The 42934-nt window shown below is 55.9% G+C and carries 40 protein-coding genes and 1 pseudogene; 7 read left to right on the forward strand and 34 right to left on the reverse strand.

The genetic code is table 11. From position 1 onward, the window contains the following. Positions 1 to 171 precede the first annotated feature (171 nt). Positions 172 to 1401 (forward strand): formamidase, encoded by a 1230-nt coding sequence (gene fmdA / locus Y017_RS05640; RefSeq protein WP_011589257.1) that lies wholly within the window; start codon positions 172 to 174, stop codon positions 1399 to 1401. Positions 1402 to 1419: 18 nt separating this feature from the next. Continuing rightward, complete coding sequence (locus Y017_RS05645) at positions 1420 to 1749, forward strand: zinc ribbon domain-containing protein (protein ID WP_011589256.1); 330 nt, start codon at positions 1420 to 1422, stop codon at positions 1747 to 1749. Between the two features lie 174 nt (positions 1750 to 1923). Here Y017_RS05645 and Y017_RS05650 read toward each other — a convergent pair whose 3' ends face one another. Continuing rightward, complete coding sequence (locus Y017_RS05650) at positions 1924 to 2613, reverse strand: lipase secretion chaperone (RefSeq protein ID WP_231483412.1); 690 nt, start codon at positions 2611 to 2613, stop codon at positions 1924 to 1926. A gap of 377 nt (positions 2614 to 2990) precedes the next feature. Then, positions 2991 to 3953 carry a triacylglycerol lipase gene (locus Y017_RS05655; protein WP_035459521.1) on the reverse strand — a complete coding sequence of 321 codons (963 nt, stop codon included), beginning with the start codon at positions 3951 to 3953 and terminating at the stop codon, positions 2991 to 2993. A gap of 382 nt (positions 3954 to 4335) precedes the next feature. On the opposite strand from Y017_RS05655, the gene mpl reads away from it, so the two are divergent. From mpl to Y017_RS05670, 3 genes are all read left to right on the forward strand, one after another. Further along, positions 4336 to 5688, forward strand: a complete 1353-nt coding sequence (gene mpl / locus Y017_RS05660) for a UDP-N-acetylmuramate:L-alanyl-gamma-D-glutamyl-meso-diaminopimelate ligase (RefSeq protein ID WP_011589253.1) — start codon at positions 4336 to 4338, stop codon at positions 5686 to 5688. A gap of 167 nt (positions 5689 to 5855) precedes the next feature. Further along, positions 5856 to 6314: a DUF2214 family protein gene (locus Y017_RS05665; RefSeq protein WP_035459526.1), complete on the forward strand. Its 459-nt coding sequence runs from the start codon at positions 5856 to 5858 to the stop codon at positions 6312 to 6314. Beyond that, entirely contained in the window at positions 6311 to 6913 is a 603-nt protein-coding gene (locus Y017_RS05670) for a flavin prenyltransferase UbiX (protein ID WP_011589251.1), read from the forward strand. The genes Y017_RS05665 and Y017_RS05670 overlap by 4 nt, the downstream gene beginning before the upstream one ends. 73 nt (positions 6914 to 6986) lie before the next feature. Here Y017_RS05670 and Y017_RS05675 read toward each other — a convergent pair whose 3' ends face one another. From Y017_RS05675 to leuS, 25 genes are all read right to left on the reverse strand, one after another. Beyond that, positions 6987 to 7706, reverse strand: a complete 720-nt coding sequence (locus tag Y017_RS05675; protein ID WP_035459529.1) for a ZIP family metal transporter — start codon at positions 7704 to 7706, stop codon at positions 6987 to 6989. Positions 7707 to 7866: 160 nt separating this feature from the next. Further along, positions 7867 to 8595 (reverse strand): energy transducer TonB, encoded by a 729-nt coding sequence (locus Y017_RS05680; protein WP_011589249.1) that lies wholly within the window; start codon positions 8593 to 8595, stop codon positions 7867 to 7869. Beyond that, positions 8592 to 9026, reverse strand: a complete 435-nt coding sequence (locus Y017_RS05685) for a biopolymer transporter ExbD (RefSeq protein WP_011589248.1) — start codon at positions 9024 to 9026, stop codon at positions 8592 to 8594. Before Y017_RS05685 ends, Y017_RS05680 begins: the two co-directional genes overlap by 4 nt. Further along, the gene (locus tag Y017_RS05690; RefSeq protein ID WP_011589247.1) at positions 9023 to 9403 is read right to left on the reverse strand and encodes a biopolymer transporter ExbD; all 381 of its coding nucleotides are present in this window, start codon (positions 9401 to 9403) and stop codon (positions 9023 to 9025) included. Before Y017_RS05690 ends, Y017_RS05685 begins: the two co-directional genes overlap by 4 nt. Beyond that, the gene (locus tag Y017_RS05695; RefSeq protein ID WP_011589246.1) at positions 9393 to 10064 is read right to left on the reverse strand and encodes a MotA/TolQ/ExbB proton channel family protein; all 672 of its coding nucleotides are present in this window, start codon (positions 10062 to 10064) and stop codon (positions 9393 to 9395) included. Before Y017_RS05695 ends, Y017_RS05690 begins: the two co-directional genes overlap by 11 nt. A 354-nt stretch (positions 10065 to 10418) precedes the next feature. Beyond that, positions 10419 to 10853, reverse strand: coding sequence for a copper resistance protein NlpE (locus Y017_RS05705; RefSeq protein ID WP_011589245.1), 435 nt, complete (start codon positions 10851 to 10853; stop codon positions 10419 to 10421). A gap of 201 nt (positions 10854 to 11054) precedes the next feature. Further along, positions 11055 to 12563: a D-alanyl-D-alanine carboxypeptidase/D-alanyl-D-alanine-endopeptidase gene (gene dacB / locus Y017_RS05710; RefSeq protein ID WP_011589244.1), complete on the reverse strand. Its 1509-nt coding sequence runs from the start codon at positions 12561 to 12563 to the stop codon at positions 11055 to 11057. A 153-nt stretch (positions 12564 to 12716) separates the two neighbouring features. Further along, entirely contained in the window at positions 12717 to 13694 is a 978-nt protein-coding gene (lipA, locus tag Y017_RS05715) for a lipoyl synthase (RefSeq protein ID WP_011589243.1), read from the reverse strand. Between the two features lie 58 nt (positions 13695 to 13752). Continuing rightward, the gene (gene lipB, locus Y017_RS05720; RefSeq protein ID WP_011589242.1) at positions 13753 to 14493 is read right to left on the reverse strand and encodes a lipoyl(octanoyl) transferase LipB; all 741 of its coding nucleotides are present in this window, start codon (positions 14491 to 14493) and stop codon (positions 13753 to 13755) included. 120 nt (positions 14494 to 14613) lie between these two features. Then, the gene (locus Y017_RS05725) at positions 14614 to 14928 is read right to left on the reverse strand and encodes a hypothetical protein (protein WP_011589241.1); all 315 of its coding nucleotides are present in this window, start codon (positions 14926 to 14928) and stop codon (positions 14614 to 14616) included. A 195-nt stretch (positions 14929 to 15123) separates the two neighbouring features. After that, positions 15124 to 15393: a YbeD family protein gene (locus tag Y017_RS05730; RefSeq protein ID WP_011589240.1), complete on the reverse strand. Its 270-nt coding sequence runs from the start codon at positions 15391 to 15393 to the stop codon at positions 15124 to 15126. A 12-nt stretch (positions 15394 to 15405) separates the two neighbouring features. Continuing rightward, on the reverse strand, positions 15406 to 16290 hold the full coding sequence (locus Y017_RS05735) for a D-amino acid aminotransferase (RefSeq protein WP_011589239.1): 885 nt from the start codon (positions 16288 to 16290) through the stop codon (positions 15406 to 15408). Positions 16291 to 16324: 34 nt separating this feature from the next. Next, entirely contained in the window at positions 16325 to 17485 is a 1161-nt protein-coding gene (locus Y017_RS05740; protein ID WP_011589238.1) for a D-alanyl-D-alanine carboxypeptidase family protein, read from the reverse strand. A 229-nt stretch (positions 17486 to 17714) separates the two neighbouring features. Continuing rightward, positions 17715 to 18644 carry a septal ring lytic transglycosylase RlpA family protein gene (locus Y017_RS05745; RefSeq protein ID WP_035459536.1) on the reverse strand — a complete coding sequence of 310 codons (930 nt, stop codon included), beginning with the start codon at positions 18642 to 18644 and terminating at the stop codon, positions 17715 to 17717. Then, positions 18641 to 19726, reverse strand: a complete 1086-nt coding sequence (mltB, locus tag Y017_RS05750) for a lytic murein transglycosylase B (protein WP_231483413.1) — start codon at positions 19724 to 19726, stop codon at positions 18641 to 18643. The genes Y017_RS05745 and mltB overlap by 4 nt, the downstream gene beginning before the upstream one ends. A 78-nt stretch (positions 19727 to 19804) precedes the next feature. After that, complete coding sequence (gene rodA, locus Y017_RS05755) at positions 19805 to 20950, reverse strand: rod shape-determining protein RodA (protein WP_011589235.1); 1146 nt, start codon at positions 20948 to 20950, stop codon at positions 19805 to 19807. Further along, positions 20947 to 22863: a penicillin-binding protein 2 gene (mrdA, locus tag Y017_RS05760; protein ID WP_011589234.1), complete on the reverse strand. Its 1917-nt coding sequence runs from the start codon at positions 22861 to 22863 to the stop codon at positions 20947 to 20949. Before mrdA ends, rodA begins: the two co-directional genes overlap by 4 nt. A gap of 244 nt (positions 22864 to 23107) precedes the next feature. Further along, on the reverse strand, positions 23108 to 23590 hold the full coding sequence (gene rlmH, locus Y017_RS05765; RefSeq protein WP_011589233.1) for a 23S rRNA (pseudouridine(1915)-N(3))-methyltransferase RlmH: 483 nt from the start codon (positions 23588 to 23590) through the stop codon (positions 23108 to 23110). Positions 23591 to 23593: 3 nt separating this feature from the next. Then, positions 23594 to 23956 carry a ribosome silencing factor gene (rsfS, locus tag Y017_RS05770; RefSeq protein WP_011589232.1) on the reverse strand — a complete coding sequence of 121 codons (363 nt, stop codon included), beginning with the start codon at positions 23954 to 23956 and terminating at the stop codon, positions 23594 to 23596. Between the two features lie 6 nt (positions 23957 to 23962). Further along, complete coding sequence (nadD, locus tag Y017_RS05775) at positions 23963 to 24640, reverse strand: nicotinate-nucleotide adenylyltransferase (protein ID WP_051428710.1); 678 nt, start codon at positions 24638 to 24640, stop codon at positions 23963 to 23965. A gap of 50 nt (positions 24641 to 24690) precedes the next feature. Beyond that, complete coding sequence (locus tag Y017_RS05780; protein ID WP_035459543.1) at positions 24691 to 25962, reverse strand: glutamate-5-semialdehyde dehydrogenase; 1272 nt, start codon at positions 25960 to 25962, stop codon at positions 24691 to 24693. Between the two features lie 609 nt (positions 25963 to 26571). Then, the gene (locus Y017_RS05785; RefSeq protein WP_011589229.1) at positions 26572 to 27432 is read right to left on the reverse strand and encodes a class I SAM-dependent methyltransferase; all 861 of its coding nucleotides are present in this window, start codon (positions 27430 to 27432) and stop codon (positions 26572 to 26574) included. Positions 27433 to 27729: 297 nt separating this feature from the next. Next, the gene (holA, locus tag Y017_RS05790; RefSeq protein WP_011589228.1) at positions 27730 to 28743 is read right to left on the reverse strand and encodes a DNA polymerase III subunit delta; all 1014 of its coding nucleotides are present in this window, start codon (positions 28741 to 28743) and stop codon (positions 27730 to 27732) included. Beyond that, positions 28743 to 29237: an LPS assembly lipoprotein LptE gene (gene lptE, locus Y017_RS05795; RefSeq protein ID WP_011589227.1), complete on the reverse strand. Its 495-nt coding sequence runs from the start codon at positions 29235 to 29237 to the stop codon at positions 28743 to 28745. Before lptE ends, holA begins: the two co-directional genes overlap by 1 nt. Positions 29238 to 29390: 153 nt before the next feature. Beyond that, complete coding sequence (gene leuS / locus Y017_RS05800; RefSeq protein WP_035459546.1) at positions 29391 to 31838, reverse strand: leucine--tRNA ligase; 2448 nt, start codon at positions 31836 to 31838, stop codon at positions 29391 to 29393. A gap of 193 nt (positions 31839 to 32031) precedes the next feature. On the opposite strand from leuS, the gene Y017_RS05805 reads away from it, so the two are divergent. Further along, positions 32032 to 32643, forward strand: a complete 612-nt coding sequence (locus Y017_RS05805) for a YdcF family protein (RefSeq protein WP_011589225.1) — start codon at positions 32032 to 32034, stop codon at positions 32641 to 32643. A 33-nt stretch (positions 32644 to 32676) separates the two neighbouring features. Here the strand turns inward: Y017_RS05805 and Y017_RS05810 are convergent, their stop codons facing one another. The 6 genes from Y017_RS05810 to lnt all read right to left on the reverse strand — a co-directional run bounded on the left by Y017_RS05810 (position 32677) and on the right by lnt (position 40336). Further along, complete coding sequence (locus tag Y017_RS05810) at positions 32677 to 34404, reverse strand: SulP family inorganic anion transporter (RefSeq protein WP_231483414.1); 1728 nt, start codon at positions 34402 to 34404, stop codon at positions 32677 to 32679. A 16-nt stretch (positions 34405 to 34420) separates the two neighbouring features. Beyond that, positions 34421 to 34849 carry a TIGR01244 family sulfur transferase gene (locus tag Y017_RS05815; protein ID WP_011589223.1) on the reverse strand — a complete coding sequence of 143 codons (429 nt, stop codon included), beginning with the start codon at positions 34847 to 34849 and terminating at the stop codon, positions 34421 to 34423. Between the two features lie 23 nt (positions 34850 to 34872). Then, positions 34873 to 36645, reverse strand: coding sequence for a SulP family inorganic anion transporter (locus Y017_RS05820; RefSeq protein WP_035459550.1), 1773 nt, complete (start codon positions 36643 to 36645; stop codon positions 34873 to 34875). 12 nt (positions 36646 to 36657) lie between these two features. Further along, positions 36658 to 37887 (reverse strand): FAD/NAD(P)-binding oxidoreductase, encoded by a 1230-nt coding sequence (locus Y017_RS05825; protein ID WP_035459551.1) that lies wholly within the window; start codon positions 37885 to 37887, stop codon positions 36658 to 36660. Between the two features lie 10 nt (positions 37888 to 37897). After that, the gene (locus Y017_RS05830; RefSeq protein ID WP_011589220.1) at positions 37898 to 38764 is read right to left on the reverse strand and encodes an MBL fold metallo-hydrolase; all 867 of its coding nucleotides are present in this window, start codon (positions 38762 to 38764) and stop codon (positions 37898 to 37900) included. 81 nt (positions 38765 to 38845) lie between these two features. Continuing rightward, the gene (lnt, locus tag Y017_RS05835) at positions 38846 to 40336 is read right to left on the reverse strand and encodes an apolipoprotein N-acyltransferase (RefSeq protein WP_035459553.1); all 1491 of its coding nucleotides are present in this window, start codon (positions 40334 to 40336) and stop codon (positions 38846 to 38848) included. 303 nt (positions 40337 to 40639) lie between these two features. On the opposite strand from lnt, the gene Y017_RS05840 reads away from it, so the two are divergent. Beyond that, positions 40640 to 42016 (forward strand): B-box zinc finger protein, encoded by a 1377-nt coding sequence (locus Y017_RS05840; protein WP_035459556.1) that lies wholly within the window; start codon positions 40640 to 40642, stop codon positions 42014 to 42016. Between the two features lie 63 nt (positions 42017 to 42079). Here the strand turns inward: Y017_RS05840 and Y017_RS15315 are convergent. Beyond that, positions 42080 to 42934 (reverse strand): annotated as a pseudogene (locus tag Y017_RS15315) (rhomboid family intramembrane serine protease); the annotation flags it as partial.

Genomic DNA, 42934 nt, shown 5'->3' on the forward strand with positions numbered 1-42934 from the left:
GGTGTCTAGCAAACTGGTGGCGATTCACTTCATTAGTTTGTTAACAGCACACCTACGTCAAATGACGTAGGTGTGCTGTGCTATTAACTCATGGTTGTTCTTGGTGGTTTCATTAATAGTGATCGTGTTGATGCCCACTCGACCTAAATGATTCGCTAAGGAGCTTTGATTATGGCTGAAACGATTATCAAGATTGACCTGAAACAATCGCCTTACGAAAACGAAAACGTTCATAATCGTTGGCACCCGGATATCCCCATGGCGAAAATGGTGAAGCCTGGTGATGATTTTATCTTGGAATGTCATGACTGGACGGGTGGGCAGATCGAGAATAACGATAGTGCTGACGATGTTCGTGATGTCGACTTGACTCAGGTGCACTTTCTAACCGGACCTGTGGGTGTCGAAGGCGCCGAGCCCGGTGATCTTCTGGTGGTGGATATCCTTGATATCGGCACTTTTGATGAAAGCCAATGGGGCTTTAATGGTTTCTTTTCCAAGCAAAATGGCGGTGGCTTTCTTACCGAACATTTTCCTGAAGCTCAGAAATCCATCTGGGATTTCAATGGTATGTTCACCAAGTCCCGCCATATTCCCAACGTGGAGTTTGCCGGCCTGATTCACCCGGGCCTTATAGGTTGTTTGCCGTCGAAGGAAATGCTTGAAGAGTGGAACACCCGGGAAAAAGCACTTTACGATACCGAGCCTGATCGTGTTCCTGGCTTGGCTAACTTACCTTATGCTGATACGGCGCACATGGGTAAGTTAAGCGGTGACGCGAAAGCCCAAGCTGCTGCTGAAGGCGCCCGTACCGTACCGCCCCGTGAGCATGGGGGTAACTGTGACATTAAAGATTTGTCGAGGGGCTCGCAGGTTTATTTCCCCGTTTATGTGAAGGATGCGGGGCTGTCCGTGGGGGATCTGCATTTTAGCCAGGGTGATGGTGAGATTACGTTCTGTGGAGCCATTGAGATGGCTGGCTGGATCCATTTACGGGTGAACATCATTAAAGGAGGTATGGAAAAATACGGAATTAAGAATCCTATCTTTAAGCCCAGCCCTATGGCGCCCAAGTATGACGATTACTTAATATTTGAAGGTATCTCTGTAGATGAACAAGGCAAGCAGCATTATTTAGACGTGCATGTGGCGTATCGTCAGGCGTGCCTCAATGCGATTGAGTACCTAAAGAAATTCGGTTATACGGGTGCTCAAGCCTATGCTTTGCTCGGTTGTGCTCCTGTCCAGGGACATATTAGTGGCGTAGTGGATGTGCCCAATGCCTGTGCCACTCTTTGGTTGCCAACGGATATTTTCGACTTTGATATTAAGCCGGGTATGGATGGTCCACAGCATAGTGTGGCCGGCAGTGTTGACATCCCATTATCGAAAGATAAGTAATTTATACAGGAGCTGATCATGCCCCTTTATGACTATAAATGTGTTGAGCACGGCTTGTTCCATGACCTCGTTCCCATGCAGGCTTCCGGTGATTGCGCCATGTGCCCGACCTGTGGTGCGTTGTCAGCGCGGGTGATTATGGTGCCCCCAGAGGTGCTGGATATGGCCCCGGAAAAACGCCAGGCCATTGCACGTAATGAGAAGGCGATGCATGAGCCTCGACAAGGCAATCAGCATTCAGAAAAAGATCAAGGCTGCTGTCATCACAAGCGCAAGTCCAAGCTATTCTATACCGCTGAAGGCAACAAGATGTTTCCGTCAGCCAGGCCATGGATGATTAGCCATTAAGGTTTGAAGGGTTTTACGGCAGTAAAACTTCTCTTAGCGGGTCGCGTTAGCGGCCCTTTTTTATGGTTGTGATAGAGGGAAAGCTTGAATGGGATTATTTTTACCGTGCTCAGACGGTCTCAGCGAAACAACCGCAAGGAGCTAGTTTGACGATGTTTCTTCTATCTATGTTGGCTATTGCATACGGTCTAACGCGGCTGCACGCTGTTGTTCACTGTGGGTAAATAATCTGCTACGCAAAGCCTGTAACTGCTTCTGTTTGTCCGCAATGTCTATGGCTGCGGAATTGATCTGGTCTCGCTGTCGCGCGTAATTCTGGTACTGACTTTGCCAAAGGGTACGTTGCTCATCTAACGCCTGCAGACGCAGGGCCGCAGCATCACCAAATTGGCGTTGGCGGAAAGCATAGAGATCGGCGGCATTAGCACCTTGTTGTTTTATGGATTGCTCATGGGCTGTGAGGCGTTGCAAATCGTACTGCCGCTGGTGTTGTTTTGCCAAGGCTTCGGGTAGCGCCTTGCGAAGCTCTTGCAGGGCGTCAGCCTTTTCTTTCTCAGAACGACGCGATGTCAGGATCTGGTTGCGCTGCAAACTGACCCTATCGTAGCGGTCCTCATCTGCGAACAAAGCTGCAGCGATATCGGTCCCAAATGTGTCATTGCGCAGTTTTTGTCGTTGTTCAAGCTTGTTGCGAATATCCCCGCTGTTCTTATTCAAATAATGTGCGGCGTAATCGCCGTTAGCTAACCGGGACCGATAATAATGATATTGATCAAACAGTGTCAGCAAGTCAGCGGCGGCAAGTTGCCCCGCGTTGTGTCGGGCCCAGTGTTCCAGCAGTCTGCGGATTGACGCGTCAGGCATTTCTCCACTCAAAGATAAGAAATAATCCATGATTGCTTTGCTGTGGTTGTCTGGAATCAGGCGGCCCAGGGCATCGATCGTTAGACTTCCAGGGACTTGCGTGTCCGCTAACGAAGTATTTGTCAGCATTTGGGCTAGATTTAGCGTCTGCTTAGCTGCTCTTCCCGCTTCAATTGTGGCAGTGTAAGTGGTGCTGATTTGGGTGTTCGTGTTACTCGCTGTGGGTAGCGGAAGAGGGGAAGCGGTTAGGTGCTGAAAGTTCCAGAATAAGCTGCTAGCTGAGAGCACTATTGCGATAAGTAGAACAAATGTTCGTGTCATGACTCAGACTCAATGCAGAGGGCCCTGTAAAGAGCGACCCTCTGAGGGAATGCTTGTTAAAGTCCTGCATTTTTCAGGCGGTTAGCGTGGTTGCGATATAATGTTTTGGGATCAGTTTCCCAGCCAAGCAAACCAAACAGCTGGCGGATAGCATCCGCATGGTTATGGCGATAGTCATGTCGAATGGGTTTGCCAAGGTACATACCGCACAGGGGCAGCACGCCGTCATGTTCAACCCCAGATGAGAAGGCAAACTGGGTGACGGTGACCAATATACTATCGAAGGGATCGAGTAGGTTGGTGCGCACACCTGTGCCTCCCCAAGACCAGTAACGCACTCCGTTGACCGCATGTTCACCACTAGTGCCGCAGGCGGAGGTGGGCATGGCTTGAGGGTAGCGCTGGTTGAACGCGGCCATGCCTTCGGTGGTTGACGCCACGAGCACCGCTTTGGTGGATTGACTCTTTGCGTTGGGCCCCCCGGATGCTAACTCCCATAGGAACCCAAACCCGTTGGCAACCATGTCTGCGAGCTCTTCCGCTGCACTGCCTTGCGGTATCAACCCGCGAAGGATGTCAGCAACAGGAGTTCCACGGTTTTCACCGTGCACTGAGGTGACCGATGCGATGATGTCCGGACGAACGGCGGCAACATATCGCGCCGTGCCCGCCCCTTGAGAATGGCCGACAAGATTCACTTTTGTTGCACCTGTGACGGCTAGATAATTTTCAATCTGGATGATTAATTCTTCACCGCGGTATTCATTGCTTTGTAGTGCGCTTACATTACTCTCGTAGACTTCGGCGCCGTAATCGCGCATATCATCAGCGATACCGTAGAAATAATCGATACCGGCAATATCATCAAAAGCAATGAGGCCGCCCACCAGAACAATGGGGTAGCGAGTGTTTGCATAGCTTGTGTCTTTGTCTTTTCCCAACCAGGACCAGGCTTGCGTCTGGCTGGTGCTGAATAGCAAAGCGGTGACCATGACCAGGCGTCGGAGGATGATCGACATGGCTGCCTCTTATTGTATTAGGTTATAGCCAGTGTAAAGGCTGAGTTTATATTTATATTTGTGATGGCGCACAGGAGTGTACTTGGACTCAACTAGAATGCAATTTTTTGACTTGAGGGATTCCAGTCATTATACCTTTCAGATCTTCGCGCATAGAGAGCAGCACTAACGACGGACTATTTTGTTTTCTCTTATTTATCCTGTGTCTTTTGGAAGGGGATGTTCGGCACCTTACGGTCCACCATGCTTGGATATATGCGGCAAAATTAGGAGCTGTTGCATTAGACAATAGGTTCAACAGGGATTAGGCCGTGCTGGCACTTCACCTTGGGAGCCCTTGCCGTTATGGTGCAAGGAATCTAAATGTTGGCAGTTCCTTCTCATGCATATTCATATTCTCGGTATTTGCGGCACCTTTATGGGGTCGCTGGCGCAGCTGGCTAAAGCTCAGGGGCATCAGGTTACTGGCAGTGACCAAAACGTTTACCCGCCCATGAGCGATCAATTGGAAGCGGCGGGTATTGCCTTGACCCAAGGGTATGATCCGTCGCAACTGGAACCGGCGCCGGATCTAGTGGTTATCGGCAATGCGTTAAGCCGTGGCAACCCGGCAGTGGAAGCAGTACTGGATCGCGGCTTACCCTATACCTCAGGGGCGCAACTGCTCCAAGAGGTGGTGCTTCCCGGTCGCTGGGTGCTAGCAGTTGCCGGAACCCATGGTAAAACCACCACCAGTTCCATGCTGGCCTGGATCTTGGAATATGCGGGTTTAAAGCCTGGTTATTTGATTGGCGGTGTACCCGGCAATTTCGGAGTATCGGCCCGGTTGGGTGAGACGCCTTTCTTTGTGGTGGAAGCAGACGAATACGATACGGCGTTTTTTGACAAGCGCAGCAAGTTTGTCCACTACCGTCCGCGCACGGTAATTCTTAATAATTTGGAATTTGATCACGCGGATATTTTTGCGGATCTGGCCGCTATTCAAACCCAGTTCCATCACCTGATTCGTACTGTGCCGTCCACCGGTCGCTTGATTCTGCCCCATGGAGAAGCTGCGCTGGAGGAGACCCTGGAAAAAGGCTGCTGGAGTAACGTGGAGCGCTTTGGTAAAGAGGAAGCGCTGGGCTACCGCCTGGATCAGGCCGATGGCTCGAGCTTTACGGTGCTTGAAAGCGGTGAACCGGTGGCGCAGGTGCGTTGGGAGCAAACTGGCCGTCACAGTGTGAACAACGGAATGGCTGCGTTGCTGGCCGCCCGCCATGTGGGTGTGACTTTGGCGGATGGCGCGGCAGCGTTATCGGAGTTTGTGGGTGTGAAGCGGCGCATGGAATTGCGTGGTGAAGTGGGCGGGGTGCGGGTTTACGACGATTTTGCCCATCACCCCACGGCCATTGCCACCACGCTAGATGGACTGCGGCGCAAGGTGGGTAACGGCAAAATACTTGCCATTATTGAGCCTCGCTCTAATACCATGCGCCTAGGGAGCCACAAGGCCGCTTTGGCGGGCAGCACCGGATGCGCTGATGAGGTAATCTGGTATCAGCCGCCGGGCTTGAACTGGTCGCTGGATTCGGTGCTCAGTGAAGCTCCGGTGCCGGCAACGGTGACCGAATCGCTGGATGATATTATTGCCAAGGTAGCAAGTCACAAAGGCGAGCCACTGAGCGTGGTGGTGATGAGCAACGGCGGCTTTGGTGGCATTCACCAGAAGCTGCTGGATGCGTTGGCTGAGTAACAGCGACAGACAAGCCTGACGTTGCTGCAAATGATAGTAGTAAGCGTCTTGACGCGTCTGTGCCCGCGCTTTTGTCTTGAGTGCCGGCAGAAAATTGCAAACGTATTCATTTTGTCCGTGTTGAGGCTTGAAACGTGTCGCTCGTTTCGAGCGTTTAGGAGGTTGTCATGTTCTGGTCGGTACTTTGGGCATCGGTGCATTACCTAAGCATCCTGATGCTCTTTGCTTGCTTGTATGGCGAGTTGTTGCTGTGGCGAACCGGCATCAATGAACGCAATATTCGCACGCTCTTATGGCTGGATATTGGTTATGGCCTGTCGGCGCTAACGGTATTGATCAGTGGCTTGGCCCGGGCGGGCTGGACGGAAAAGGGCTGGGACTTTTATCTCACTAACCCTTGGTTTCATGGCAAGGTGACGCTCTTCGTGTTGATCGCCTTGTTGAGCTTGTATCCCACTAAGGTGCTTCTGGGTTGGCGAAAAACAGTTAAAGCAGGCCATGTCCCTGTGATTGATGACAAGCTGCAACGCAACCTGCGTGGCGTGCTGGTGGCAGAAATTCATTTGGTTATATTGATGCCGATTCTGGCAGTGATGATGGTCAGAGGTGTCGGGATGGGTTTATGACACATCGGGTGACGTTAGCTTTTACCGGTGCCTCCGGAGCACCTTACGGGTTACGTTTGCTGCAGTGTTTGCTGGAGGCGGACTGTGAGGTGTTCGTTCTACTTTCCAAGGCTGCGCGAGTGGTCATTGGCACTGAGACGGCATTGAAATTGCCTGCGGGTACCGGCAACGCTGAGCAGGCGTTGCGCGATTGGGTAAAGACAGAAAAGGGACAGCTGGTCGTTTGTGGGTTGGAACAATGGACGGCGCCGGTGGCTTCCGGCAGCGGAGCTCCTGCAGCCATGGTGGTCTGCCCCTGCTCTACGGGGACCTTGTCAGCCATTGCGATGGGGGCCAGTGATAATCTGATCGAGCGGGCTGCGGATGTGGCCATAAAGGAAGGTCGAAAATTGATTCTGGTCCCCCGGGAATCGCCTTTCTCCGCGATCCACCTGGAAAACATGCTTAAACTTTCCCGCCTTGGCGTCACCATCATGCCCGCCGCGCCTGGGTTTTATCATCAACCACAAAGCGTGGATGATCTGGTGGACTTTATGGTTGCCCGGCTACTGGATCATCTTGGTGTGGAACAAACCTTAGTGAAGCGTTGGGGGGAGTGAGTTGAACGTTAAAACGCGTGCTAGGCGTTAATGTTTAGTTGATGGTAGCTGCTGTCGCGTTTCAACGTTAGGCTTACTGCACTAGGAGGTGGCCAACTAGCCCCAGCGCAAAACCGGCTACAGCCCCTTGAGCTGGCATCCAGTGTTTTTCCAGTGGCACTTGCGGGGCGATATCCTGGAAGGTCAGATAGAGAATGCCACCGCTGGCAAACAGCATGATACCGCCGAGAATAAAGGGTTGATTCACCAGGATCTCAAAGCCGAGCCAGGCACTTAATGGGCCCAGCAGGGCCATGCAAGCGAAAGCCAGCACGATGCGGCTTTTAGACAATGTGTTGCCCTTGCTATTGTAGATTTCCCGATAGGCATTGAACCCTTCCGGCATGTTTTGCATGCCAATCAGGAACGCCAGCAGGTAAGCCTGGCTACCGCCACTGGCCAGCGCCGCCCCTAGAGCGATGGCTTCCGGGACAAAATCTAGCAACATGGCTAACAATTGTGACAGAGCGCCACCGCGTTTCGCCAAGGCCCGGTCAATAAACATGAAGACCAGCCCGCCACTGGCGAACAAGACTGTGGCGGAGAAAGCACTATGGTGTTTGACCGCTTCTGGAACCAGCACTAATGCCACGGCCGCTAATAGAGCGCCGCCGCCAAAAGCGATAACGCCGTGGCGCACTTCCTGCTCAAGCCAGCTTTTGGCGATATGTTCCTGCACGCCAATGAGAGCTCCCGCCGCCATGCTGAGACCTGCTGCTAGGCTTAATAACAGTGCCAAAGTTAATGCGTTCACAGGCGTTTCCTTCAAAAGAGAGAGCAGGCAAACCCGCCCCGGCGGGCGGGTAATAGCGTGCCAGACAGCGTGATTGTTTAATCAAGCATTCAACAGTAAAGACAGGTGCGCAGGGGATCAACTCGGGACGGAGGAAGAGATCGCCGCCGAGGTAATGGCGTTAGCCATTGCTCAGATCGTAATTCACCGGTGCAATAACGTGTACAGGTAGGCTGCTATCCAGCTCTTTGGGGGGGGCGTCGAAGCGTAACCTTGAAACGAGCTCCTGGGTGGCGCGGTCCAGAATACGACTGCCGGAACTTTTCGTGATCTTTACCTGTTCGGCGCGCCCAGACGCATTGATTACAAAAGACACCTTAACGGTCCCTTGTTGGCGGCGCATTTTAGCCCGGTGCGGATACTGCTTGTTGTAATCGATGGTGTCGCGCACTTTTGCTAGGTATTTGTTGAGCGCATTTTCTGTATCACCGGATTGATGCACTCCTTTTCCTGGGGCGCCCGCCATGCCTTTGGCGCCTTGAGTCAGGGGCTGTGCCGAGGCTTCTTCGTGGGTGTCTTCATTCTCGGTTTTCGTGGCCGCAGTTTCTGCTACCTGAGGTTGTGGGGCTGGCTCTGGCTTGGGTTCCGGTTTCGGTTTTGCGACCGGTTTGGGCGTAGGCTTGGGTTTGGGTTTTGGTTTGACTCTCGGTTGCGGGGCGGGCTGGGCCTTTGGCGGTATCGCTTTCGGCGCAGCCTTTGGGGCTGGTGGAGCAGACAGGTTAATGGCAATTTCACTAACGCCCGGTTTTGCGGGGCGGCCACCGGCAAGCGTCATGGCGCCAACGGTAACCAGCACGCTGACGTGAATTAGAATGGAGACGATCCAAGCGGTGAGATTACGGGGTTTCATGGTGCCACCTTGCTGGCGCTTTCTGCTGCTGCGTCACTCTGCGTCACCAGCCGAACCTGTTCCACACCCATGCCTTGCAGGGTTTCCAAACGCCTGCGCAAGGCTTGCATGGTTACGCCTGCGTCGGCCAGCAGGCGGACTTCCGCATCTTCTGGCTTGTCGCCAAGTCGTGCCTGCAATGCCGCGTCGCTTAGCGGTTCGGCGCTGTCTTCAGCAAACCATTGCCCATCGTTCTGTATCACCAGTAGCAACTTATCCCGGGCTTCTTCGCCGTTTGCGGTCTGGCTCATCGGTGCTTCCACCGTCACGGTGGGGCGTTTGGCCAATTGTCCGGCTAACATGAAGAAGATCAACAGCAGGAAGACCACATTGATCAGCGGCAGCACCGGCTCCAGTGGCGGTCTGCGTGATGAGGTTTCCATGATCATCATGGCAACAGCTCCAGTTGAACATCGCGAACGCCGGCGGCCTTCATGGCGTCTACAGCGGTCAGTGCCTGTTGCAGAGTGGCCTCTGGATTCACTGTGACCCATACCTTGGTCTTGCTGGTATCCAGCCGGTCTGCAACCGCGGCCGGGGTAAAGCTGACATCATTAAGGGTCAGCATACCGTTGGCCTGCACGTTGATGATTAACCATTGTTCGTCCGGTTGCTCGGTGCTGTCTGCGGGTTGCACGTTAACAGGCAGGTCATGGTATTGCCCGAAACGGGTGGCGAGCATGAAGAACACCAGCAGGATAAACACCACATCAATTAGTGGTGTCAGGCTGATAAAGGGCGTGCGATGACGCTCAGGTTCAATATGCATGCGACACCGACGGGTCGCGTTCCTCTTCCAGAGGCTCGGGAGCCGTGTGGTTGTTGCGCAATACTTTCAAACGCGACAGTCGATCCTGCATTTTCTCGCGGCATTGTTCGATGCTGCGGTCGGCCCAGTGGAATGCAGCCAAGGTTGGGATTGCCACGGTGAGGCCGGCGGCGGTGGTCAGCAGGGCTTCCCAGATACCCCCGGACAGAATGGAGGGGTCCACCTGTGAGCCGGCCATCTCCAGGGCTTGGAAGGCGCCAATCATGCCGAATACGGTGCCCAGAAGGCCTAGCAGCGGAGCAATGGCGCTAATCACTTCCAGCACACGCAAGCCGCCGCGTAACTCATCCAGGCCGCTGCGGGCCAAGCGTAGGCTTTCTTCCTGCCAAGCAGCCTCATCCAGGTTACGGTTTTCCCAGCACTGCCAGAGCACTCGGTCGATGGGACTGGTTAATTTGTCGGGTTTGCTGGTCGGTTTGCCTTGGCGTATTGCGCTAAGCAACTGGTCTGCCTGGCGACTATTGCCAGGGCGAATGCGGGCGAACTGCAAGATCTTGGAGATGAACGTTGCCAAGGCAATCACGGAGAGCAGGGCCAGAACCCACATAGTGGCGCCGCCACTAATAAACCATTCCGGTAACTGTAGGGAAATCTGGGGCATGGAAAACTCCAGCTATGGGCAAATAATTAGGTGCCCGGTATCGGGTAAAACAGGCCTTGCATATCGCCACTTAATAATAACCGCTTGATAACGCAGGGCTATGTGGCGGTGTGGCAATGACTCAGCGCCAAGGATTGAATAAGGGTTCGCAATACTATGATGTTCAACCCCTTAATGCAAGTCATTCCTATTTGGGATGCATTCACAGATAGCGGCAAAATGCCGCATCTTCGAAGGTTTATTGCCACTAGTGCTAGGGCGCGTGCTGTGCACGCTGAGCCGGAAGGGGGGTTGGGCGGCCAGAGCAAGCAAATAAAAAGGAACCGAGGCGCCTTTCTTATGCGCCTATGGGAGTTACTTGCTGAGCAGGCGGTAATTCAAATTTGACTGGATACGATTCCCAGATGAATCCAATTGTTCAACGGCATTGATCGCATCCTTGATGTATTGACGTCGTGCATCGTCGTCTTCAGGATTGATGGTGTACACATCTTCCTGGCTAACGCCTTCCTGGTATTTGTGTGAGGTCCATTCCCCGCGTTCCACCACATTTAGTTTCACGGTGGAGCCGCTCATATACTCTTCACTGAGTTCAAAACGGGTGGGGGTATCGTATTGATCCCGGTATAGGATCAGCGTGGTGTGAATTCCGGAACAATCCGCGCAGGGAAGAATCCCGCTATAGACCTTTTTCTGCGCTTTGGGGTCGATCGGCGCTTCCGGTTGGCTCTGGCAGCCAGCAAACGCCAGGGTACAGCCGATTACGGCGGCGACGAAGTAGGTTTTCATGGTGATGCTCCCTAGCAAGTTCCCTTCGGTATTATCATTTTAGAATACTCTTTCGCCAAGCATTTGAACATTTGCTTTGAGTTATCTTCAACGGGTTTGGAGGGGGGCAGATACGGGGCTTCTGAAAGCTCCTTATGTGCTCAGCATAGGGAAAACGCACAGTAGAATAAAGCAGGGCCATCGACCCTGCGGGGGGACGATTTATTGCCGGGCGGTGTTTATGCTTTTAGGGCGCGTGGATAGGTGCACTTGTTCGATGAACGCATCAAGTACCGGCTCGCTTTGCCACGCGCGAGGGTTGTTCACCATGGCCACCACTGCCCAGGTGGTGTTGTCTTCATCGCGGGTGAACCCTGCGATGGAGCGCACATTACGCAAAGAGCCGGTTTTAATGTGGCCCATGCCAGCCATGTTAGCGTTACCCAGCCTGCGACGCATTGTGCCATCCATGGCCACCAGTGGCAGGGAGGCAATTAGTTCTGCGGCAAAGCGGCTTTCCCAGGCCTGTTGCAGTAGTTGGGCCATTTGACGGGCGGTGATGCGCTCAATGCGTGACAAGCCGGCCCCATTTTCAAAGACCATACTCCGGCTGTCGATACCTTTATGGGCTAGCCAGGCGCGAATTTCACGCTCTGCGGCGGCAAGATCGTCTTTATCGCCGGGCTGACGGTGCTTGGCGCCCAACGTCAGGAAGACCTGGCGCACCATCACATTATTACTCCACTTATTAATATCGCGGACCATAGTGACCAAATCACGCGATGAGGTGGTGACGAGTAGTTCTGTGTCTGCTCGAGGGCGCAGGCCTTCGCGGATGGTTCCTGAAAGGGTACCGCCAAGCTGCTGCCACAGGCTAGAGAGTAGGGCACCGGTATAGGCGGGCTGGCTTAGCAGAGACAGATAGCTGCTGGTGCTACACCCTACGGGCAGCACGCCGGTGACCGTGATGCTTATTGAGCCGTCATCACGGGTGGTAGGTTCATAGTCAAATTGATAGCGGCGAGGGCAATGGCCGTACTCGCGCAGTACCAGTTGGTTGTTGATGTGGATGCCATTGAGGGCCGGTTCGGTCCAAGTATGAATGCCGCGGTTGTCTGCTCGGGCCCGGATGCGCAACACATTCAAGTTGGTGAGCAAGCCGTTGGGTTCCACCAGGAAGGGTGCGTTGGGGTTGTCACCGTCATCATTAAAGGCGGTAATGCCATTGGGCAGGTTGAACACGCTGCCATCCAAAATCAGGTCACCGGTGATGTGGGTGATACCCATGGCACGCAACTCCCGCAGCAGTAGCCATAACCGCTCTTCGGTGAGTTTAGGGTCCCCGCTGCCAACAAAATACAGGTTACCGCTGAGGGTTTCCCCCTCAATGGTGCCGTCGGTGTACAGGCGAGTGTGCCATTGAAACGTGGGACCCAGTAATTCTAGCGCCGCGTAGGTGGTAATGACCTTCATGATGGAGCCGGGGTTTAGGGGTATGTCCGCATTCATGAAACGGGCTTTTCCGGGTCCATCCAGGGGGATGGAAGCTACTGCCAGGTCGGTTTCGGCAAGCTCCAGGCTTTCCGCGACTTCCAATACTGGGGCCATGACTGGCGCCGGAATATCCGCTTGTGCGGAGCCGGCAAGCAAGGTGCCGAGCAGCAGAAAAATGCCGAGAAGGGTTGAAGTAAGAACGATGTTAGGCTGTTTACGGACTGCGCTTCTCGGCATGACAAGGGGACCTTCAAAATCGTAACGGCAACAACTGCTGGGGTAAGCGTGTTACATAGACCGCTAGCGTAATGCAAAGCCCGAGCCGAGTCAGTGGGCCGCTAGTACGAAACGTACATTTAATCGGTGGTGCCAGTAAGCCCGGCCTTTGAATTAGGGTTTGTATAGGCCAACATCCACCCCTTTATGCTGTAAATCAGCATGGTAGGAACTGCGCACCATGGGCCCGGAGGCAACCGAGGTGAAGCCTAGTTCGTTGGCCACGCGGGCATACTCCCGGAATTCGTCCGGGTGTACGAAGCGATCCACCGGAGCGTGGTGCTTGCTGGGCTGCAGATATTGGCCAATGGTGATCATGTCCACATCATGGGTTCGCAGATCTTTGATGGTATTGATGACCTGCTCGAACGTTTCACCCAACCCCACCATGATGCCGCTTTTGGTGCTCACATCCGGGCGCAGAGCCTTGTAGCGTTTAAGCAAATCCAGGGAGTGTTGATAACGGGCGCCGGGGCGGATGTGCTTATATAGCTCCGGAACGGTTTCAATATTGTGGTTAAACACGTCCGGCGCGGTTTCAGCGAGAATCTCCACGGCGGTGTCCAGGCAGGGGCGAAAGTCTGGGGTGAGGATTTCGATGCGGGTCTCTGGGGTAAGCGCTCGCACCTGGCGGATGCACTCGGCAAAGTGTTCCGCGCCGCCGTCGGCTAGATCATCCCGGTCCACGGAGGTAATCACCACATAATTCAGGCCCAAGTTTTCCACAGACTCCGCCAAGTGCAACGGCTCTTGCGCATCCAACGCATTGGGCCGGCCGAAACCCACATCGCAGAAAGCGCAACGACGGGTACAGATGTCGCCCATGATCATGAAGGTGGCGGTGCCGCCGCCAAAACATTCCGGCAAGTTGGGGCAGGCCGCCTCTTCGCAAACGGTGTGCAGTTTCTGTTTGCGTAGCAGGGACTTGATACGCTGAATTTCGCCATTGGCAGGAACACGCACACGAATCCAGTCCGGCTTACGTTGGTAACCGGTTTCTTCATTAACCATGGGGATGGTGCGGACCTTGTCGGCGCCACGTAGTTTGTCACCGATTTGCACTTTGCGTTTGGCTTGGGCCTGTTCGCTCATGGGGTTTCCATTGCCGTCGAGTGCTGCCGGAAGGGGGGGCAGGCAGCGGTGTCTGTGGTTACAGCCGCTCTGGCTGTTGAGTCAGAGCACTGCCAGGATCGCCGCCAGTGGTGACATTCTCTTGGCGGGTATTGTACCAGTCCGGAAGGGCCGCTGTCCGGGGCGTTAGCCCAAGACGTTTGGCTAAAAAGGATACCAGCTGTTGTTCCATGCTGTGGCGGTCCAGATCCACCCCTTGAGCTTTCAGTGTGGTCATGGGTTGATCCACGTGTCCGCAGGGGTTAATACGATGCCAGGGGGAAAGGTCCATATCCCGGTTGATGGCTAGCCCGTGGTAGGTGGCGCCACGGCGGATACGCAGGCCCAGAGACGCAATTTTGGCGCCTTGAACATAGACTCCGGGTGCGTCATCTCGATTAACGGCGGTAATGCCCAGACTTGCAAGAAAGTCGATGATGCCTTGTTCAATGGCGGAGACCAGCCCGCGGCTACCCAGGCCTAGCCGTTTGATGTCCAGCATCAGGTAGACCACTGTCTGGCCGGGGCCGTGATAAGTCACTTGCCCACCACGGTCGCTGTTCACTACTGGAATCTCACCGGCATTGAGCACATGTTCGGGCTTGCCGGCTTGGCCCAGCGTGAAGATGGGAGGGTGTTCGAGTACCCAAAACTCGTCGCTCTGCTGCGCGTCACGGTGATCGGTGAGATCGCGCATGGCGTGCCAGCAAGAGGAATAATCGACTTGTGGGAAATAGCGAATCAGTGCGTCCATGGGGGAAGTATACGGCCAGCTATGCATGACAGGCTAGCCGCTTTGCGCGATGCACATTGGATAGAGAAGAATCAAAATCCGCGGATGTACGCATTTTCTACAGGGTCGCGGTTGACGTTCCCTAAAATGAGGCAAAGTTACTATTGTTTAAATCAGACGATCACTTGTCCGCGGGTTAACAAGATGGAGATTTAATTCTTGAACACTGATGCCGAATTCAATGCGGCTATCATCGGTGAGATTAATCGTCTGGAAGGCGTCGAAATGCACTGGGGTGCGGTAAAGGCTCTGTTCCATGTTCGGGTTGTTGCGTGGCAGGGCAGAAATGAGGTTTGTCGGTTTGGCGACGGTGTGCGGCCCTGCGCGACTGGCACCGAGCACATCGTGAGAAAAGGGGCGTAGGTCAATAACCGTGAGTATAGGCAGGTAGCTGCACAGACACAGCAGCGAGACTATTTTCATGATGGATATTCCGTATTGTTATTATGTGCCAAACACTACGGAGGCGATGGGTTCTTACCAATGGTGGCTCGGTGGGGGTTCGGTATCGAGCTGTGAGAACAGGTAACGGCGTGTAACGTGTCATGAGGCTCGGCCAGTGCACTTACTGTGAGGTGCACTGGCATTTGAAGCGAGAGCGCTTGCAGGGGGCGTGTATTAAAGCGTCACTTTCACATGGGGAGAATCACTGAGCGCCTTGTAAATGGCCTCTACCTGTTCCCGGTTGCGCATGGTGACCTTCGCAGTGAAAGAAATGAAGGTGCCTTTGCTGCTGGGTTTACTGTTCAGGTGTTTGTCTGCGTCAAAATCCTCAAGGTGGGTGTTGAGAATCTCGATAAGCGCGGCTTCAAGGGGGGAGTCGATGGCCCCCATGACTTTTAACTGCATGTCATGGGGGAATTCCCACAAATGTTCCTGAATGGCCATGGGCGGCTCCTGTCAGTCGTGCGCGTTTGGGGCATCAAGCCCGCAAAGTCGGCGTTTATGCTGGACGTAGTGATGCGCAAGGGCTTTCCATAATGGCCCCGGCATTCCATTCCCTATTATAGCGTTGTTGAGCTGAATTACGGGCACCACTTCCTTGGTCGAACTGGTGATCCAGATTTCATCTGCTTGGCGTAACTGCATTTCAGTGATTTCACGCTCTTCTAGTGCGAGGCCGTGCTGGTGGCACAGCTCTACCACCAGATCCCGGGTAATGCCGCCAAGAATGGCATGGCTTTTTGGGGGGGTCGCAATGGTGCCGGCCTTGGCGATGAAGACATTGCTGGCCGAGCCTTCGGTAACAAAGCCGTCGCGCAGCAAAATGGCTTCGCTGGCCCCGGCGGCCACGGCTTGTTGGCGGAGTAGGCTGTTGGGCAGCAAGGAGACGGACTTAATATCGCAACGGGCCCAGCGAATATCATCCAGGGTGATTGCGCGAGCGCCAACGGCGGTTTCTGGGCTGTCGGCGGCAGGAATCGCTATCGGGTTGGTCATCATGAATACAGTGGGGGTGACGGCGGGCGACGGGAACGCATGATCGCGCTTTTCAGCAGCGCCACGGGTGACTTGCAGGTAAACCGAGAGATTGCCGCCGCCATTGGCGCGCAGTAGTTGTTCACATCGTTCTCGCCACTGTGCCCGGCTGTGGGGATTGCGAATGTCGACTTCTGCCAGCGAGCGTTCCAGGCGGATCAGGTGTTCTTCGAAGCGGAATAATACGCCGTTATAGGCTGGTATCACTTCGTAAATCCCGTCGGCAAACAGAAAGCCCCGATCCATGGGGGATATCGTTGCATCTGCTGGCGCCATGAAGGCGCCGTTGAGATAAACCTGAGTCATGGTAAGTGTGCCTGCGTGTCGCGTGCTGAGGTTCCTAGAACAGCCCTTTGAAGAACAGCATAAGGTGATGCCAAAGCTTGGTGAAGAGGCCAGCTTCTTCAACGGCTTCCAATGCCACCAATGGTTTTTTAACCAGCACATCATTGTTCATGCGGACGGTGAGGGAGCCGTATTGTTGGCCTTCCACGATAGGCGCTTCCAGCTGTGGAGTAACACTGATTTCCGCTTTCAGGCTTTCATGGCTTTCACGGGGGATGGTCAGTACCAAGTCTTCAGCTAGGCCTAGACGAAGTTGGTTCTGTTCGCCCATCCATACATCGACGGTATCAAGGACATCGCCAGCGCTATACGCTTTGTAGGTTTCGAAGAAGCGGAAACCGTAGGTCAGTAGCTTTTGTGATTCACGGGCGCGTGCGCCTTCAGAATCGGTACCCATGACCACGGCGATTAGACGCATACCGTCTTTTTTAGCGGAAGAGACCAGGCAATAGCCGGCTTCATCGGTATGTCCGGTTTTAAGGCCGTCCACAGAGGGGTCACGCCACAGTAGCAGGTTGCGGTTTTGTTGAGTGATGCCGTTGTAGGTAAATTCCTTTTTGGCGTATAGGTCGTAGTGATCGGGAAAATCTCGCACGATGGCGCGGGCTAGAATGGCCATGTCCTTGGCGGTGGTGAAATGGTTTTCCGCCGGCCAGCCAGTGGCGTTCATGAAATGGCTGTTGTCCATGCCCAGACGGTTAGCGTGTTGGTTCATCAAATCGGCAAAGGCATCTTCGGAACCGGCAATGTATTCGGCCATGGCCACGCTGGCGTCGTTACCGGACTGGATGATGATGCCTCGCAGCAAGTCCCCCACCGGAACTCGGGTCCCTTCGCGTACGAACATGCGTGAACCGCCCATTTGCCAAGCCTGAACGCTGATTGGCGCCATGTCTTTCTCGGAAATATTGCCTTTCTGCAGCTCCGCTTCAGCAATGTAGGCTGTCATCATCTTTGTTAGGCTGGCCGGAGGTAGGCGTTGATCTGCGTTACGCTCGACGATGATTTGGCCGCTGGTTGCATCCATCAGCAAGTAGCCTTTGGCATCGATTTGTGGCGCACGGGGCACCATTTGCGCTTGAGCCAGGAGGGAAAAAGCGGTGCCAAATAAAGCAAAGAGAGCTAAAACGGTAAATCGAAAAGACTGGGGACGCATGGATATCCTGCCTGTTGGTTGTTCTAGGATGATTCGCTCTTTGAAGGGTTTAGGGAATCAATGATATGCCTGCCGTCGTTGTTCGGTGCAAACCCGAAGGAGTGTTTGTACACGGACGGCAAAAAATTCCATAAAGGCCATCAAGTTGCGTTGTGCCATCACTTGATGGCTGCATTCTAGAGGACTGACGAGGGCCTGTTAACCGGAGAAATAGCTGATATGGGCGTTTTCAGGGGCTGACAGGCATGGGCCGGTCGAAACCGGCGTCGGCAATCGTCTGGCGTACTTGTTGACGTTGTTGCTGGTTTTCATAGGGGCCAATCCAGACCCGGAATAGATTACCCTCCGAGTGCTGGATTTGGGTATCGACGCCCAATTGGTTGACCAGCTTTTGTTGTAGCCGTTGAGCGCTGACGCGGTCAGAGAAGGCGCCTGCCTGCAGAAACAGACTGGCGCTTTTCTCATTTTCTTTTACCGTGCCCGTTTGGGTGCCGGAGGTGCTCTGTGCTTGTGAAGGCGGAGGGCTATCCAGGGCGGCGCGTACGGCTGTGGGGACGGTGCTGTTGGCCTCTTGGGATTGTGACTGTTGGCCCGTGATGGCCTCAACTCGAACACGTCCGGTGCCGGCTTGTTCTATGCCTAGGCGTACTGCGGCAGCCCAAGAGAGATCAATGATGCGATCTTCGTGGAAAGGGCCTCTGTCGTTCACCCGTACCACCAAGCTCTTACCATTATCCAGATTGGTAACCCGGGCGTAAGTGGGCAGTGGCAGACTGCGATGGGCGGCAGTGAACTGATACATATCGAAAGATTCGCCGCTGGAGGTGCGATGACCATGAAATTTCTGGCCATACCAAGACGCGTTTCCTTCTGCTACGTAACCCTCCGCTTGGGGGAGTACTTGATAGGTTTTGCCCCACACGCTGTAGGATTGTGGGTTGCCATAGCGACTGCGCGGTTCATTTGTGGGAACCGGTTCCGGCAGCTGTGAGATATCTCTACGCTCTTCAGGGGCGGTATCCTGATGCAGGCTATAACGGTCGGAGCCGGGTGCTCCGTTGCTGGCAGCTGGGCCGTCATTGCCATCATTGGGCCCTGGCGTTGTGGCACAGGCGCCGAGAAAGGCAGAGGTCAGTACGGCGCAAGCCAAACGGTTCATTGATTATCCTCCAGTGCCGCAGCCAATTGTCGTGATAGTTGTAGCACGGCCATGGCGTACAGGCGACTGTGATTGTAGCGGGTGATCACATAAAAGTTGTCGGTGGCCAGCCAAAATTCTGCGCCATCGGTTCCGGTCAGGTCGAGTAGGGCGACGCGGGTGCTGGCGGGCAGATCAAAGCAGTATTCACTAACCAGCCGATCGTCGTTGCAGCTGAGTGCGGTGACGCCGGCACTGTTGGCTTGTGCCAGAGTAAAGGATGGCTTGTAACCTTTCTTGGCCAGCGCGACATAACCGGTACCGTGTAAGCGAGCTCTGGCAGCCACGGGCAAACCGGGTTTCCAGTTATGTTCGCTGAAATAGTTGGCCACGGAGCCAATGGCATCCACCGGATTATTGACCAGATCGGTGATACCGTCGTTGTCAAAATCCACTGCGTAGGCTTGGTAACTGGTGGGGATAAACTGGCCATAGCCCATGGCCCCCGCGTAAGAGCCGGTGATCGTGTTCGCGTCAATATGGGCATGGTGTTCCAATTCAAACAGTGCTTTGAGCTGTTTGCGGAAGAAGCTTCCTCGGGGAGGGTAGTCATAGCCCAGTGTGGCCAGCGCATCGACCACACGGTAGTTGCCCATGTGATCACCGTAGCGGGTTTCCACACCAATGATGGCGAGAATAATTTCTCGCGGTACGCCGTAGGTTTGTTCGGCGCGGGTCAAGGTCTTGGCGTGGGTGTGGGCGAATTCAATACCTTTCTGAACCCGGCTTTCCTGTAGAAAAATTTTCTGATAAGTGGCCCAGGTATGGGTTCTTTCTGCAGGGCGAGCAATGGATTTGAGAATCTGGGGTTGGCATTGCGCGCTGCCCAGAACCTCTCGCAATCGTGCCTCATCTTGTCCTTGCGAGACGAGCTCGGCTATTAGAGCTTGGACTTGTTTGCGCTGCAGATAGTCGTTGTTTTCAGGGCAGGTATGCTCGGCTAAGGCAGGCAGGGAGGTGAAGAACAGGGCTGCGACCGCGATGGCTGAATACGCCGTGCCGGAGCGGAAAATGTTTAGAATGCCTAGATAGAAACGACGCAAAGGGGGTTCTCCTGTTTTCATTATTTCCATGGACTGCGTTTTGTTGGAAACCGGCGCACTAGGGGGCCGGCTTCACGTTTAATAACTCATTAGGCGCCGATGGGTGTGAATTGACATCAACATCCCAAAACTGGCCAATAGCGTGACAACGGAGGTGCCGCCATAGCTGACCAGAGGCAAAGGGACGCCTACGACAGGTAAGAGCCCTGAAACCATCCCAATGTTCACGAAAACATAAATAAAAAATGTCATCACTAGGCTGGCGGCCAGTAGCCGGGCAAACGTGTCTTGGGCGTGCCAGCTAATAAAGAAACCGCGGCCAACGATGACCAAGTACATCATCAGCAATACGATAACGCCTACTAGGCCGAATTCCTCGCTGAGCACTGCGAGAATAAAGTCGGTGGAGGATTCCGGCAGGAAATCGAGGCGTGATTGGGTACCGTCTAGCCATCCTTTGCCGTTAACCCCCCCGGAACCGATAGCGGTTTTTGACTGGATAATGTTCCAGCCGGTACCGCGCGGATCCGCTTCCGGATTAAGGAAAGTGTCTACCCGGTTGCGCTGATAATCATGCATCACGAAGAAATACATCAGCGGTGCGGCGGTGACCACTATGATTATCGCCACGGCAATCAGCCGCCAGGATAGCCCCGCCATGAACAGGACTATCAAGCCACTGGCCGCGATGAGAATGGCTGTGCCCAGGTCCGGTTGCATGCCGATGAGCATGGCGGGAATGCCGAGTAATAGCAGGGCAGCAATCACATCAGTGAGCCGGGGGGGCAGCGTGCGTTCACTGAAGTACCAGGCGACCATGGCGGGTACCGCGAGTTTCATCACCTCCGCCGGTTGGAAGCGGCCGGCGCCGGGAATGGATAACCAGCGTTGAGCCCCTTTGGCTTCGGTGCCGATGAGCAACACCATTATCAATAACATCAGGCCGATGGAATAAATCACTGGCGCCCAGAAGCGGTAGCTTCGCGGCGGGATTTGGGCCAACAGAAACAGCACAATAAGGCCGGCGCCGAAGCGGATGCATTGACGGACCACTAGCGCCATGCTTTCCCCGCCAGCACTATAAAGAACGGTGAGCCCCCCGAACATGAGTAGCAACAGGCCCACCAGTAATGGTGGATCCAGGTGCAGGCGTACCGCCAGCCCGGGTGATAGGCTAGCGCCGGTTTGGCCTGGCATTTGGCGGGTAAATTCGCGCTGGCTCATGGGCGGTTCTCGTTACCGGCATTATTGATGGTGGTATTGGACGGTGGATGGGGCGGGGTTTCGGCAAACACCGGCGGTACTTTCAGCTCCCCCTGTTCATCCAGTAGCCACGCATCCATGACTTCGCGGGCAACCGGCCCCGCGGTAGAGCCGCCGTGGCGGCCATTTTCCACCAGCACCGCCACGGCAATCGCTGGCTTGTCGGCGGGGGCAAAGGATACCAGTAGGGCGTGGTCCAGTAGTCGTTCCGTCAATTCTTCTTCATTATAGGTTTCGTCCTGGCCCACCGAGAAAACCTGAGCAGTGCCGGATTTAGCAGCGATGTCATATTTGGCTTTCACGGCCATGGCCCGCGCCGTGCCGCCGAGCTGGGTTACACCAACCATGGCGTCGGCCATTTTTTCCCAGTTGCTCTGATCATTAAGCACGATATCGGTACGTTCTACTGGTTTAGTGTCTCCGGCGAGAGTGGGGACCACCTGTTTGCCGTGGTTGGCCATGATCGCTGTGGCATTGGCTAGTTGCAGTGGTGTGGCAAGTACAAACCCCTGGCCAATGCTGGCGTTGATGGTGTCACCGTGGAACCAGGGGCGGCCGCGTGCGGCCTTTTTCCACTGTTTGGACGGCATAATGCCGCTCGATTCGTTGTGCAGGTCGATACCGGTAGGCTGACCTAGGGAAAACTGGGTCATGTAGCGGTGTAGGCGTTCAATGCCCAGTTTAAAGCCCATGTCGTAAAAATAGGTGTCGCAGGACTGCACCACTGCATCGCGCAGATTGACGCGACCATGGCCCCAGCGTTTCCAGTCTCGGTAGCGGTGAGGGTCGTTTTCTAGCTGATAGTATCCGGGATCAAAAATGGTCCGCTCCCAGGTGGTTACCCCGGCATCGAGCCCGGCCAGGCCATACATGGGCTTGATGGTGGAACCTGGTGGGTAGCGCCCTTGCAGTGCACGGTTGAACAGGGGGTTGTCGTGGTCGTTGCGATAGGCGGAATAATCTTTATAGGAAATGCCGGTGACGAACAGGTTGGGGTTAAAGCCTGGCCGGCTAACGAATGCCAGCACACTGCCATCGCGAGGATCAATGGCGACCACGGCGCCACGGCGTTCGCCCAAAGCATCATAAGCTGCTTTTTGCACTCGCATGGAAAGGCGAAGTCGCAGGGGCTTACCCGGCACCGGCGCTTGCTCTTCTAGCACCCTTAAGATTCGGCCTCGAGCATTGGTTTCTACTTGGCGGTAGCCAACTTCACCGTGCAGGGTATCTTCATAAAACCGTTCGATGCCACTGCGCCCGTAAAAATGGGTGCCCGCGTAGTTGCGTTGTTGGTCTAGAGTCATCGCGTCCAAATCTTGGACATTGATCCGGTTTACGTAGCCCAAAACATGGGAAAACAGAATGCCGTGAGGGTAGTGGCGAATCGGGTCGGCGGAGATCCTGATACCCGCGAGCCGGTGCTGGTTCACCACCAGCCGGGCAATTTCTTCTTCGGTGAGCCGGCCACGTAGTGGCACAGGTTCCCAGGGGCGGCGAGCGGTATGGCGGCGTTTCTCGAAACGTTCCCGGTCCCCCTCATCGAGTTCGATAAGATTGCCCAGCTCGGTGAGCAGCTGATCCAGATCAGCTGCTTGCTCGATGATGATTTCCAGCGAAAAATCAGGGCGGTTATCGGCAAGAATTTCGCCATTGCGGTCGGTAATTAGCCCGCGCGGTGGGGCCACAGCTTGTGTCTGAACCCGGTTGTTGTCACTGAGGGTGGTGTAACGATTGTGTTCGATGATCTGTAACCAGATCATGCGCCCGATCAACACACAGGTGAGCAGTAACACCAGGAAAACACTCACGACAAGACGAACGCTGAAAATGCGCTGCTCGTGATGATGATCCTTCAGCGTTAATGGTCGGCGCATGTTGGCGTTAGAGTCCGGGGTTACTTAGGGCGAATAAAGGAACGCGTGATAGTAGCAAAATAACGTTGTGTCGGGGGATCACTCAAAGCCACAAGCTATAACGAGGTTAAAGGTTCCTGCTTGGTGGTTCGTTTGATGATCATGTTCTGATCTTTAGTATCGCAAACTGACCATGCAGCGCGTTATTAACGCTTTGCCAGTTAGCATGGCGCCTCTCGTGTTGTAGCGTGGAGTTTGTCGCTATTCAACGGTGATAGGGGTGCCCGGTCAGTAGTGTCCAGCCCCGGTAGAGCTGCTCAGCCAACAATACTCGCACCAGTGGGTGGGGCAATGTCAGGTTGGACAGACTCCAGCGCTCATGGGCGCTGGCTGATAACTCGGGGCACAGGCCATCGGGCCCGCCCACCAGCAGCACTAAATCCTGGCCCACGTCTTTTAGCTCGCCCAGTTTACGGCTAAGGGCGTGAGTGTCCAGCGCCCGGCCGTTGACTTCCAGCGCCACGGTTTTGGCGCCCGGGCTTTTTTTCACAATTGTTTCCAGGCGCTTGCGTAGGGCGTCAGCTTCTGCCCGTATTTGACTGCCGGCGTCTCCCTTGCCACGTTTAGGCATGGGAATCTCTTCCAGTGTTAAGCGCATATCCGGAGGCATACGCTTCTGGTATTCGTTAAAACCTTCGGTGACCCATGCTGGCATGCGGGTGCCGATGGCCAGCAGAACAAGGTGCATGGGCTAGTGGTCTTGCTGCTGTTCGCGGTCTGGGTGGTGCTGGGGGTTCTTCCACAGCCGTTCCAAATCGTAGAATTCACGGGTGGCGGGCAGCATCAGGTGAACAATGACGTCACCCAAATCGACCAAAATCCACTCGCCAGTATTTTCTCCTTCGGTGCCAATCGGCGGGTAGCCGGCGGTTTTGGCCGCATCAGACACGTTGTCGGCCAGCGCTTTCACGTGGCGGTTGGAGGTACCACTGGCGATAACCATGGTATCCGCGACACTGGTGATTTCACGTACATCCAGCGGGGTGATGTTTTGGGCTTTGACTTCTTCCAGGGCGTCGATGACCAGTTGCAGTAGCGGAGTGTCAGCGCTCATGGGGCCTCATGATTGGTTAAAAGGGGTATGTTCGGCCACATTATACAGGTCGTGGCGGTGAATATGCGTAATCACGGCGTCATCTAACGCGGGACAGTGCCCTTTTTTTGCGAGCGCCTGACGAATGGCGGTGGCAGAGACATCCAGAAATGGGCGTTTGAGCATTAGTCGTAAGCCGTAGGGTTGCTGTGCCAGGCCGTGGGCATCGGTTTCTGGAAACGCCTCTAAGACGGCATTATCTGCCAGCGGGCTGTTTGGGCGAGGTACCACTGCTAAGTGACACAGGTTGGTGTAATCACGCCATTGGTGCCACTGATGCAGGTTGGCAAAGCTGTCGGCGCCGATCATAAACACGAGCGGCCGGTCCGGGTGTTGTTTGCGAAAATGCTGCAGTGTGACCAGGCTGTAGCTGGGGCCGGGCTGTGCCAATTCCCAACCATCCGGGTGCAACTGTGGGTGGTCAGCACAGGCCAGCTCCAGCATACGCAAGCGCTGCTCACCATCGGCCAACGGTTGCGGCCGGTGAGGGGGAACCGCATTAGGGAGCAGGTGCACAGGGGCGTCATTGAGCACCTTAGATACAGCTCGGGCCGCACTGATGTGCGCCCGGTGAACCGGATCAAAGGTGCCGCCAAAGAGAACCAAAGGCCGGACGCCGGACGCCGCATGTTGGACGTTATGCAAAGCACGCCTCCGTGTTTGGCGTTAGGTATCCGGCATCCTGCATCTGGCGTTTACAGCCGTATATGCCCATCACCCAACACCACCCATTTCTGGCTGGTCAGCCCTTCTAGACCCACTGGGCCGCGGGCATGGATTTTATCGGTGGAAATGCCGATCTCGGCACCCAGCCCGTATTCGAACCCGTCAGCAAAACGGGTGGAGGCATTCACCATCACTGAACTGGAGTCCACTTCGGTGAGAAACCTGCGAGCCAAGGTGTAGTTTTCGGTAATGATGGCTTCGGTATGGCCCGAACTATAGCGGTTGATATGTTCGATGGCGTCATCAATACCGTCAACGATTTTTACCGCGAGCACCGGCGCCAGGAATTCCTCTTCCCAGTCGCTGTTGGAGGCTTCCACCATGCCGGTGATGCCTGCTTCTGTCAGGAGCCGACGGGCCTTATCACAACCGCGTAGCTCCACGCCGGCCTGTTGGTACTTGCCCGCTAGCTCTGGCAGCACCTGTGGCGCAATCGCATTGGCTACCAGTAACGTTTCGGTGGTATTGCAGGTGCCGTAACGCTGGGTCTTGGCGTTGTAGGCCACGCTGATCGCTTTGGCGATATCGGCCTGACCATCAATGTAGGTGTGGCAGTTGCCATCCAGATGCTTAATCACTGGCACGCGAGCGTCATTACTGATGCGCTCGATCAGCCCCTTGCCGCCCCGGGGGACAATCACGTCCACGAATTCCGGGTGGCTAATCAGCTCGCCTACGGCGGCGCGGTCGGTGGTTTCCACCACCTGTACGGCGGTGTCAGGCAGCCCAGCCTCACGAAGGCCCTCGCGTATGCATTCGGCAATGGCTTGGTTAGCGTTGATGGCTTCGGAGCCGCCACGCAAAATCGCCGCGTTGCCGGATTTCAGGCATAAAGCGGCGGCATCAACGGTAACGTTCGGGCGGGACTCGTAAATGATGCCGATAACCCCCAAGGGCACACGCATTTTGCCCACTTGAATGCCTGATGGGCGGTAAGCCAGGTCGGTAATTACACCGATTGGGTCTGCCAGCCCGATAATTTGTTCTAAGCCTTCCACCATGCCGTCAAAGCGGTCGGGAGTCAGTTCCAGCCGGTCTAGCAGGGCAGCGTCCAGACCATTGTTACGTCCGGCGTCCAGATCCTGCTGATTGGCCTGCAGGATCGCGTTACGGTGGCTGCGCAAGGCGCCGGCAATGGCCGCTAGGGCCTTGTCCTTGTCGCTGGAACTGGCACGGGCCATGGCACGGGAGGCTTGGCGGGCCTGTTCACCCAGGCGTTGCATGTATTGCTGGATATCCATAAATCTCTGCGTTAAATCGGTTGATGGCTTGCGGGCTGTGCCGGGCTGCTACGTTACTGTGGGATCTAAACCCGCCTATAAAGGTAGAGGAGCCGGGTGCCGGGGCACCGGAGGCCCGCTACCGCGCTGGCTGGTAGCGTGGACTGCTTTTTTCGCCCGCGAAAAGCAGCATTATAACGATAACCGCTGCTGTACGCTTGCACACAAAGGGTGAGGGAGCGAAAACCTTTGCTACGGAGATACCGATAATCGCCCAATGTCATGAGTGTGATTGTGCCATTGAGAGGGGTGCCGGTGGTAATACACCAATACTCCTGCCCAGCGATCATGAATGAAGTGCTTCTGGGGCGGGCAGTGAAGTGGAAATTAATGACCGGGCATTATTCTCCCGTCTGCCAACCCGCGTAAGCACCCTTGCGGATGCTCGGTGAAGCCTTCCAGATTGCATTTCTTATCGGTATTACTTCAATCGAATCTACGGAAACATTCTTGTCCGTTGTGGGAGAAAGCTGGGCACCGACAAGCTTGAAAATCCCCCAGATCTTTAACCGCGATCAGGACGAAAAGGTGGTGTTTTTCATTGGCCAGAGACCCTCAAAGCGTGAACGATCAACGATTGCCCAGCGCTGTCTTCCCTTCCAATATCCGCACCATGGGGTTGCCTCGAGTCTGGGGGATGGGTAGCTGGCCATAAAAATCAGCTGGGTTATGAATGGTGAGGGACTGGAAGCCCATTTGCTCGAAGTGGTTGGTGGCCTGCTGGTCGGAATGAAAATGAAAACCCACTTGGCTACGGGAAACAGCCCCAAGCAGACGGCCCAGCCCCTTGAGGGTGTGATAGAACGGCATGCCCTGGTATAGCGGGTAGTTGTCGGTTAGGTAGGTACCTTGGGGGAATGCTCCCAGGGCGGTGGCCAGTTTGCGCCAGAACTCGGAGATCACCGCCAGTGGAAAATAATTCACCAGCCCTTCGGTGATGACCACTACCGGTTTGCTGGTGTCCAGTTGGCCAAGAACATGGCCCAGGCTTAGTTCGCCGACGTCAGCAAAAATATTGATGGGCATCACCCGGTGGCGTTCGCTTAGCACTTGATGTTCTGTGAGGAGGTGTTGTTTGCGGCGGGCCATGTCCGGCAAGTCGGTTTCGATGTAGGTGAGCTGCGGATATTGCTGGCAGAAGCGGTGGCCGCGGGGCGACAGGCCGCAGGCGATTTCCACTACCTGGGTTACGCCACTGTTAATTAGCTGGTGCAAGCGGTGGTCGATAACCAGGTGGCGTTGCAGAAGAAAGGTACGAATATTGCCACCGGCAATGCGCCGCCCCATATATTCAAACGGGGCCAGCGCGCCATACAGTAAGGCGCCGCCACGCGTGCGGAAGAAGGGGGCTGCCAATCCATCTTTGGCCCATACATGCCCAGTGTACAAGGCGGTAAAGCTGATGGATGAGGTATCCGGTAGTTCGCTCATTGTTGTTTTGCGCCGGTAAGGAAGAAGTGAGGATAGGCTAGCAGAGTGTTGCCCCTGCTAGGTGGTAATTCGTGCCAATCGATGGGGCAAATAACAAGTCGGTGATGAAACAGCAACATGCTCGGCTTTTGTTCTTCTGAATGGTTCACTTTGAACGGTTAACTGAATTTCGCGGGCAGGGGGGGGGCGTGTGGCCACGGGCCTTAGTCGTGTTGCAGCCTTTGCTTGCAGGTAGGCTCTCACAGAAAGTCGGTTCTTGATTTTGTTCCTCAAAAGGAACGGCTACGGATCGGAGCTTTACCGTTCCATACTGCGGGGCAGGGGGTGGCCGGCTAGGCGCAGAGCCAGAGAAATGATGTGTTTCCAAGGGTCGCCTTTGGCCATGCCTTTGACGCATTGGTCGGCGCGGATGGCGCAGGCTTGGGCAATGCGTAATTGCTGGGGGTTAAGGCGTTGGGCCTGATTCTGCATGGCGCGTACCCTTTGCGGGGGCAGGCGCGGGGGCGGTCCGCCGCCGAGCATGCCATCGAGCAGGCGGATGTCGCGGCTCAAGGCCCACAGTAATACAGGGGGTTCTACGCCTTCAGCGCGAAGGGTCTGGATGATGTGCATGACCCGTTGGCTATCACCTTGGGCGGTGGCGTCGGTGAGATCGAACGGCGAGTAGCGGCTGGAGTCGCCCACTGCTTGCTGCACGTCTTCCGGCCCGACTTGGCCGTCTTCCACTAGCAGGGCCAGTTTGTCCACTTCTTGAGCGGCGGCCAGCAGATTACCTTCACTGCGTTCGATCAGCAGGGCGAGGGCGTCTTCACTGGCGCGCAGCCCGCGGCTGGTTAGGCGTTCCTGTAGCCAGTTGCGTAGGCCATTTCCTTCTACAGGCCAGACTTCAATCACTGCGCCCATTTCATCTAGGGCTTTTACCCAGGCGCTATTCCAGTCCTTGCGTCGATCCAGTCGCGAGCAACGAATCAATAACAGGGTGTCGCTACTGGCTTCGCCTTTCAGGCTGGCGAGAACATCACGAAGAATTTGGCTGCCGGTTTTATCCGGGCGTTTGTCGTTCAGGACCAGTTCAAGAATCCGGCGGCCACCAAACAGGCTCATGCTCTGTGATTCATTGAGCAGGGCGTTCCAGTCGATGCCGGTATCACTGGAAAAGCGTTGGCGTTCGTCAAAGCCTTGGTCGCGAGCCGCTCGGCGTAAATCGTCGATGAGTTCGCCTTGCTGTAGGGGTTCGTCACCGGCAACTAGATAAACGGGCAACAGCGTCGCGGACAGGTGCTTGCCAAGTTGTTCGGGACGCAGGCGCATTAGTAGGTCTCCCACCCCTTAGAGGCCGCAGCGATCTGGTTGATCAGCCGGAAGGTCATATCTTCGTACAAGTCGTCGCGCACCAGTTGCTCTTCATCTGAGGACGCGGTGGCGTTTTCCGGGTACCAGGGCAGGCTGCGCAGCGCCATCATGCGTTTGGGGGTGGTGAGCAGGGCGCCGGTTTTTACATCGCGCAGGTGCCAGTAAAGGGTGTAACGCAGTTCAATTTCCGCTTGGCGGCCCTGATTATCGACAGCGGAAGTGCGGCGCATCCACTCTTCGTCATCAATGATCAGTTGATAGGGGGACTCGTTGTGCACTAGTACGCCTTGGTTTTCCAGCTCATCTTCCAAGCTGTATTTCAGCTCTGTGCTTGCCCCCATGAGCGATAGGCTTTCCATGGAGGGTACGCTGGTTTCGCCGCGCAGTTGCCAGCCGCAGGCAGAAACCAACAGGGTTAAGAGTACGGTGGTGATGGCGGCGATAACCTTCATGCAAACCTCGTGGGGCAAGTGGCGCTTATGCGTCTTCAAGCTGATGGCTGGAGCCGGCTAGGAGCCGTGCTTGCCGGGGCGTCCGCGTCATACAAAAGCATATAAAATATGGTTGTAAGAGGTGGAGTTTGCCCCGGCGGTGCGAATCGCGGATTAGTTGGCGACGATATTTACCAGTTTACCCGGCACTACGATCACTTTACGCACGGTTTTGCCTTCAGTGAATTTCTTCACGTTAGGCTCGTCCATAGCAAGGGTTTCCACCGATGCTTTATCGGCATTGGCGGGCACGTTCAGTTTGGCGCGGACCTTGCCATTTACCTGTACCACAAGCTCGATACTGTCTTTTACCAGTGCGCTCTCATCTACACTCGGCCAACTAGCGTCAATGACCGCCTCGTCATGGCCTAGGGCTTGCCACAGGCTGTGCCCCGCATGGGGAATGATGGGAGCCAGCAGCAGTACGGCGGCTTCCAGCGCTTCTTGTTTCACCGCGAGGGCATTGTCAGTGGCAGCGTCGAACTTGCTCACTTCATTAATCAATTCCATCACTGCAGCGATGGCGGTGTTGAAGGTGTTGCGGCGGCCGTAGTCGTCGCTGACCTTTTGAATGGTTTCGTGGGTTTTGCGGCGAAGTGCCTTGCCGGCGTCGTCCAATGCGTTTACATCCAGAGTGCCGGTATTGCCGGCTTCCACATGTTCGGCAACCAGGCGCCATAGACGCTTGATAAAGCGGAAGGCGCCTTCTACGCCTGCGTCGTTCCATTCCAGAGACTGCTCTGGTGGCGCGGCAAACATCATGAATAGGCGCACAGTGTCGGCGCCGTATTCTTCAATCATTTGCTGCGGGTCCACGGTGTTGCCCTTGGACTTGGACATTTTGGCACCGTCTTTGAGCACCATGCCCTGACAGAGGAGTTGCTTGAACGGTTCGTCGCAGTTCACCAGCCCAGTATCGCGCAGTAACTTGTGGAAGAAGCGAGAATAAAGCAGGTGCAAAATGGCATGTTCTATACCGCCAATGTACTGGTCTACGGGCAGCCAGTAATTGGTGGCTGCCGGGTCCAGCATGGCGGTGTCGCTTTGTGGTGAGCAGTAGCGAGCGTAATACCAGCTGGACTCCATAAAGGTATCGAAGGTATCGGTTTCGCGCAGGGCGGGCTGGCCGTTAAACGTGGTTTTGGCCCACTCCGGGTCGGCTTTGATAGGGCTGGTGACGCCATCCATTTCCACATCGGTGGGCAGCGCCACGGGCAGCTGGTCTTCTGGAGTGGGGTGTAGGGTGCCGTCTTCGGTTTCCACCATGGGAATGGGGGTGCCCCAGTAACGCTGGCGGGAAACACCCCAATCACGTAGCCGGTAGTTCACTTTCTTTTCGCCAAGGGAGCGTTCGCTAAGCCAGTTAGCAATAGCGTTGAAGGCCTCGGCGGAAGACAGCCCATCGAATTCACCAGAATGTATCAGGGTGCCTTTTCCGGTGAAGGCTTCGAGTGCCAGATCGATGGGCTCACCGTTGGCGGGTTCAATCACCTGGTTGATGGGTAGGCCGTATTTTTGCGCAAATTCAAAATCGCGCTGATCATGGGCGGGCACGGCCATTACCGCGCCGGTGCCGTAGCCCATCAGCACGAAATTGGCGATCCATACCGGTACCGCTTCACCGCTGATCGGGTGGGTGGCCGTTAGGCCGGTGTAGATACCTTTCTTCTCCATGGTGGCCATGTCGGCTTCGGCGGTCTTGGTGTTCTGGCATTCTTTTACGAAGTCCGCAACTTCGTGATTGGCGGCGGCGGCTTTTTGTGCCAACGGGTGGCCGGCGGCCACGGCCACGTAACTCACGCCCATGAGGGTGTCCGGGCGCGTAGTGTAAACGCGCAGAGACTCTTCTCCCTCAATGGGGAAGTCTAATTCCACCCCTTCAGAGCGACCGATCCAGTTGCGCTGCATGGTCTTAACTTGTTCTGGCCAACCATCCAGCTGATCCAGATCATTCAGCAGTTCGTCGGCGTAGTCGGTGATTTTGATAAACCACTGGGGAATTTCTTTTTGTTCCACTAGTGCGCCGGAGCGCCAGCCACGGCCATCAATGACCTGTTCGTTGGCCAACACAGTTTGGTCTACCGGGTCCCAGTTCACCGTGGACATTTTCCGATACACTAGGCCTTTCTCGTACAGCTTGGTGAAAAACCATTGTTCCCAGCGATAATATTCTGGCGTACAGGTGGCCAGTTCCCGGCCCCAGTCGTAGCCGAAGCCCAGACGCTGCAGCTGCCCGCGCATGTAGTCGATGTTCTCGAAAGTCCATTTGGCAGGCGCTACCTTGTTTTTGATCGCCGCATTTTCTGCCGGCAGACCGAATGCATCCCAGCCCATGGGTTGCAGCACGTTTTTGCCTAGCATGCGCTGGTAACGGCTGACCACATCGCCGATGCTGTAATTACGCACATGGCCCATGTGCAGGCGGCCAGATGGGTAGGGGAACATGCTCAGGCAATAGAACTTTTCTTTGCTGGCATCCTCGGTGACCTTGAAGCTTTGATTGTCATCCCAGTATTGCTGGGCTTGGGCTTCGATCTGATCGGGGCGATACTGTACGTCCATCGGCTCTCTTTTCTTGATCATAAAACAAACGGGAACAGGGCGGTTGAAGGAAACATTCCGACCGTGAAGGAGATATAGGATACATGAGCTTAGCTTGGATTTCTCAATACGCGGGTGCCCAGATGTGCAATCTCAATGATAAATACCTCGAGCAGGGGTGGCGGTGGGCCGTGGCAGCCGTGAGGGCCTGCCAATGATGCTGACGTACCTAGCGTTGCTGGTGTTGGTGGGCGCAAGCTTGCCGGCGGTGGTGCGCAGTTTTCTGCCGCCTTTACCGCGCCGGATTACCGGCATTACGCCCCAGGCTGTGGTGGTGTTGGGCGCGGGGCGGCGCCAACGAAAAGGCCGAAGTTCGTTGAATACCCGAGGGCTGCGTCGGTTGAAATTGGCTGCAGAGCTGGCCCATGAGCACGGCTTGCCACTACTGGTCAGTGGCGGCGGTCAGCCCCCTAAGCACGATGATGAGCCCACAGAGGCAGACTTAATGGCGGAGCAAGCGCTGCGGCGCTGGCCGCGGCTGGATGTAATTAAAGAATTCCGTAGCCGAAATACTTGGGAGAACGCTTGTTATAGCTCTGAGCTGTTAGCTGATCGAGGCATAGATGAGGTGTTGTTGGTCAGTGACCGAGCCCACTTGCCCAGGGCCTTGCTGTGTTTCCAGAGCCAGGGTGTGTTAGCTCAGGCGGCGTGGAGCAAACGGTTGCCGAAGCAGGAATGGCTTCCCTCTGCGGGGGCCATATCTATGGTGCCGGAGATTTGGTATGAGTGGTTGGCCCTAGTGTGGTATCACGCTCGATTTTTGTAAACGCTAGGGTAAGAGGCGTGTCGCTTCTTGGTGCTATACGGCGTCAGGTGTCTTGGTGGCTCCGCCGAGCGCTTCAATGGCCTGATATTGGCTGAGAAAAACCTGGCCGCTGAGAGTGCTCAGCAAGTGGGTTTTCGTCAGCCGGTCCATCACTGGGCCTTTTACTTCAGATAGATGTAACTGTACGCCGGCGGCGTCGAGCCGCGCGTTGAGGCTTTCTAGGCTCTGTACAGCACTGGCATCCAAGTGATTGATGGCGGAGCACATCAGCACCACATGAGCAACACCGGGACGGCCCATGGCATGATCGTAGAGCAGATCCTCCAGTGGCCGAGCATTCCCAAAATACAGTGACTCATCCACGCGTATGGACAGAATCTGATCGGAGATAATGGCGTCGTGACGGTCAATGTTACGAAAATGCTGTGTGCCGGGCACCAGGCCGACTTCGGCCATATGGGGTTGGCTGGTGCGCCACAAGAACAGCACCACGGACAATCCTACTCCGATAAGCAAGCCGCTTTGCACATTGATTAATAACACCCCGAATAAGGTGACCACCATAGCGATGCTATCCGGACGGCTATATCGCCATAGCTGGCGAATTTCCCCTAGTTCGATCAAAGGAATAATGCCCACCACAATGATCGCGGCGAGGGTGGCCAAGGGTAAAGCGTAAAATAGACCGGTGAAAAACAGGGCCACCAGGGCAATGCCCATACCGGTGAGCAGGCTGGTCATGGGGGTCCGGGCTCCGGCCTCGAAACTCACCGTGGTGCGGGAAAAACTGCCGGTGACAGCAAAGGAGCCGGATAGGCCGCTGGCCAGGTTAGCCAAACCCAGCCCCATCAGTTCCCGATTAGGAGAAATTCGCTCCCGGCGACGGGCAGCCAGCGCCTGTGCCAAAGAAATGGATTCCACGAAACCGATCAGCGCTAATAACAGAGCGGGTGTTGCCACGGCCTTCCAGTGGCTCCAGTCCATTTGTGGGGTGGATAGATGGGGGAGGCCGCTGGGGATTGCGCCCACAATGGCTAAGCCCTGTTGATCCAAGTCGAAGGAAAATGCCAACACAGTGGTGACCAGCACCGCCAGAATCGGGCCGGATTTGCCCATGAAGGCGGCGAGCCAAGCGGGTAAACGGCTACGCTTGAATGCGCCATTGAGTTGTTTAGGGATAAGCAGGGAGGCAATGGCGATGGCACTAATGGCCACGGTGAGCCAGTGACTCTGATTTAAATGTGCGCTCAAACTGCGGCCCAGTTGCACAATGTTATTGCCGCTGGCAGGGATGCCCAGCAGGTGCTTGAGCTGGCTGCTGGCGATCAAAATGGCACAGCCACTTACAAAACCGATGATGACAGGGTGACTAAGCAGGTTAGCCAGCCAGCCCAGGCGTAACACCGCCATTATTATTAGCACCGCTCCAGAGAGCAGCCCCATGCCAATAGCCGCCTGGATAAACAGCTGAGGATCTCCGTGGGCGAGGGCGCCGGCGGCGGAGGCGGTAATCAGTGATGTGAGTGCCGCCGGCCCAACGGACAGGCTGCTGCTGGTGCCGAATAGGCCGTAAACAATCAAAGGCAACATGCTGGCATACAGCCCGGTTTCAGGGGGCATACCCGCCAAGAGTGCGTATGCCAGCCCCTGGGGTACCAACAAAATGGTCACGATAATAGCGGCCAAGCCGTCACCGGCGGCATCGGCGCGGGTATAGCGAGCCAGCCAGTCGCTGGCGGGTAACCAGCGTATTACTCGCAAGGCTCGCTGCACGTTGTTATTGGCCTCGGCGCTGATCGAGCCGCTCTACCAGCCCGCTCAGGTCGTAACCGGCTTGTTCTGCGGTGGCAAGAATGCGGGCGTTGTCTTGTTCGCTGGCCTGGGTCAGGGCCCACAGCATTGTGCTGCGGGTTCCCGTACGGCAAAACGCTAATACTGGTGTTTCTGCCAGCGAGACGATGGCGTCGAAGCCGTCGATATCGGTTTCGCTGATGTTACTGCCCACCACAGGCTGGTGAGCGTATTCCAGGCCCGCTGCCTCGGCGGCGGCGGCCATTTCGGCGCTACTGGGTTGGTTTTCATCTTCACCATCGGGGCGGTTGTTGATGACCATCTTGAAGCCCGCTTTGGCCAGCTCAGCCATATCTTCTGGCTGCAGCTGTTCTGCGACAAAGAGGGTGTCGGTCAATTTCTTGGTAGTCGTCATGGAGACTCCTTGATGATTTGCTGTCAGCTTACCGGGGTATGTGGGGGCTGCAAGTCTTCTTCGTCTTGGCGGTCCTGTTGTTTTATACATTCCGGTGCCAGATCCTGCATGGCCTGATAATGGGTCAGGTAGATCTTGCCGCTAAGCTGTTCGGGTAACGCCGCTCGCTTGAACTGATCCATTACGGGTCCCTTGATCTCCGAGAAGTGAAGCGTGATGCCTGCGTCGGCCAGCCTGCGGTTGAGACTGAGCAGGCCATCGATGGCGCTGGCATCAAGATGGTTGATGGCGGTGCCCATCAGAACCACATGTTCGGTTTGTGGCCGTTGCAGGGCCGCATCGTAGATCTGGTCTTCCAGGCGGCGGATGTTGGCGAAGTACAGGGACTCGTCGATGCGCATACTCATAATTCGCGGTGACACCTTAACGGCGTGTCGTTGCACATTGCGGAAATGCTCGGTGCCAGGAACAAGACCAATCTCGGCCACATGGGGTTGGTTGGTGCGCCATAGATACAGCGCTAGGGAACTGATCACCCCGGCCATGACCCCGGCCTCCACACCCCAGCCCAGCACGCCGACAATGGTGATTATCATGGCGGTGAAATCCAGCCGGGAAAAATGCCAAGTGTGCTTCAGGGTGGCCAGGTCAACCAGTGAGAGCACCGCCACCACAATGGTGGCGGCCAAAGTGGCCTTGGGCAGGAAGACGAACAGACCGGTAAGCAATAGCGCGGTTAAGGCGATGCCTACAGCGGTGAAGACCCCGGCCATGGGGGTTTGGGCTCCGGCATCAAAGTTGACCACAGAGCGGGAAAACCCCCCAGTCACCGGGAAGCCGCCGCTGAAGGCGCTGGCCAAGTTGGCCGTTCCTAGCCCCATCAGTTCCTGGTCTGGGTTGATACGCTGGCGCCGCTTGGCCGCCAAGGTCTGGGCCACGGAAATGGATTCCATAAACCCGATCAGGCTTATCAGTAGTGCAGGCACTAGAAGTTGCCGCCAGAGTTCTGTGTCCATGGCGGGCATGATGAAACCGGGCAGACCGCTGGGTATGTCACCGACGATGTCGACACCTTGCTGGTCGAGACGCAGGCTGGCAGCAAGCAGGGTGGTGGCCAGTACTGCCAACACGGGCCCGGCCTTGCTGATTAGATCTGCCCAGAAGGGCGTTAGCCCCATTTTCAGCAGCAGCGGCTTGAAAGACCTGCGCACCCAGAACAGGAAGACCGTGGCTGTGCCGCCAAGAATGAGGGTGGGTAGATGAATGTCGGGCAGGTGGTGATAGAGAGACGCACCCAGTTCATAAAGGTTGCGGCCGCTGAGCGGGACACCAAGCAGGTGTTTAAGTTGGCTCGCGGCGATCAGAATTCCGGAGGCGGTGATGAAACCACTCACCACCGGGTGCGACAACAGGTTGGCGATCCAGCCCAGTTTGAACAGGGCCATGAGTATCAGGATAGCACCGGACAGGGCGGCCAGAATGATGGTTGAGGCGATGTATTCAGGGGTGCCGGCGGCGGCAATTTCACTGGCGGCGGCGGCGGTCATCAGCGAAGCCACAGCCACCGGGCCAACGGCTAGGGTGCGGCTGGAGCCAAACAGGGCGTAAGCCACTAGCGGCAGGATGCTGGCGTAGAGTCCCACTTGCGGGGGAAGGCCGGCGAGCATGGCGTAGGCCAAACTCTGCGGAATCAGCATGATGGTGACGACAACTGCGGCAACCCCATCCTGAGCGGCAGTCTGCCGGTTATAGAGTGGGAGCCATTGTGATGCTGCGAGCCAGCCAGGAAGTCTCATCGCCTTAGTGCCTTATGGTTTTCCTGGTTTTGCCAGCCATTCGTGCCCTTTCAGCATCATGGAGAAATAGATGCGCGGCATGGCGTAGCGCTTGAGCCACCACATGCTGGTGCGAGCCACCGCGGGTTTGAGTGGGAAGGTGGGTTGCAGTTTGCCGCCATAGCCGAACTCGGCCATTACCACCTTGCCCTGTTCCACGGTGAGCGGACAGGCGCCGTATCCGGTGTAGCGGGCGGGCATGGGGCGGTCGGCGAGGTGGGCGAGCAGGTTTTCTGCTACCACGGGCGCCTGCTTACGCACCGCGGCAGCGGTTTTGGCATTGCTGGCGCCACACACATCCCCGAGGCTGAATACATTGCCATAGTGGGGGTGTTGCAGGGTGGCTTCATCGACGGCGACCCAGCCGCTTTCATTGGCAAGCTCGCTGTCGCGGATGAATTCCGGGGCGCGTTGTGGCGGCACCACATGAAGCATGTCGAAGCATTCGGTACGCTCAATGGTGCTGCCATCTTCAGCGGTGTCGCGGAAGGTGGCGGTCTTCGTTGGGCCCTCTACGGCAATCAGGGTGCTGGTGAAATTCAGGTTGGCGCCGTAGCGCTTTACGTATTCCATCAGCGGAGGCACAAACTTGGAAACGCCGAACAGTACGCCCCCAGCATTGTGAAACTGCACGTCAATGTCGCCTAGGTAGCCCTGTTTCTCCCAGTGATGGCAGGACAGGTACATGGCCTTCTGTGGGGCGCCGGCGCACTTTATGGGCATGGCCGGCTGGGTAAACAGGGCGCGGCCTTGCTTGAGCAATTGCACGCATTCCCAGGTGTAGGGCGCGAGATCGTAGTGGTAGTTACTGGTCACGCCATTCTTGCCCAAGGTCTCTTCAAGACCGGCAATGGCTCCCCAGTTCAGTTCTAGGCCGGGGGCCACCACTAGGCTGCGATAGCTCAGATGCTGGTGATTTTCCACAATGACCTGGTTCTGCTGCGGCAGGAAGCCCGTCACCTCGCTGCGAATCCATTTGGCATTGGCCGGTATTAGCGAAGCGGTGGAGCGGCAGGTATCTGCGGGGTTGAAGCAGCCGCCGCCCACCAGGGTCCAGGCGGGTTGATAATAGTGGCGATCGCTGGGTTCTACGATCGCTATCGATAGGGAGGGCTTGCGTTTGAGCAGGCTGGCCGCCGCCGCGAGGCCGGCAGCGCCGCCGCCCACAATCACCACATCCCAGACAGAGTCATCAACTGGCATGGGCATTCTCTTAGAGTGCGTTCAGGGGGATTTTCAGGTAGCTGATGCCATTGTCTTCCTCGGGCGGAAGGTGCCCGGCGCGCATGTTGATCTGCACCGATGGCAGGATTAGGCGCGGCATGTCCAGGGAGGCATCGCGGGTTTCTCGCATGGTGACGAACTCTTCTTCGCTGACGCCTTCATGAACATGAATGTTGTGTTTGCGCTGATCACCCACGGTGGTTTCCCAAACGAATTCTTCGCGGTTCTCTGGTAGGTAGTCGTGGCACAGAAACATGCGGGTTTCGTCCGGCAGAGCGAGTAACTTCTGAATGGAATGGTATAGAGTGCGAGCATCTCCACCGGGAAAATCGCAGCGGGCGGTGCCGTAGTCTGGCATGAACAAGGTGTCCCCGACGAAGACCGAATCGCCGATCACGTGGCTCATGCAAGCCGGGGTGTGCCCAGGCGTGTGAATGGCTCGAGCCTGCAGATTCCCTACTTTGTAAGTCTCACCATCCTTGAACAGATGATCGAACTGACTACCGTCGCGGGCAAACTCGGTGCCGGCGTTAAAGATCTTGCTAAAGGTTTCCTGCACGGTGCTGATGTGCTCGCCAATGGCCAGCTGGCCACCTACCTGTTGTTGAATCCAAGGTGCGGCGGAAAGGTGGTCAGCATGGACGTGGGTTTCCAGCAGCCAATCCACGGTGAGACTTTCTTGTTTCACGTAGTTAACGATTTGCTCGGCACTGGTGTGTCGGGTGCGACCCGCGCTGGGGTCGTAATCCAGTACAGAGTCTACGATGGCGCAGTGGCGGCTTTGCGGGTCGGTGACGACATAGCTGATTGTATTAGTGTCGTGGTCAAAGAACGCTTTGACTTCAGGGCGTGACATGGTGCTCTCCCGTTAGGATGCGACAATGACACTGTTATAGGCTGGCCGGAGAACAAAGTCAAATTAAGGAATAAGCATATATCATAATGGAATATTGGGCGATGTCCTGATTCGGCCCCGCCACCCTGCCCACACCATTAGGCAGGCCAGCAGTAGCCAGGGCCATACCCCCGTGGCCATGAATGGAGTGGTGCCCTGGCGGGGCTGGTACTGGCTGAGCAGCACGTCGCGCTCGAATTGTGGCAAGGCATCCACTACCTTGCCGTGCTCGTTGATCACTGCGGTGACCCCATTGTTGGTGCCGCGTAGCAACCATCGGCCGGTTTCCAGGGCACGCATACGGGCCATCTGAAAATGCTGCAAGGGGCCGGCAGAGGTGCCGAACCAGGCATCGTTGCTGATGGTCAGCAGCACATCGGCGTCGTGGCTGCGGTCGGCCACCAGTTCCGGATAGAGAATTTCATAGCAGATAAACGGGGCGATGCTGTGCCCCAGCGCCGTCAGATTGGGTTGGCTGGATTTTCCGGGGGTAAAGCCAGACATGGGTAAATCGAAAAATGGAATTAGCCCGCGTATAAGCGATTGCATGGGCACGTATTCGCCAAACGGGACCAGTTTTTGTTTGTGGTAAACCCGTTGGCGGCCATCGCCGGGATCAAGCGGGATGGAGGCAATGCTGTTGTGGTAGGTCACGCCACTATTGCTGACCGTACGCCAGGGAACCCCGGTGATGAAACCGCCGTTACGTTCGGCGATTTTTTGTCCTTCTTGTTCTACGAATTCGGATACGTTTTGGTAAAAATTAGTGAGCGCTGATTCTGGCCAAACTACCAGGGTGTCGGCGGGAATATCCCGTGTCAGGTCTTGATAGATCTGCTGGGTTCGTTCTCGCATGGACAGCTGCCATTTGAGGTCCTGGGGGATATTGCCCTGTACCAGCGCAACTTTCTGGGCAGACCCGCTGGGTTGGGTGAAGGTGAGAGTGTGAGAGACCGCAGTGAGAATCAGCACGGCGCTGGATGCGACCAGCCCGGCGTACCCGCCTCTGCGCCAGTTAGTCAGGCGAATAAAACAGGCGCTGATCAACACCGCGCTAAGGGTCAACAGCCAGACTCCGCCTATGGGGGCCAAAGTGGCGAAAGGGGAGTCGATCAGGGCGTAGCCAGCATATAGCCAGGGGAAACCGGTCAGGAGTACGCCACGCAGCCAGTCCAGCAGTAACCAGATACCGGCAAAGGCCAGAGCCGAACGTCCCAGCCGCCAGCTGGCGTAAAAAGTGAGGCCGTAAAACAAGGCCAGGAAAGCCGCAAATAGCCCGGTGAACGGAATCGCCATCCACAGTGGCATGAAGCCGTAGTCGTGCATGGAAACATGCACCCAGGAAATACCGAAAGCGAACATGCCCAGCCCGTACAGCCAGCCACGTAGTAATGCTTCGCGGGCAGAGCTCGCCTGCTGCTGGCACCAGTAGCCCAGCCCGATGCTGACAAACAACAGAGGCCAGAGATCATAGGGGGCAAAAGCTAGGGGGAAGAGCAGGCCGGCAATCAGAGCCAGCAGACGATCACGCATGGATATCCTCGTTTCGTACTGGCGAGCAGGCCGCCTGGCAGTTTGGACTAGAGTCAATGCAATAATACGAATAAAGTAGCAGAAAAATATGCTTTTAAACCGGCGGGGGCAAAGTTGAAAGCTCAAAGTTAAAACACGACTTCGCGCTTGTTGTCAGCCGAAATCGGTCTGCGCTGCGGATCACCTCGAACGATTAGCGGCTAGGCTACCGGTCATGGGGAGGAATCTCCCGCGCGTTTGCACTTTGAACATTCAACTCGACCCTGCCCCCTAAGCCGGGATGACAAGTCTGGGGGCATCATAGTGAAACACCCATGCAAGTACCATCCGGGAACGGAGGCGCTGTGGTATTGCGCCTATGATGGATTGTATCTGTGTCAGCAATGTGTGGATGGGGATGAGGACCACCGCATGGAGGCTCGTTGCTTACTGTGCAACCATGATCTGTTGCCGGCGGTACAGAGCCAGGTGGGGCCGTTGTGGCAGCGTCTTGGCCGTTATCTGCGCCTGCCGTTCTCGTTACCGCTGCTGCCGCTGTTGGCCATTTGGCCGGTGCTAGCCACGTTGTTGCCCCCGCTATGGGTAATGGTACCGGTGGCATTGGTGGCGGGGTTGCCCACTTTCGTTTTTTCAGCGGCGTTGATGACGTTGCGCGCTGGCCCTCGCAAAAGCCGCAAGGCGGCCTTTCCCGGTTGGGATTGTCTTGCAGAGAGCGCTTCCTGGAAAAGTGCCCTGTGGCAGGCCTTACCCGCATCGCTGGTGATTGGCCTTGCCGCACTTTTGATGGTGGCGGTATCGGTGCCGGTGGGTTTGTTGGTCGCGGTGATTGGCATGCTGCTGGTGCCTGCCCTGTGGCTGGCGGTGTTGGTGCAAGGTGCAGAGCCCGGCGCCTATGCGGCGGTGGGCAACTATATCGTGTCTGCCCCTCGGGATTACGCCGTGGCAGCGGGGTTTGCTTCGTTGGGCTGTGTGTCGGTAGTGGCGCTGGTGGGGGTGGCCGTGGATGTATTGCCGTTGCCTTTGGTACAGGGGGTAGCCGGTTTGCTGGCGGCTTGGTGGTGGTTGGTTTTGGCGGAAATGTGTGGCGATATTGCGGCCCGGCACAGCCGGCTGTGGGGCCTGAATCAGGGGGGGCGGCGTGTCACTCTGCCATTGGCTGAGCGTCGGCAGCGCGCTCAATTGTGTGCTGGTCGATTCGATAAGGTGTTGCTGACTACCTCAAAAATCATCAAAACCAAGAAAGCCACGGTGGCGGATTGGCAGCATCATGATCGGTTGTTGGCGGTGCTGGGTAAGGAGGATGAACGAATTGCCTTGGCAGAATCTTATCTAGATTGTTTGGTTGGCGCTCAGGCCTGGAGTGTTGCTCTGGAACTGGTTGCTCGGCAACGCCACCGTGATTCACAGTGGGTGCCCTCTGCGCCGGCGCTACGGTTGGCGTTGGCTGAGGGCGTTTATCCCCGTGACCCTAAGCTGGCGGTTGCCTTACTCAAGGAGCTCCACCAGAAATACCCTGAGTTTGCCGACCTTGGTGAAGCTTACCTGTTGCTGGCCAAGGTGCTGGCGGAGGCGTTTGGCCTGAGTGGCAAGGCTGAACAATATCTGCGTTATGTGGAAAGCCACTGCCGTGATGTTCGGTTACGCCAGAAGGTTGCGGACTGTCGGCTAGCCTGGGGGTGACGGGTGTGTTTCCGATTTCCAAAGGTGTCGAGTGTTGGGCAAGAGGCGTCAGGTGTTAAGTCGTCACGCCAGCGTTTTTGCCCGGTGTGTTAATCCTTCTTGAATCAGTCTGGCCCGCAGTTGGGCGATGGCGTCTGCCTTGAGCGAATGGTCATCCAGTTGCCGTGCCAGTTTCTCTGCTGGTTGAAATTCCTCGGCCCGGGTTAAGGTTTTCAGTAGCGTCCAGCCAACTGCGGCCGACAACGGTGCGCCGCTGCGTTGCTGGTACTGCTGCCAACAACGCGCCACCTGAGTGGCTTGTCCTTTTTCCGTTGCAGGAGAACAGAATAGTTGCTGGGCGGTGCTCTCCCAGGAGGCGTTATCGTTGAGTAATTGCTGCGCGGTGAATTGCCCGGTGAGCGCGTCGAAATGGTCCGGTTCGCGGGTAAGAACCTGTGCGAAGGCCGCATGGGCGGCATCGCCGTCTAATTGCCCCAGTGCATCCCAACCGCGAGTGAGTGAGGACAGTTGCTGCGGGTCCATGGGGCTGTTGTCATGCTGTTCTGGCTCGATGGGCTGTGGCTGCATGATCTGCACTAACAGTAGGCCTGCGATAAAAGCGGCAATGCCGGCACTGAGATTAGCTAAAAGTGGTGTGCTGAACAGCGCTACAGCGGCCATGACGGCTATGGGCAAGGGCAGCAGGGTGTAGGGGGAAACGGGCCGGCGTTGCCATTGTTTATGTTTGGGGTGCCAAATGGGGAGTTGCAGGGGGCTATGCTGCAGGCCAAAGAACGCGCCGAACCAAATCAGCAAAGGCGCTGCGGGGCCGTGGAAAGGAACTTGCCCGGGGCTGGCTAGCAGCAGGTAGCCGACGCCACTGACCAGGCAGCCGAGGATCCATAGTGCGAGTGTAATCCCCCCGAAAATTAATCGAGG

This window comes from Alcanivorax sp. 97CO-5 (assembly GCF_000524665.1).
In the GTDB taxonomy this organism is placed as follows: domain Bacteria; phylum Pseudomonadota; class Gammaproteobacteria; order Pseudomonadales; family Alcanivoracaceae; genus Alcanivorax; species Alcanivorax borkumensis.

What these genes read in the sequence shown, in the direction of transcription:
- fmdA (WP_011589257.1), top strand. Translation starts at nt 172, where the DNA reads ATGGCTGAAACGATTATCAAGATTGACCTGAAACAATCGCCTTACGAA.
- Y017_RS05645 (WP_011589256.1), top strand. Translation starts at nt 1,420, where the DNA reads ATGCCCCTTTATGACTATAAATGTGTTGAGCACGGCTTGTTCCATGAC.
- Y017_RS05650 (WP_231483412.1), bottom strand. Translation starts at nt 2,613, where the DNA reads ATGCCTGACGCGTCAATCCGCAGACTGCTGGAACACTGGGCCCGACAC.
- Y017_RS05655 (WP_035459521.1), bottom strand. Translation starts at nt 3,953, where the DNA reads ATGTCGATCATCCTCCGACGCCTGGTCATGGTCACCGCTTTGCTATTC.
- mpl (WP_011589253.1), top strand. Translation starts at nt 4,336, where the DNA reads ATGCATATTCATATTCTCGGTATTTGCGGCACCTTTATGGGGTCGCTG.
- Y017_RS05665 (WP_035459526.1), top strand. Translation starts at nt 5,856, where the DNA reads ATGTTCTGGTCGGTACTTTGGGCATCGGTGCATTACCTAAGCATCCTG.
- Y017_RS05670 (WP_011589251.1), top strand. Translation starts at nt 6,311, where the DNA reads ATGACACATCGGGTGACGTTAGCTTTTACCGGTGCCTCCGGAGCACCT.
- Y017_RS05680 (WP_011589249.1), bottom strand. Translation starts at nt 8,595, where the DNA reads ATGAAACCCCGTAATCTCACCGCTTGGATCGTCTCCATTCTAATTCAC.
- Y017_RS05685 (WP_011589248.1), bottom strand. Translation starts at nt 9,026, where the DNA reads ATGATGATCATGGAAACCTCATCACGCAGACCGCCACTGGAGCCGGTG.
- Y017_RS05690 (WP_011589247.1), bottom strand. Translation starts at nt 9,403, where the DNA reads ATGCATATTGAACCTGAGCGTCATCGCACGCCCTTTATCAGCCTGACA.
- Y017_RS05695 (WP_011589246.1), bottom strand. Translation starts at nt 10,064, where the DNA reads ATGCCCCAGATTTCCCTACAGTTACCGGAATGGTTTATTAGTGGCGGC.
- Y017_RS05705 (WP_011589245.1), bottom strand. Translation starts at nt 10,853, where the DNA reads ATGAAAACCTACTTCGTCGCCGCCGTAATCGGCTGTACCCTGGCGTTT.
- dacB (WP_011589244.1), bottom strand. Translation starts at nt 12,563, where the DNA reads ATGCCGAGAAGCGCAGTCCGTAAACAGCCTAACATCGTTCTTACTTCA.
- lipA (WP_011589243.1), bottom strand. Translation starts at nt 13,694, where the DNA reads ATGAGCGAACAGGCCCAAGCCAAACGCAAAGTGCAAATCGGTGACAAA.
- lipB (WP_011589242.1), bottom strand. Translation starts at nt 14,493, where the DNA reads ATGCATAGCTGGCCGTATACTTCCCCCATGGACGCACTGATTCGCTAT.
- Y017_RS05725 (WP_011589241.1), bottom strand. Translation starts at nt 14,928, where the DNA reads ATGAAAATAGTCTCGCTGCTGTGTCTGTGCAGCTACCTGCCTATACTC.
- Y017_RS05730 (WP_011589240.1), bottom strand. Translation starts at nt 15,393, where the DNA reads ATGGCCATTCAGGAACATTTGTGGGAATTCCCCCATGACATGCAGTTA.
- Y017_RS05735 (WP_011589239.1), bottom strand. Translation starts at nt 16,290, where the DNA reads ATGACTCAGGTTTATCTCAACGGCGCCTTCATGGCGCCAGCAGATGCA.
- Y017_RS05740 (WP_011589238.1), bottom strand. Translation starts at nt 17,485, where the DNA reads ATGCGTCCCCAGTCTTTTCGATTTACCGTTTTAGCTCTCTTTGCTTTA.
- Y017_RS05745 (WP_035459536.1), bottom strand. Translation starts at nt 18,644, where the DNA reads ATGAACCGTTTGGCTTGCGCCGTACTGACCTCTGCCTTTCTCGGCGCC.
- rodA (WP_011589235.1), bottom strand. Translation starts at nt 20,950, where the DNA reads ATGAGCCAGCGCGAATTTACCCGCCAAATGCCAGGCCAAACCGGCGCT.
- mrdA (WP_011589234.1), bottom strand. Translation starts at nt 22,863, where the DNA reads ATGCGCCGACCATTAACGCTGAAGGATCATCATCACGAGCAGCGCATT.
- rlmH (WP_011589233.1), bottom strand. Translation starts at nt 23,590, where the DNA reads ATGCACCTTGTTCTGCTGGCCATCGGCACCCGCATGCCAGCATGGGTC.
- rsfS (WP_011589232.1), bottom strand. Translation starts at nt 23,956, where the DNA reads ATGAGCGCTGACACTCCGCTACTGCAACTGGTCATCGACGCCCTGGAA.
- Y017_RS05780 (WP_035459543.1), bottom strand. Translation starts at nt 25,962, where the DNA reads ATGGATATCCAGCAATACATGCAACGCCTGGGTGAACAGGCCCGCCAA.
- Y017_RS05785 (WP_011589229.1), bottom strand. Translation starts at nt 27,432, where the DNA reads ATGAGCGAACTACCGGATACCTCATCCATCAGCTTTACCGCCTTGTAC.
- holA (WP_011589228.1), bottom strand. Translation starts at nt 28,743, where the DNA reads ATGCGCCTGCGTCCCGAACAACTTGGCAAGCACCTGTCCGCGACGCTG.
- lptE (WP_011589227.1), bottom strand. Translation starts at nt 29,237, where the DNA reads ATGAAGGTTATCGCCGCCATCACCACCGTACTCTTAACCCTGTTGGTT.
- leuS (WP_035459546.1), bottom strand. Translation starts at nt 31,838, where the DNA reads ATGGACGTACAGTATCGCCCCGATCAGATCGAAGCCCAAGCCCAGCAA.
- Y017_RS05805 (WP_011589225.1), top strand. Translation starts at nt 32,032, where the DNA reads ATGATGCTGACGTACCTAGCGTTGCTGGTGTTGGTGGGCGCAAGCTTG.
- Y017_RS05815 (WP_011589223.1), bottom strand. Translation starts at nt 34,849, where the DNA reads ATGACGACTACCAAGAAATTGACCGACACCCTCTTTGTCGCAGAACAG.
- Y017_RS05820 (WP_035459550.1), bottom strand. Translation starts at nt 36,645, where the DNA reads ATGAGACTTCCTGGCTGGCTCGCAGCATCACAATGGCTCCCACTCTAT.
- Y017_RS05825 (WP_035459551.1), bottom strand. Translation starts at nt 37,887, where the DNA reads ATGCCAGTTGATGACTCTGTCTGGGATGTGGTGATTGTGGGCGGCGGC.
- Y017_RS05830 (WP_011589220.1), bottom strand. Translation starts at nt 38,764, where the DNA reads ATGTCACGCCCTGAAGTCAAAGCGTTCTTTGACCACGACACTAATACA.
- lnt (WP_035459553.1), bottom strand. Translation starts at nt 40,336, where the DNA reads ATGCGTGATCGTCTGCTGGCTCTGATTGCCGGCCTGCTCTTCCCCCTA.